Annotated in this window: 47 protein-coding genes and 1 pseudogene (2 of these 48 running past the window's edge); 24 read left to right on the forward strand and 24 right to left on the reverse strand. The window is 50.5% G+C overall.

Annotation, left to right across the window (positions count from 1 at the left end; all coding sequences use genetic code 11):
* From EC843_RS11305 to EC843_RS11335, 7 genes are all read right to left on the reverse strand, one after another.
* Positions 1-412, reverse strand: the beginning of a protein-coding gene (locus EC843_RS11305; RefSeq protein ID WP_121814845.1) for a carbohydrate porin. It extends 983 nt beyond the left edge of the window; 412 of the gene's 1395 nt are visible here — the first part of the coding sequence; the start codon lies at positions 410-412; the stop codon falls past the left edge of the window.
* 200 nt (positions 413-612) lie between these two features.
* Positions 613-1551 (reverse strand): DUF1861 family protein, encoded by a 939-nt coding sequence (locus EC843_RS11310; RefSeq protein ID WP_133522264.1) that lies wholly within the window; start codon positions 1549-1551, stop codon positions 613-615.
* On the reverse strand, positions 1552-2610 hold the full coding sequence (locus EC843_RS11315; protein ID WP_064543264.1) for a glycoside hydrolase family 130 protein: 1059 nt from the start codon (positions 2608-2610) through the stop codon (positions 1552-1554).
* Positions 2597-4177 carry an alpha-glucosidase gene (locus EC843_RS11320; RefSeq protein ID WP_133522265.1) on the reverse strand — a complete coding sequence of 527 codons (1581 nt, stop codon included), beginning with the start codon at positions 4175-4177 and terminating at the stop codon, positions 2597-2599. The genes EC843_RS11315 and EC843_RS11320 overlap by 14 nt, the downstream gene beginning before the upstream one ends.
* 13 nt (positions 4178-4190) lie before the next feature.
* Positions 4191-5018 carry a carbohydrate ABC transporter permease gene (locus tag EC843_RS11325; protein ID WP_064543260.1) on the reverse strand — a complete coding sequence of 276 codons (828 nt, stop codon included), beginning with the start codon at positions 5016-5018 and terminating at the stop codon, positions 4191-4193.
* Positions 5018-5893 carry a sugar ABC transporter permease gene (locus EC843_RS11330; RefSeq protein ID WP_064543258.1) on the reverse strand — a complete coding sequence of 292 codons (876 nt, stop codon included), beginning with the start codon at positions 5891-5893 and terminating at the stop codon, positions 5018-5020. The genes EC843_RS11325 and EC843_RS11330 overlap by 1 nt, the downstream gene beginning before the upstream one ends.
* Positions 5894-5898: 5 nt before the next feature.
* On the reverse strand, positions 5899-7137 hold the full coding sequence (locus EC843_RS11335; protein ID WP_208111319.1) for an ABC transporter substrate-binding protein: 1239 nt from the start codon (positions 7135-7137) through the stop codon (positions 5899-5901).
* 208 nt (positions 7138-7345) lie between these two features.
* Here EC843_RS11335 and EC843_RS11340 point away from each other — a divergent pair, with 208 nt between their 5' ends.
* From EC843_RS11340 to EC843_RS11355, 4 genes are all read left to right on the forward strand, one after another.
* The gene (locus EC843_RS11340; protein ID WP_133522267.1) at positions 7346-8380 is read left to right on the forward strand and encodes a LacI family DNA-binding transcriptional regulator; all 1035 of its coding nucleotides are present in this window, start codon (positions 7346-7348) and stop codon (positions 8378-8380) included.
* A gap of 24 nt (positions 8381-8404) precedes the next feature.
* Positions 8405-9772, forward strand: a complete 1368-nt coding sequence (locus EC843_RS11345) for a phosphomannomutase/phosphoglucomutase (RefSeq protein ID WP_064543254.1) — start codon at positions 8405-8407, stop codon at positions 9770-9772.
* A gap of 18 nt (positions 9773-9790) precedes the next feature.
* Positions 9791-10858: a sn-glycerol-3-phosphate ABC transporter ATP-binding protein UgpC gene (gene ugpC / locus EC843_RS11350; protein WP_064543252.1), complete on the forward strand. Its 1068-nt coding sequence runs from the start codon at positions 9791-9793 to the stop codon at positions 10856-10858.
* A 167-nt stretch (positions 10859-11025) separates the two neighbouring features.
* Positions 11026-13044 (forward strand): NADPH-dependent 2,4-dienoyl-CoA reductase, encoded by a 2019-nt coding sequence (locus EC843_RS11355; protein ID WP_133522268.1) that lies wholly within the window; start codon positions 11026-11028, stop codon positions 13042-13044.
* Positions 13045-13151: 107 nt separating this feature from the next.
* Here EC843_RS11355 and rlmG read toward each other — a convergent pair whose 3' ends face one another.
* Entirely contained in the window at positions 13152-14288 is a 1137-nt protein-coding gene (rlmG, locus tag EC843_RS11360; RefSeq protein ID WP_064543248.1) for a 23S rRNA (guanine(1835)-N(2))-methyltransferase RlmG, read from the reverse strand.
* Between the two features lie 116 nt (positions 14289-14404).
* On the opposite strand from rlmG, the gene EC843_RS11365 reads away from it, so the two are divergent.
* On the forward strand, positions 14405-14905 hold the full coding sequence (locus EC843_RS11365) for a M48 family metallopeptidase (RefSeq protein WP_064543246.1): 501 nt from the start codon (positions 14405-14407) through the stop codon (positions 14903-14905).
* 66 nt (positions 14906-14971) lie between these two features.
* Here EC843_RS11365 and EC843_RS11370 read toward each other — a convergent pair whose 3' ends face one another.
* Entirely contained in the window at positions 14972-16609 is a 1638-nt protein-coding gene (locus EC843_RS11370) for a glycerone kinase (protein ID WP_121814837.1), read from the reverse strand.
* 134 nt (positions 16610-16743) lie between these two features.
* Between EC843_RS11370 and EC843_RS11375 the strand changes: the two genes are divergently transcribed.
* A complete protein-coding gene (locus EC843_RS11375; protein WP_064543242.1) occupies positions 16744-18246 on the forward strand; it encodes a helicase HerA-like C-terminal domain-containing protein in 1503 nt (500 codons plus the stop codon).
* A gap of 219 nt (positions 18247-18465) precedes the next feature.
* Here the strand turns inward: EC843_RS11375 and lptG are convergent, their stop codons facing one another.
* Together lptG and lptF are read right to left on the reverse strand one after the other, a co-directional pair.
* Positions 18466-19545, reverse strand: coding sequence for an LPS export ABC transporter permease LptG (lptG, locus tag EC843_RS11380; protein ID WP_064543240.1), 1080 nt, complete (start codon positions 19543-19545; stop codon positions 18466-18468).
* Entirely contained in the window at positions 19546-20649 is a 1104-nt protein-coding gene (gene lptF, locus EC843_RS11385; RefSeq protein WP_064543238.1) for an LPS export ABC transporter permease LptF, read from the reverse strand.
* 275 nt (positions 20650-20924) lie between these two features.
* Between lptF and pepA the strand changes: the two genes are divergently transcribed.
* The 4 genes from pepA to EC843_RS11410 all read left to right on the forward strand — a co-directional run bounded on the left by pepA (position 20925) and on the right by EC843_RS11410 (position 26495).
* Positions 20925-22436 (forward strand): leucyl aminopeptidase, encoded by a 1512-nt coding sequence (gene pepA, locus EC843_RS11395; RefSeq protein WP_064543236.1) that lies wholly within the window; start codon positions 20925-20927, stop codon positions 22434-22436.
* Between the two features lie 115 nt (positions 22437-22551).
* The gene (locus EC843_RS11400; RefSeq protein ID WP_064543234.1) at positions 22552-23010 is read left to right on the forward strand and encodes a DNA polymerase III subunit chi; all 459 of its coding nucleotides are present in this window, start codon (positions 22552-22554) and stop codon (positions 23008-23010) included.
* A gap of 6 nt (positions 23011-23016) precedes the next feature.
* A complete protein-coding gene (locus EC843_RS11405) occupies positions 23017-25872 on the forward strand; it encodes a valine--tRNA ligase (protein WP_121814836.1) in 2856 nt (951 codons plus the stop codon).
* Between the two features lie 119 nt (positions 25873-25991).
* The gene (locus tag EC843_RS11410; RefSeq protein ID WP_133522269.1) at positions 25992-26495 is read left to right on the forward strand and encodes a GNAT family N-acetyltransferase; all 504 of its coding nucleotides are present in this window, start codon (positions 25992-25994) and stop codon (positions 26493-26495) included.
* A 66-nt stretch (positions 26496-26561) separates the two neighbouring features.
* Here the strand turns inward: EC843_RS11410 and uhpT are convergent, their stop codons facing one another.
* The 6 genes from uhpT to rraB all read right to left on the reverse strand — a co-directional run bounded on the left by uhpT (position 26562) and on the right by rraB (position 32837).
* Positions 26562-27953, reverse strand: coding sequence for a hexose-6-phosphate:phosphate antiporter (gene uhpT, locus EC843_RS11415; protein WP_064543227.1), 1392 nt, complete (start codon positions 27951-27953; stop codon positions 26562-26564).
* A 138-nt stretch (positions 27954-28091) separates the two neighbouring features.
* Entirely contained in the window at positions 28092-29420 is a 1329-nt protein-coding gene (locus EC843_RS11420) for an MFS transporter (protein ID WP_133522270.1), read from the reverse strand.
* A 9-nt stretch (positions 29421-29429) separates the two neighbouring features.
* Positions 29430-30932, reverse strand: coding sequence for a signal transduction histidine-protein kinase/phosphatase UhpB (uhpB, locus tag EC843_RS11425; RefSeq protein ID WP_064543223.1), 1503 nt, complete (start codon positions 30930-30932; stop codon positions 29430-29432).
* On the reverse strand, positions 30932-31522 hold the full coding sequence (gene uhpA / locus EC843_RS11430; RefSeq protein WP_064543220.1) for a transcriptional regulator UhpA: 591 nt from the start codon (positions 31520-31522) through the stop codon (positions 30932-30934). The genes uhpB and uhpA overlap by 1 nt, the downstream gene beginning before the upstream one ends.
* Positions 31523-31577: 55 nt before the next feature.
* Positions 31578-32354, reverse strand: coding sequence for a tRNA isopentenyl-2-thiomethyl-A-37 hydroxylase MiaE (locus EC843_RS11435; RefSeq protein WP_133522271.1), 777 nt, complete (start codon positions 32352-32354; stop codon positions 31578-31580).
* 57 nt (positions 32355-32411) lie between these two features.
* A complete protein-coding gene (gene rraB / locus EC843_RS11440; RefSeq protein WP_064543216.1) occupies positions 32412-32837 on the reverse strand; it encodes a ribonuclease E inhibitor RraB in 426 nt (141 codons plus the stop codon).
* 164 nt (positions 32838-33001) lie between these two features.
* On the opposite strand from rraB, the gene argF reads away from it, so the two are divergent.
* Positions 33002-34006: an ornithine carbamoyltransferase gene (argF, locus tag EC843_RS11445; protein WP_133522272.1), complete on the forward strand. Its 1005-nt coding sequence runs from the start codon at positions 33002-33004 to the stop codon at positions 34004-34006.
* Positions 34007-34101: 95 nt separating this feature from the next.
* On the opposite strand, the gene EC843_RS11450 is transcribed toward argF, so the two are convergent.
* Positions 34102-34554, reverse strand: a complete 453-nt coding sequence (locus tag EC843_RS11450; RefSeq protein ID WP_064543212.1) for a YhcH/YjgK/YiaL family protein — start codon at positions 34552-34554, stop codon at positions 34102-34104.
* 626 nt (positions 34555-35180) lie between these two features.
* Here EC843_RS11450 and speFL point away from each other — a divergent pair.
* The 6 genes from speFL (at position 35181) to ridA (ending at position 41408) form a co-directional block, all read left to right on the forward strand.
* A complete protein-coding gene (gene speFL / locus EC843_RS11455) occupies positions 35181-35285 on the forward strand; it encodes a leader peptide SpeFL (RefSeq protein ID WP_121814831.1) in 105 nt (34 codons plus the stop codon).
* Positions 35286-35610: 325 nt separating this feature from the next.
* Positions 35611-37773, forward strand: a complete 2163-nt coding sequence (speF, locus tag EC843_RS11460; RefSeq protein ID WP_064543210.1) for an ornithine decarboxylase SpeF — start codon at positions 35611-35613, stop codon at positions 37771-37773.
* 118 nt (positions 37774-37891) lie between these two features.
* The gene (potE, locus tag EC843_RS11465) at positions 37892-39214 is read left to right on the forward strand and encodes a putrescine-ornithine antiporter (protein ID WP_064543205.1); all 1323 of its coding nucleotides are present in this window, start codon (positions 37892-37894) and stop codon (positions 39212-39214) included.
* Between the two features lie 284 nt (positions 39215-39498).
* The gene (gene pyrB / locus EC843_RS11475; RefSeq protein WP_064543203.1) at positions 39499-40431 is read left to right on the forward strand and encodes an aspartate carbamoyltransferase; all 933 of its coding nucleotides are present in this window, start codon (positions 39499-39501) and stop codon (positions 40429-40431) included.
* Between the two features lie 17 nt (positions 40432-40448).
* Positions 40449-40910, forward strand: a complete 462-nt coding sequence (pyrI, locus tag EC843_RS11480; protein ID WP_064543200.1) for an aspartate carbamoyltransferase regulatory subunit — start codon at positions 40449-40451, stop codon at positions 40908-40910.
* 111 nt (positions 40911-41021) lie between these two features.
* Positions 41022-41408 (forward strand): 2-iminobutanoate/2-iminopropanoate deaminase, encoded by a 387-nt coding sequence (ridA, locus tag EC843_RS11485; protein ID WP_064543197.1) that lies wholly within the window; start codon positions 41022-41024, stop codon positions 41406-41408.
* Between the two features lie 40 nt (positions 41409-41448).
* Here the strand turns inward: ridA and EC843_RS11490 are convergent.
* Positions 41449-43842, reverse strand: a pseudogene (locus tag EC843_RS11490) (family 20 glycosylhydrolase).
* 250 nt (positions 43843-44092) lie between these two features.
* The gene (mgtA, locus tag EC843_RS11495; protein ID WP_133522303.1) at positions 44093-46804 is read right to left on the reverse strand and encodes a magnesium-translocating P-type ATPase; all 2712 of its coding nucleotides are present in this window, start codon (positions 46802-46804) and stop codon (positions 44093-44095) included.
* Positions 46805-47167: 363 nt separating this feature from the next.
* Here mgtA and treR point away from each other — a divergent pair, with 363 nt between their 5' ends.
* The 5 genes from treR to nrdG all read left to right on the forward strand — a co-directional run bounded on the left by treR (position 47168) and on the right by nrdG (position 54427).
* Positions 47168-48115: a trehalose operon repressor TreR gene (gene treR / locus EC843_RS11500; RefSeq protein WP_133522273.1), complete on the forward strand. Its 948-nt coding sequence runs from the start codon at positions 47168-47170 to the stop codon at positions 48113-48115.
* 122 nt (positions 48116-48237) lie between these two features.
* Positions 48238-49656 carry a PTS trehalose transporter subunit IIBC gene (treB, locus tag EC843_RS11505; protein WP_121814829.1) on the forward strand — a complete coding sequence of 473 codons (1419 nt, stop codon included), beginning with the start codon at positions 48238-48240 and terminating at the stop codon, positions 49654-49656.
* A 163-nt stretch (positions 49657-49819) separates the two neighbouring features.
* A complete protein-coding gene (gene treC, locus EC843_RS11510; protein WP_133522274.1) occupies positions 49820-51478 on the forward strand; it encodes an alpha,alpha-phosphotrehalase in 1659 nt (552 codons plus the stop codon).
* 348 nt (positions 51479-51826) lie between these two features.
* Positions 51827-53962 carry an anaerobic ribonucleoside-triphosphate reductase gene (gene nrdD, locus EC843_RS11515; RefSeq protein WP_133522275.1) on the forward strand — a complete coding sequence of 712 codons (2136 nt, stop codon included), beginning with the start codon at positions 51827-51829 and terminating at the stop codon, positions 53960-53962.
* Complete coding sequence (gene nrdG / locus EC843_RS11520; RefSeq protein ID WP_133522276.1) at positions 53963-54427, forward strand: anaerobic ribonucleoside-triphosphate reductase-activating protein; 465 nt, start codon at positions 53963-53965, stop codon at positions 54425-54427.
* Positions 54428-54522: 95 nt separating this feature from the next.
* Here the strand turns inward: nrdG and EC843_RS11525 are convergent, their stop codons facing one another.
* Positions 54523-55164: an NAD(P)H-binding protein gene (locus EC843_RS11525; RefSeq protein WP_064543187.1), complete on the reverse strand. Its 642-nt coding sequence runs from the start codon at positions 55162-55164 to the stop codon at positions 54523-54525.
* Between the two features lie 15 nt (positions 55165-55179).
* The gene (locus EC843_RS11530; protein WP_064543185.1) at positions 55180-55623 is read right to left on the reverse strand and encodes a YhbP family protein; all 444 of its coding nucleotides are present in this window, start codon (positions 55621-55623) and stop codon (positions 55180-55182) included.
* 53 nt (positions 55624-55676) lie between these two features.
* On the opposite strand from EC843_RS11530, the gene EC843_RS11535 reads away from it, so the two are divergent.
* The gene (locus tag EC843_RS11535; RefSeq protein ID WP_133522277.1) at positions 55677-55985 is read left to right on the forward strand and encodes a GIY-YIG nuclease family protein; all 309 of its coding nucleotides are present in this window, start codon (positions 55677-55679) and stop codon (positions 55983-55985) included.
* Here EC843_RS11535 and EC843_RS11540 read toward each other — a convergent pair.
* Together EC843_RS11540 and EC843_RS11545 are read right to left on the reverse strand one after the other, a co-directional pair.
* Positions 55969-56475, reverse strand: a complete 507-nt coding sequence (locus tag EC843_RS11540; protein ID WP_064543180.1) for an N-acetyltransferase — start codon at positions 56473-56475, stop codon at positions 55969-55971. The two genes, EC843_RS11535 and EC843_RS11540, sit on opposite strands and share 17 nt — an antisense overlap.
* Positions 56469-56993, reverse strand: a complete 525-nt coding sequence (locus EC843_RS11545) for an SCP2 domain-containing protein (RefSeq protein ID WP_064543178.1) — start codon at positions 56991-56993, stop codon at positions 56469-56471. Before EC843_RS11545 ends, EC843_RS11540 begins: the two co-directional genes overlap by 7 nt.
* 258 nt (positions 56994-57251) lie before the next feature.
* Between EC843_RS11545 and EC843_RS11550 the strand changes: the two genes are divergently transcribed.
* On the forward strand, positions 57252-57671 hold the 5' end (the start) of the coding sequence (locus EC843_RS11550; RefSeq protein ID WP_064543176.1) for a peptidase U32 family protein. The gene runs 576 nt beyond the window's last position; only the first 420 of its 996 coding nucleotides appear in the window; the start codon lies at positions 57252-57254; the stop codon falls past the right edge of the window.

Here is a 57671-nt window from a genome sequence, read left to right on the forward strand (position 1 = left end):
TAATATCCCAACGTTCGTTATTGCCATCAGCCCAATTAGTATTGGCACTACGGCGTACAGATGTCAGGCCATTACTGCGACTGGCGGCATCCATATTAAATTCAACGTCGCCATAAATTTTTAAATCGCCATATCCGGTTAAAGATAATTTCGGTGATTGGTTATCAGCTTTATCATTAACAGATTGTTCGCTCACCACTTGAACCGGTGCCGTAGTCTGAGCGGGTTTAGGGGTGGTTTTAATCTGTTGGATTTCGGCTTCCGCAGTGGCAGCACGCTGTTCTGCAGCGATTAGACGTTGCTCTAATTGATTCAGACGTTGTTCCAAATCGCTACTCGTTGATTTATTCGCTGCTAATGCACCAGTAGAAATCGTCAGGCCGATAAATAAAGCCAAAGCTTTTCTTTTCATAATCACCTATATCCTTATATAGTTCATGAAACATTTATGAGAACAATTAATTGGGTGTGACTTATTACGTAATGCAAACAACACAGAATAATTACCATGAATGCAATTCGTATTTATATTGATAAACTAAATGCTTTGCTGTTGTGAATTAAATCAATTTCTTTTTATCATCTTATTATTTATTAAGGGGCAACCAATGGTTAATTTGCGAGGTAAATCCCATAAAGATTTTTAGCTATTAGTAACACCTGTACTTCACAATCACTGGTGCCACAAAATAACAACACTGTATTATCATTTTTTAGTAGTAATCCCCCAGGAAATATCACATCACTTAAATCTCTACGTTTTGCCTCTCCGGCCAGAAAATCATTCCGTTCAGCCATAATTCTGATTGGCGAACTTTGCCGCTGAGACACATCAAAATTAAAAGCTGCGGCGTAGTAATGGCGATTCCCTTGCTCATCGAAACAGGCAACATGCGCCAGTACCTCAACGCAGTTTGGTGCACTGAGCCACGCTTCGTTCACTCCGCACCACGACAACGCATCAACATGTTCCAGCAATTGCGCCTGTTCAATAACCTCCGGTGTAAGCTCTTCAAGCGTGTGGATAATTTTCCAGCCAATTTTGCCGCGCCCACCCAACGCACCTTGAGGACGGGTAAACAGCAGAATGCGCCCATCTTCTAAATCAACCAGCCGAATGTCTTTCATGCCCGGCGGACCATCGGCAAAATGACGCAACGAAGCGAGATCTTTGCCGCGCCAAAAACGCGTTTTCCAGATCAGGGTCCGATCGCCAGGTGATGTGAAAGCCACTTCAACACCACCGAAAACCATCTCTCCGCCGACCTGGCAAATAAACGGATCCTGCAAATCAAAAACTGGCGCATCTTCCAGTAAATAAGCCGATTTAAAATTTTCCAGACGGAAAAAACGCACCTGTGACAACTCACTTTCGCGAGCTTCAACACGCGCCGCCATTATCCATTGTTGTTGGTATCGGAACGGCTTCGTCGGGTTGTAAACATCAAACCCCACCACGCCATGGAACTCTATTTTATGACACGCAAGACGGTAGGGACGGCGCTGGCGATAAGCCGCCAGCAGCGCGTTAACAGTGGGATTTTTCTTCATTCATGCCAGCCGTAAATGTTGCCAGAGTTCAGTCAATGGCAGCGTTGCCAGCGCCATACATTCATCCGCCGCGCCATACCAGACGTGCAGCGTGTCGTGCTTAATCAGCGCGCCGCAAGTAAACACCACATTGCCGAAGAACCCTTCGCGCTCATAAATTGCCTCAGGTTGCAGCAACGGAACCGGTGATTTTGCGAGGATCTTCGTCGGGTCGTTAAGATCAAGCAGCAGCGCGCCGAGGCAATAACGTTGGCTGGCATCAACACCGTGATAAATCGCCAGCCAGCCGCGATCTGTTTTCAGTAATGGGGCACCACCACCCGATTTACGGGCATCCCAAATATCCCCGGAAGCACCCAGTAAATGCCGATGATTACCCCAATGCAGAAGATCCGGTGATTCACTTAACCAGATTTCCGGCTTACCAAAGTGTTTCGGTGCCGGGCGGGTTAAGGCATAAAACTTGCCGTGAATTTTCTCAGGGAAGAAGCAAACATCACGGTTGTCCGGGCAGAAAATGACGCTCTGCTTTTCAACAGTCCGGAAGTCACGCGTCACCGCTAATGCGGTCGAGATGCCGTAACACGACACCGCCGAATAGTTGATATACCAGACACCGTCGATTTCAGTGATGCGCGGATCTTCGCAGCCAAACTGCTCATATTGATTATCCGGGAAGATAAACGGCTCACTATCAATAACGAATTCAATGCCATTACGGCTACGTGCTAACCGCAGATGGGACATCGAGGTTAAATAGACTTCGTCCGGCTGATCGATATTCACGATAGTGCGCGGGTCACTGTAGTCAAAACGTGGATCATTACGGTCAAAGATGCGTGTCGTACAAACCCATTTATCGCCCTGCTGTTCCAGTAAAGGCACATGGATTGTCTGCGGCGAATCACTAATTACGCTCTCGGCTACACGCAGTAGAAGAATAATTTCGCCATTGAATTCAGTGACTCCAGCGTTGAAAACACACTCTACTTTCATTGACGGGTGCGATGGCTTGATATCTGCCGGTGTGATCAACGGGTTTTTGCTATTCCTTTCCATGAACTGTCCTCTTAATAACAATATGATTTTTTCCGAGCACTGGCGCATCTTCGCCATACAACAGTTCCCCGGCGATTTCCCGGCCGGGGTTGCTGATTTCCATGCCAAAATTAATCGCCACCATCACCGTTTCGTCACCAAAGCGGCGGGCAAACCACAGGCATTGTTGAATGCATTCCAGAAACTGATATTCGCCATGCTGCAATGCCGGTGACTGATTACGCAGCAAGATAAGCTTTTGATAAGCATGAAAGATAGAATCTGGGTCGTCCTGCATCGCCCGCGCATTCACCTCGGGATAATTAGCGTTAACGGGTATCCATGGCGGGCATGATGAAAACCCGGCGTGCGGCGTATTCCGCCACTGACATGGAGAACGCGAACCATCGCGCGAATGTTGAATCGCCTGCACTAATGCCAGGCCTGGAGGTAGTCCGTCGGCCAGCGCGGAGTGGTAATGCGTGCGCCCCTGAATGTCATAAATTTGTTCCAGAGATTCAGGCACATAATCGGTCATACCATTCTCTTCGCCCTGGAAAATAAACGGCACGCCACGGGCGGTGATTTGCAGCGCCATCACAGCAATGGCGCGTGCAGTATCTCGCTCTGACTCACCAAACCGGCTGATCATTCGCGGCATATCGTGGCTTGAGAAAAACAGCGTCGGGACACCCGTTAACTGTTTTTCCATCGCCGTCAGTTGCTGATAAATCGCGGTGGCGGAAAAGGTTTTCTGGCTGCCGAGATTAAAGTTAAACACCACATCCAACAATTCGGGGCGCTGATAACGTTGCAGCACATCAAGGTCTTCGCTGCCCACTTCACCCACCAGAAAGTAGTCGCCTTGTTGACGGACATGGCGACATAAGCGCGCCAGTACCGCGCATAAACCAGGCTGATTAATATCGTTGAGGTGCTGCTGCTCACCTTCGCTTTGCGGGTTATCCGCCGTGATGCCGTCGGTGGTGAGGAAATTGATCACATCAAAACGGAAGCCATCAACGCCCTGCACTATCCAGAAATCGAGCATCTGCAAAATTTCCTGCTCGACGCGCGGATTGCGCCAGTTGAGATCCACCTGCTGCGGGGAAAATTTATGGAAGTAATACTGGCCGGTATCCGGCTCTTTGCTCCATGCCGGGCCAGAAAAGAATGATTGCCAATTATTGGGGGCGTCACTAAACAGAAAGAAATCACGCCACGGGCTGGCAGGATTGTTCCAGGCATCCTGAAACCACGGATGCAAAGACGAGACATGGTTAATCACCACATCAATAATCACTTTCATGCCCCGTTGATGGCACGCTTGCAGTACGGCGCTGAACGCCGCCATATCACCAAAACGCGGGTCTACAGCGCAGTAATCGCTGATGTCGTAGCCGTTATCGACCAGTGGCGAAGGGTAAAAAGGCGTTATCCACAGTCCTTTCACGCCAAGGCTTGCGAGGTAGTCTATTTTTTCCAGTAAGCCGTAAAAATCACCTAATCCATCATTATTACCGTCACGAAATGACGGTAAATAGACTTGATAAAAAACTGTCTCATTCCACCAATGGGAATTATCCATCTCCAGATCCCTATTATTTTAATGACAGCGACATTCCCTGCAGGAAATATTTACGGAACAAGATAAAGAGAATAACCACTGGCAACGTTTGCACTACGGCACCAGCCATCACCGGCCCGAGATAAACGCCATACGATTTGCTGAACGTTGCCAGTAATACCGAAAACGGCATTTTTTCTGCTTCGCGCATCACAATCAGCGGCCAGAGGAAGTTGTCCCACGCGCTGGAGAAGGTAAACAGCGCGACAATCGCCAGAATCGATTTATTCAGCGGCATCATCACGTGGCGCAAAATCCCCCATAAACTGGCGTGGTCTAATTTAGCGGCATAAATATAATCATTTGGCGTCCCTTTAAAGCTTTGCGACACCATGAATATTCCCCATGCGCTCATCATAAACGGCAGGATCATCGCCCCGTAACTGTTGATAAGCCCCAGCTCACGCATTAAGACAAACTGCGGAATAATGAACATGAATACCGGGAAAACCATCTGCACAATCAGCAAATTTTTAAATGCGCTTTTGCCACGGAACTGAATTTTCGCCACCGCATAACCTACCAGCGTCGAGGTTAACGTCACGCTGACGGTAATGGTGATGGCAATAAACATCGAGTTAAACAGCGTGCGTAAAAAGGGTTTATCCGCACGGGCGCTGTTATCAAAAAGAAAAGCATAGTTATCAAGCGAGAAGCGCCCATCGAATAATGCGGTGGTATAAATCTGCGCCGTATCTTTAAACGACACCACCACCATCCAGATAAACGGATATAGCCAGGTTATCGCCAGCGTCAGCATCGCCAGGTGAATCAATAAACTGAGCGGTTTAAATTTTTTCATCAGACGATCTCGATATTTTTTTCAAACATTCGACGCAAGATCCAAATAAGTGCAAAACTACAAGCCGCGACAATAATAGACATGGTTGCCGCCCAACTGGGTTTCATATTCTGGAAGGCGGCTTCATACATCACCACCATTGGTGTAGTGGTGCTATTGAGCGGGCCACCGCCGGTGATTAAATAAGGTTCGGTAAAAATGCCGAAGGCGACGGTAATTGCCAGCACCAGCACCATGATGATTTGCGCATTCATCATCGGCAGAGTGATGGCATACAGCTGTTTAAAGCGCCCGGTTTTATCGAGGATCGCCGCGCTATAAATATCTTTTGGAATTGCCATCATGCCGGAATATAAAATCAAGCCGTAATAGCCAACAAACTTCCATGTCACAATTAAAGCAATAGATAACATGGCGCAGTCTGGGTTAGTAAACCATGGGATGGCAAAACCAAGCCATTCGCGCAGAAATTCGTTTATCGGCCCGTATTCACTAAACAGCTTTGAAAACACGATGGAATACGCCACACCCGATGAGACATTCGCTAACAGAAAGCTCAAGGCAATAAACCCCTTGCCATATTTAATACGCTTTAATCCCGCGGCAAAAAGTAATGATGCAACTAACACTATCGGAATGTAATAGAGCAAGAAGCGCAGCACATTGAGCATTGATTTCCAGAATAATTCATCCTGCATCACGCCAATAAAGTTATACAATCCGTTAAAGCGAGGAGTGCCAATAAATTGCCATTGGGTCACGCTTAAGATGGCTAACCAGACAAACGGATAAAACCAAAACAACACGGAATAGCCGAGCCACGAGGAAGCCAACAGGCCCCCTAATGAAGAATCACTAATTCTTATTCTGCGCATAATAATTATTGCCCGAGCAACTTGTCAGTTTCAGCGGCAGACTGATTGAGTGCTTCTATCGGAGCGCTGCCAGAGAAGATAGTGCGTTCGATCATTTGCGTCATGCTGCGCTGAATTTCGCTGGTTTTGGTGGTCGCCGCTGGCGGTTGTGCATTCGCCACAAAGGCTGCAATCTGCTTTTCCACTGGGCTGTGGCCAAGATATGCGGTGAACAGGCTGTTGGTGAGTAAGTCCTCACGTGCAGGTGGCATGCCGGTTAATTCCAGCCATTTCAGGTCATGTTCTGGCGCGTTAAATACCCACTGAATAAACTCCCAGGCTTCAGTTTGGTGTTTGCTGCTTTTAAACATCACCACGCCTTTGCTGTCTGCCAGGGTGTGAGGCTGAGGGTGCCCATCAGCGGTGACCATCGGGCCAATCTGGATACTTTCAAGAATGGTTGGGTATTGCTTGCGATAACGGGCGATATCCCACGGGCCACGCACCGATGCCATTACCTGGCCGGTGGCTAATGGATCATCTACGGCAGTGAAATCATAACTACTCCACTTATTGGCAAATATTTTCGCCATAAATGTCAGGACGGTTTCCCCTTGGGCATTATTGTATTTGGCTTTGTTATCAGCAATATAAGCTTGACCATTGGTGGCGGCATAAAATAATGGGATGAAATCGAACCAGCGATCCCACCAGTTTTTTCCGGCGGTAAGTTGAATGGCATAACCTGATTTATCATCCGCACGACGCTGTGAAAGCGTATAAATATCCTGATACGTGGTTGGAACTTTGTCATAGCCATATTGCTTTAATAAGTCCATTCGCCACCAATAGACGATAGGATTAATGTAAATCGGCAACACATTTTTCTGGCCGTTAATTTCCCAGGCCGGAACAATTTTCCCCATATGGCGGTTTTCAATCAGTTGCGGGTAACCGGGTAATTTCGCCAGGTCGATGAGCTGATCCATCTCATTCAGTTGGCTGGCAAAACCGATAAAAATATTACTCGAAATATCAGGCTCTGTTCCCGAAGCCAGTGCATTCATAATGGCTTCTTCAGAGCTGCTGGCTGCCGGAATGGTCGTGAATTCTACTTTGTGGTGCTCCGGCAAACTATTCCATTCGGTGACCATTGCATTCCAGAAAGCTTCTTCATTTTCATTCGGTGCAACCCACATTTTTATTGGTGTAGCGTCTTGTTCCGCTGTCTTTTCGTCATCCTGCCCGCAGCCCGAAATAACCATTGCTAATACAACTGGGGCTGTCCATTTAACCAGTGTAAAAATTTTCACTAGAAATTCTCCTTTGAAACAGTAAGCGCGCATCCTATTTTCACGCTAACACCAGGAATTTATGTTTAACGTTAAACAAGTCACAAAAACAGCTTTGTTTAACGTTAAACTCATGGCAAATTACGAAGTATGAAAAACAAAAAAAGACGTACTGAAAAAGATGAATGACAACAAAAAAGTAACCACCAAATCCATCGCAAAAGCATTAGGTATTTCGCATACCACCGTTTCTAACGCGTGGAACAACCCCGACAAACTTTCCGCTGAGCTACGGGGGAAAATTATTGAATATGCCGCTTCTTGCGGCTTTCAGGGGCCAGACAAACTGGGCCGGGCGCTGCGTACCGGCAAGTCAGATACCATCGGGGTGATTTTTAATGACTCAATGAGCTACGTGTTTATCGATAATCACGATCTCAATTTGATGAAAGGCATCGCTACGCAGTGCGAAAACCATGATATCAACCTGGTGTTGATTCCGTTAAAAAATAGCCAAAACATTAAAATAAAAACGATCAATACGCTGGTTGATGGTTATATTCTTAACGCCACCCACAATAATGATGAAGTTATCCAGCAGGCGTTGGCGAAGAATATTCCCGTGGTCACTATCGATTTTTCTTTACCAGACCACAGCAGCGTGTCAATTAATAACCAAAAAGCGATGAACGAAATATGCAGTTATTTACTTAATAAAGGCCATCGCCGCTTCGGTATCATCTCCTTCCCATCACAAAAATCGGCTGCGGGTATGCGTTCACTTGAGCAACCCGTGAACGGCGATAACAGCGTGATGCTAACGCGTGTCAATGCCTGCCGCGATGTCTTTGCCGCTCATGAGATTGCCCTTAACGAATGCTGGTTGTACGAAACCATTCACAATGAACAACACGGTGCGCAGGCTGCAAAAATTCTGTTAACCGAGCACCCTGAAATTAGCGCATTAATTTGTTTATCTGACCGCTTTGCCGCTGGTGCAATCAATTATTGCGTCGAAAATAATATCGCTATTCCACAGCAAGTGGCGATTACGGGTTTCGATAATATTCCGGTAAATACATCAGGCATTCGTTTAACCACCATTTCTCAGCATGCCGAGGAAAAAGGGGCGATCGCCGTGAAGTTATTACTCGACGAAAATAATAAAACCCATTACGAGCTGGATTATCAATTTATTGAAGGAGCGTCAACGTGACGTTCTACTGATACGGGTTAATTTATGGATGAACTTAGCTGTTTCAAAGCCTACGATATTCGTGGTGAAGTGGATGTCACCATTAATCACGATATTATTCTGCGAATTGCACACGCTGTCGCCAGTTGGTTAAAACCCAAGCGCATGGTCATTGGCTGCGACAGCCGTCTGACGTCGGATGCATATAAACATATCCTGGCAAAAGAATTAACGCTGAGCGGTGTCGATGTTATCGATATTGGCATGGTGGGCACGGAAGAAGTTTATTTTGCTACGCGGATATTGAAAGCCGATGGTGGCATTCAAATTACTGCCAGCCATAACCCAGCCAATCATAACGGCATGAAAATTGTGCGTGAGCAAGCCCGTCCGGTCAGTAACGACAACGGGTTGCTGGAGATTAAAGCGCTGGCGCTGGCGAATGATTTTACTCAAGCGGCACAACCAGGGAGTTACCAGCGAGTTTCACATCGTGACGCCTGGATTAACCATCTGATGAGTTATATCACCACGCCGTTAAGCCGCCCGTTGCGAGTGGTGGTCAATGCGGGAAATGGCGCGGCTGGCCCCGCCCTTGAAGCCCTGGAAAATGCGCTGCGCAAAAGCCATGCGGCCATTGAATTCATCAAGTTATACGTTGAACCGGATGGCCATTTCCCTAATGGTGTGCCGAACCCAATGCTTGAAGAAAACCGCTATGACACGCGTGCGGCAATCATGTTACACAAAGCCGATTTAGGTATTGCCTGGGATGGCGATTTTGATCGCTGTTTTTTCTTCGACAGCCAGGGCGAGTTCATCGAAAGCTATTATCTGGTGGGGTTACTGGCAAGTGGGTTTCTTAACCAGGCTGCGGGTGAGAAAATTATTCATGACCCGCGCCTGACCTGGAATACACAACAAATCATCAGCCAGTGTGGCGGAATAGCGATTGAGTCCAAAACGGGTCATGCATTTATAAAAGATAAAATGCGCCAGGAAGATGCCATTTATGGCGGTGAAATGAGTGGTCATCACTATTTTCGCTCATTTGGTTATTGTGACAGCGGCATGATCCCCGCACTGTTAGTTTTTCAGTTATTGAATACCACCGCCAAAAATTTATCCGAACTAGTCGCCGAGCGTAAAAACCAATTCCCGATATCCGGCGAAATCAATATCACCGTTAAGAACCCTCTTGCCGTACTGGCACATATTGAAGCGAAGTTTTCAGCACAATGTGTGAGCCAATCCCATTGTGACGGCTTAAGCATGGAATTTGACACATGGCGTTTTAATTTACGCACCTCGAATACTGAACCCTTGCTGCGCCTGAACGTTGAAAGCCGTGGCGATCATGCGTTGATGAAGATGAAAACTTCGCTGCTGTTATCACTTATTGAATCGCTGTGAATCAATACGGAGAAAATGATGACCACTGTTACCCTAAAAAATATTAATAAAACCTACGAAAAAAATACCATCATCGAAAACCTGTCACTCGATATTCATTCCGGCGAATTTATTGTGCTGGTCGGCCCATCTGGCTGCGGTAAATCAACGTTATTACGCATTATTGCCGGGCTGGAAAGTTTAAACAGTGGCTCGATAATCATCGGTGACCAGGATGTCACTGATTTACCTGCTGGTCAGCGTAGTCTTTCGATGGTGTTTCAATCCTACGCGCTTTATCCACATATGACGGTGCGCGAAAATCTCGCTTTCGGCCTCAATAATGTCAAAACACCGAAAGACGAAATTACGCGGCGCATTACGCAAGCCGCCAAAATGTTACAGCTTGAAGAGTTGCTCGACCGCCTGCCGCAGAATCTTTCTGGCGGGCAACGGCAACGTGTGGCGATTGGCCGCTCTACCGTTCAACAACCCAAAATCTTTCTGTTTGATGAACCACTGTCGAATCTGGACGCCGCATTGCGCGTTGAAATGCGCCAGGAAATTAGCCAACTACACGGCAATTTGCACAATACGATGATTTACGTCACCCACGATCAGGTTGAAGCCATGACGCTGGCGGACAGAATTGTGGTGCTCTACAAAGGTAAAATTGAGCAGGTTGGTACACCTCTGGAGCTGTATAACCGGCCTGAAAACTTGTTCGTCGCCGAGTTTATTGGCACGCCGAAAATCAATATCTTGCCCGCGACGTTCCAGGGTAATGCGCTGCATATTGCCAACGATGTGATATTGCCTATGGCGAACCCGCCCGCAACGTTACAACAGGGCGATAAAGTGTTTATCGGCATTCGTCCGGAACACCTGCGCCTCGGCGAAGCGGCAGATTACCAGTTTGATGCCAGCGCCAAATTTACTGAACTTCAGGGTGATTCAACGCTGGTTTATCTGGATTTAGCCGGGCAATCGGTTTGCCTGAAATCCTTCCAGCAGCTCAATTTCACCAGTGGGACGGCGCTAACATTGGGCGTAGATGAAAAACATCTTCATCTGTTTGATGCACTGGGTAAGCGCCTGGCGCACTAAATACAGCTTCTGTTGTGTCGGGAAGCGCTTCGCTTACCCGACCTGCATGACTGCCGTTCTTTGAGTTATGTCACAATCATTCGACAACTTCTCCCCATTTGCGCTACATCAAGCTAGATTACTAACTCATCCGACCACATAATAATAATGACCCGCAGGAAGAGAATATGAGCTATCCGTCGCTGTTTTCCCCACTAGACCTGGGTTTCACCACGCTTAAAAACCGTGTGCTGATGGGTTCGATGCACACCGGACTTGAGGAGCACCCTAAAGGCGCTGACCGTTTGGCGGCGTTTTATGCCGAGCGCGCACGCCACGGCGTGGCGTTAATTGTCACTGGCGGCGTTGCCCCCTCGCCTTCTGGCGTCGGCGTGGAAAGCGGCGCGGTACTCAATGACGTAAGCCAGCTTGCCCATCATCAGATTGTTACCGATGCAGTGCACAAAGAAGGCGGAAAAATCGCCCTGCAAATCCTGCATACCGGGCGTTATAGCTACCAGCCAAACCCGGTCGCCCCTTCCGCAATCCAGGCACCGATTAACCGTTTTAAACCCCACGCCTTGAGCCATGAAGAGATCCTGACTTTGATCGAGGATTTTGCTCAGTGCGCAAGTCTGGCACAGCTTGCCGGATACGATGGCGTCGAAATCATGGGTTCCGAAGGCTATCTGATTAACCAGTTTTTAGCGGCAAGAACCAACCAGCGCGATGACGAATGGGGCGGCGATTACCCTCGCCGCATGCGTTTTGCCATTGAAGTCGTCCGCGCGGTGCGTGAAAAAGTTGGAGCGAATTTTATTATCATTTATCGCCTGTCGATGCTGGATTTGGTCGATGGCGGCGGCACGTTTGAAGAAGCCGTACAGCTTGCAAAAGCGATTGAAAAAGCCGGTGCCACGTTAATTAACACTGGCATCGGCTGGCATGAAGCGCGTATTCCAACCATCGCAACACCTGTGCCACGCGGCGCATTTAGCTGGGTGACCCGCAAACTCAAAGGCCAGGTTTCTATTCCGCTTGTCACTACCAACCGCATTAACGATCCGCAAACCGCAGAAAAAATCATTGCTGATGGCGACGCCGATATGGTGTCAATGGCGAGGCCATTCCTCGCCGATGCGGAGTTTGTTTCCAAAGCCGAGCAGGGGCGCGAAGATGAAATCAACACCTGCATTGGCTGCAATCAGGCATGCCTGGATCAGATTTTCCTCGGCAAAGTGACTTCATGCCTGGTCAATCCCCGCGCCTGCCATGAAACCAAAATGCCGATTGTCCCCGCTTCCGTGCATAAAAATCTGGCGGTAATTGGTGCTGGGCCTGCCGGGCTTGCTTTTGCGATCAATGCCGCAGCGCGTGGCCACAAAGTGACATTGTTTGATGCAGCCTCTGAAATCGGCGGCCAATTTAATATCGCCAAGCAGATCCCCGGCAAAGAGGAGTTTTACGAAACACTGCGCTATTACCGCCGCATGTTGGAGCTGACCGGAGTGGAAGTTTGCCTGAATCAATACGTCACCGCGCCAATGCTCGAAGAATACGACGAGATTATTCTCGCCTGCGGGATCGAGCCACGCATGCCGCTTATCGACGGTATTACTCATCCTAAAGTATTGAATTATATTGATGTGTTGCGTGAAAAAGCGCCAGTGGGTGACCGTGTAGCGATTATTGGTTCCGGAGGTATTGGCTTTGATACCGCGATGTATCTAAGCCAGGAAGGGGAGTCCACCAGCCAGAATATCGCTGAGTTTTGCGTGGAATGGGGTATTGATACCAGCCTGCAACACGCAGGAGGATTGCGTCCAGAAGGCGCTCATCTGCATAAAAGCCCGCGCCAGATTGTAATGCTGCAACGCAAAACCAGTAAGCCAGGTGAAGGTTTAGGTAAAACGACAGGCTGGATTCACCGCACCACGCTGCTGGCACGAGGTGTCAAAATGCTGGCGGGCGTAACTTACGAACGCATTGATGATGAGGGTCTGCACATCACGGTTGGCGGTGAGCCGCAAACGCTGAAAGTCGATAATGTGATTATTTGCGCCGGGCAAGATTCGCGCCGTGAATTGACACAACCGCTGCAAGAATTAGGGAAGACGATACATTTGATTGGTGGAGCAGATGTGGCGATGGAACTGGATGCCCGACGCGCAATCGCGCAGGGCACCCGTTTAGCGCTGGAAATTTAGAGCTAAACGTCGGATGACGCTGCGCTTATCCGGCCTACAGGCCAGCTTTTGTAGGGTGGATAAGCGATAAGCGTCATCCACCACTTTTAGCAGAAGTGACCAAACGCTTAGCGAAGACGGCCCAGCTTCACGGCTTTTAGCACCACAAATTTCTTGTTGGTCGCAACCGTGTCGCAGTTACCGAAGATTTTCTTCAGCTTGTGATAGTAGTCCAAATGGCGGTTAGCAACGATGTACAGCTCGCCGCCATTTTGCAGGCAACGACGGGCGTGGTGGAACATTTCCCACGCCACCTGATCGGTCAACGAATGTTGCTGATGGAACGGTGGGTTGCACAGAATCGTGTTAAAGCGATATGGCTCAACACCTGACAACGCGTTGTTGATCATAAATTCGCAGCGATCCAGATTTTCCGGCATGTTGGTTTCAACATTCAGGCGGCTTGAAGCAACGGCCATCGGTGATTCATCAACAAATACCACTTTTGCTTCTGGGCTTTGCTCCAGCAAGTGCAGGCCAATCACACCGTTACCACAACCTAAATCGACAATTTCGCCTTCCAGGTTAGTTGGCAGGTTTTCAATAAAGAAACGAGCGCCAATATCCAGGCCAGTGCGGGAGAATACGTTGGCGTGGTTGTGAATCGTCCACGGCGTACCTTCCAGTTTCCAGCTCAGGGTTTCTGCGGCTTCTTTCAACACGGGTGCATTGAAAGTACAATTGATGAGACGCGCTTTTTTCCAGGCCAGAGTGGTCGTGGTCGGCCCAAGGATCTTTTCAAACAGCTCAATGGTTGAGTTGTGAATGTCGCGTGTTTTCGCACCCGCGATAATACGTGTTTCTGGGGTCACGACACTGTGCAGCGAGCGCAGTTGTTGTTCCAGTAATGCCAGCGTTTTAGGGATCTTTATCAGAACCACTGCTGGAGCTTCTGGATATTTTGCAGTGCTATCAAGAAACGTGACGCTGGATTCAACGATGCCGTTCTCGCGCAAGTTCTCACGGATAGCCAGTTCGCTAAGATACGAGTCGCTGATGCTGTACGGCTTGTGTTCAGCCAGCACGCAAGACAGCGCCCCGAAGTTATCGTTAAAAATCAGGACCGGGCCACTGATTTCGATTTCGTCCAGTTGCTGCAAAAGATAATCATCGGCAGCTTCCCACGCCTGTAGTGGGTTAACGTCATCCGTTTCTGGAAAACGTTTTAGTGTCAGTGAACGGAAACCGTTGTCTAATTGGCTCATCGGCCCTCCTGGATGGTAAAATTTCGGCGTAATCCCCGAATGGGGGCGTGAGTATACCCTTTTTTTTCCAAAAACTGCGCAACTGCCTTTTGAAAGACTTCGAGCAAGCGAGAACTATGAGCAATTTAACTTATTTACAGGGCTACCCAGAGCATTTGCTCTCTCAGGTTCGCACGCTGATTGCGGAACAACGTCTGGGCGAGGTACTGCAAAAACGCTATCCAGAAACGCATAACATCACTACCGATAAAGCGTTGTATGCCTGGACGCAAGAGATTAAAAACCAGTATCTGCGTAATGCGCCGCCGATTAATAAAGTGGCTTATGACAGCAAAATTCATGTGCTGAATAATGCGCTGGGTTTGCATACTGCCGTGTCGCGCGTGCAAGGGAACAAGCTAAAAGCCAAAGCTGAAATTCGCGTGGCGACAGTATTTAAAAATGCGCCAGAAGCCTTTTTGCGTATGATCGTGGTGCACGAGCTGGCGCATTTAAAAGAGAAAGATCATAACAAGGCGTTTTACTCGCTGTGCTGCCATATGGAGCCGCAATATCACCAACTGGAGTTTGATACGCGGCTTTGGTTAACGCAGATGGCATTGAGCGGGCAGGCGTGATCGGAAAAAATGGTGGGTGACGCTGGCGCTTATCCACCCTGCGAAATCACGTTCAATGGCTCTAACTTACTTTATCCCGGCAAATACTGCGGCAATCGCTACTGCACCTGGATCCTTCACCCCTTTCAGATTCTCGCTGTTTACATACGACGAACGCCCGGCATTAGCTTTCTGCATTTTCGCCGTGGCTGCTGCACCAGCTTCTGCGGCTTCTATTGCAGCAGACAAATCCTGATTTTTTAATGCTTCCAGTGCTGGCTGTAACGCGTCAATTAGCGTGCGATCACCCAGTTCTGCCCCACCGTAGCGTTTCATTTGTTCAAGGCCAAATAGCAAGGCATCGACAAGTGGCTGCTTTTTAGCGACTTGCTGCCCGCTCGCAGTGAAGAAGATCGACATCAGTACGCCACTTGAGCCACCCATCACCGTTGCCAGGCGTTCGCCGATTAATTCCAGCAGCGCCGCTGGGTCATTTAATGGCAGTTTGCCGTCATCGTTAAGCTGTGCAATGTCGCGTGCACCCTGTGCAAACGTGGAGCCAGTATCACCATCTCCGACTTTGGCATCCAGCGCATTCAACGCTTTTTCCTGTGCGATAAGCGTATTCGTAATATTCGCCACCAACGTTTTAACGTCCGCATTTTCTGACGGCTTCGCCGATGATTCGATACGTATCACACTGTGTTTCCGCTTTGGCATCGCGTGGAGTTTTACCACCGGGCACCAGCCTGCCGTTTCCACATCTGCATGCAATGCTTTGATAAAACGATCATTTAGCACTATAGCGGACAGTGAAAATCCTTTCATATCCAATGCAGTGACCAGTGGTGCCGGGCCAATCAAATAATCGATCTGGTCTTTTAATTCTGAATGCACCAGCTCTTTGGTAAGCATGGCCATTTCCAAAGACGATACGCCGCCAAGATTGTTAACCAGCACTGCCAGTCTTGCGTCGTTGCCGGTCTTTTTACGCAAATGATTCACCAGAGTAGCAATCGTCTTCTGGCTGTTTTGGCTATCCAGTGTACTGGCTCCAGGTTCACCATGAATCCCCAGACCTAGCTCGAGATGCCCGCCTTTGATGCGCCCTTCTTCTTCATTTTGGTCCGGAAGGTTGCAGGTTTGCATGGCGACACCCATGCTGGCAATGCTATCGCAGGCACTTTGCGCGATGTCTCGAACATCGCTCAAAGACTTGCCTTGTTCTGCGGCAAAGCCCGCAATTTTATGCACCAGTACCGTTCCGGCAATGCCGCGTGGCTGTTTGTTATCGGGCAACGAAATATCATCGCCAACGATCACCATCTCCACTTTGAGACCGTGTTTTTTGGCCTTCTCCGCCGCAAGCCCGAAATTAAGACGATCGCCAGTGTAGTTTTTGACGATAAGCAAACAACCGCGATCGCCCGTGACCGCAACAATCGCGTTTAAAACCGCATCCACGCTTGGCGAGGCAAACAAGTCCCCACATACCGCAGCGGTTAGCATCCCTTTGCCAACAAAGCCTGCGTGAGCCGGTTCATGCCCCGAACCGCCACCTGAAATAATCGCCACTTTGCTCTTATTCCAGTCTTTGCGTACCACCACACGTATAGCGGGATCGGTATCTAAACGGGTCAAATTACGAAAACGAGAACTGATGATCACACCTTCGATGGCATCGTCGACCATTTTCTGACGGTCGTTAAAGAAGAATCTGGACATGGCTTCCCAATAATAAGTAATACATATGCAAAGCATAGCCTTTGCTGCGAGGATCTGCGCAAACCAGGATTTTGGCGGGTGACGTTCCGTATGCGCTTGCTATGCTTATGGAAATATCGCCACAGGAAATCATCATGATTGCACCACTGCTGATTGCCAGAACCACTGAACAAGAACTGCATTTACTGCCCGGCATGGCAAACCGTCACGGGCTGATAACCGGGGCGACCGGCACCGGTAAAACGGTGACGTTACAAAAGCTGGCTGAGTCGTTTTCAGAGATTGGCGTACCGGTATTTATGGCGGATGTGAAAGGTGACCTCACCGGTATTGCACAAGAAGGCGTGGAGTCTGAAAAGCTGCTCGCACGGCTGGCAAAAATTGGTGTGACTGACTGGTCACCGCACAAAAACCCGGTGGTGCTGTGGGACATCTTTGGCGAAAAAGGCCATCCGGTACGGGCGACTGTTTCAGATCTTGGCCCGCTGTTACTCGCCCGCCTGCTTAATCTCAATGAAGTACAGTCTGGTGTGCTACAAATCATCTTCCGCATTGCGGATGATCAAGGCTTGTTGCTGCTCGATTTTAAAGATTTGCGCGCCGCGACGCAGTACATCGGCGATAACGCAAAATCGTTCCAGAACCAGTACGGCAATATCAGCAGTGCTTCTGTCGGTGCCATTCAACGTGGGCTTTTACAGCTCGAACAACAAGGTGCTGAGTATTTCTTTGGCGAACCGATGCTGGATATTAAAGACTGGATGCGTACCGATGCCAACGGTAAAGGCATTATCAATATTTTATCTGCCGAAAAGCTGTACCAGATGCCGAAACTGTATGCCGCCAGTTTGCTGTGGATGCTTTCAGAAATTTATGAACAACTACCAGAAGCTGGTGACCTGGAAAAACCAAAACTAGTGTTCTTTTTTGATGAAGCGCATCTGCTATTTAACGACGCGCCGCAAGTGCTACTGGATAAAATCGAGCAGGTTATTCGTTTGATTCGTTCCAAAGGCGTTGGGGTGTATTTTGTTTCCCAAAACCCGTCGGATATTCCAGATACCGTACTGGGGCAGTTAGGTAATCGGGTCCAGCATGCGCTACGCGCCTTTACACCGAAGGACCAGAAAGCAGTAAAAACGGCGGCACAAACCATGCGAGCCAACCCTAAATTCGATACTGAGAAAGCGATTCAGGAGCTGGGCACTGGGGAAGCATTGATTTCTTTGCTGGACGAAAAAGGCAGCCCAACGGTAGTCGAGCGCGCCATGGTAATTGCACCTTGCTCACGCATGGGGCCTGTCACTGAAGATGAACGTAACGGGTTACTGAACCATTCACCGCTATACGGCAAATACGATGAAACGGTCGATCGTGAATCCGCCTATGAACGATTACAACAGGGTGTGCAAGCCGCAGGTGAGCAACAAAATGCACCGCCTGCAAAAGGCGAATCTGTTGCGGTAGATGACGGTATTCTTGGCGGACTGAAGGATATTTTGTTTGGAACCACAGGGCCGCGTGGTGGCAAAAAAGACGGTGTGGTGCAAACCATGGCCAAGAGTGCAGCACGCCAGGTGACTAACCAAATTATTCGCGGAGTGTTGGGCAGTATTATGGGGGGGCGTAAACGGTAATATCTACACGTTAACTATCTATACCCAAAATAATTCGAGTTGCAGCAAGGCGGCAAAAGAACAACAAATTTGTCTGGAACAAATTTGAACGCTGCTTGCAGCGTCCCCAAAGGGGTAAGGCCCAAGGATGGGCCGCATAACCCCCAGGAGCTTACATAAGTAAGTGACTGGGGTTTGTGAGTGCAGCCAACACAGTTGCAGCTTGAAGTATGATGGGTATTAGCCGGAGCGCTTCATCATTAACCACAGACTGATTAAGAAGAACGTTGCACTTGGTAGCAACGCACCCAAAATCGGCGGGATGCTGTACACAAGGCTGAGAGGGCCAAAGATTTGGTCGAGCACGTAGAACACAAAACCAAAGCTGATACCGGTGACAACTCTCACCCCCATCGGCACGCTACGCAGTGGGCCAAAGATGAACGACAGTGCCATTAACATCATTACCGCAACAGAGAGTGGCGCGAAGATTTTGCTCCACATATTGAGCTGATAACGCCCGGCATCTTGTCCGCTGGCCTTAAGGTACTTAACGTAGTTGTGCAGACCGCTAATCGATAGCGCATCCGGGTCTAGTGCCACAACACCCAGTTTGTCTGGGGTTAAGTTAGTTTTCCACTCGCCACTAACCGTCTGTGAGCCAGTAATTTGTTTCGTGTCGGTGAGGTTAGATTCATCAACCTGAGACAGTCGCCATACTTTATGCTCCACATCGTATTGTGCTGATGCGGCATATCGAACTGATTCGAGGCGTTTTTCTTTACTGAAACTGTAAATGCTCACACCGGCGAGGTCGTTGTTACCTTTCACACGTTCGATATAGACAAAGTTGTGGCCATCTTTTGCCCACAAACCTTGCTGGGTCGTCAGCAAAGAACCGCCGTACATCTGTTGCGCACGGTAGTTACGCGCCATTTGTTCGCCTTGCGGTGCTACCCATTCGCCAATCGCCATGGTTAGCAACACCAGTGGAATAGCTGTTTTCATCACGGCCAAGGCAATCTGCATGCGGGTAAAACCGGAGGCCTGCATAACCACCAGCTCACTGCGCTGTGCCAGCATCCCTAACCCTAACAACGCACCGAGAAGTGCGGCCATCGGGAAGAAAATCTGGATGTCTTTTGGAATGCTAAGGACGGTATATATCCCCGCCCCCATCGCCGAATAGCTGCCCTGACCGGCCTTTTTCAACTGGTCAACAAACTTAATAATGCCCGACAGCGACACCAGCATGAACAATGTCATCATGATGGTGGTGAAGATGGTTTTACCGATATAACGGTCGAGAACACCAAACATTTATGCCGCTCCTCGTGTTTTGCTAAAGCGTGCACGTAGCTGGCGCATCGGCACCGTATCCCACACATTGAGCACCACTGCGATGGCAAAATAGACCAGGTTAACCAACCACATCCATAGCATTGGGTCTATTTTCCCTTTCGCCGCATTCGATTTCAGAGAAGTTTGCAGCAGGAAGAAGACCAAATACAACAACATGGCTGGCAGCATTGAAAGCACACGACCTTGTCGCGGGTTCACTACGCTTAACGGAACAACCATCAATGCCATGATAAAGACGGTCACTATCAGCGTAAGACGCCAATGTAATTCAGCTCGCGTGTTAGGCGCATCGCTTGCCCACAAGGCTCGCGTGTACATTTGACTGGAGTCATCGGGATCAAGCGCGACCGACTGGTGCCCAACAATCGCCTGGTAATCCTGGAAGTCTGTAATACGGAAATCACGCAGCAGTGCGGTGCCTTCAAAACGAGTGCCCGTATTGAGCGTCACCACCTGGGAGCCATCTGGCCGCTGTGACAAATGGCCGGAATCCGCAACAACGACGGATGGACGCGCATTACCTTTCGGACGCAATTGCGCCAGGAAAACATCGTTGAAGCTTGAACCGTTAACACTCTCAATGAACAGCACTGAGTTGCCATCGGTCGCTTGCTGGAATTGCCCTTGAGCCAGTGCAGCCATGCCTGGGTTAGCTTTGGCTTCCGCCAGCACTGCATCCTGGTGGCGTGAAGACCACGGGCCGAGCCACATCACGTTGATGGTAGCAACAGCACCGGTAAAGAGTGCGAGGATCATTGCAGCTTTGATCAGCACCGCTTTACTCAAGCCACAAGCATGCATTACCGTAATTTCGCTTTCGGTATACAGGCGGCCAAAGGTCATGAGTAACCCAAGGAAAAGGCTAAGAGGCAGGATAAGTTGCGCCATTTCAGGCACGCCCAGCCCTAAGAGAGAGAAAACGAGATTTGTCGGAATATCGCCGTCAACCGCTGCCCCAAGAATCCTGACTAGCTTCTGACAAAAGAAGATCAGCAGCAGGATGAAGAGGATCGCAAGTTGGCTTTTGAACGTCTCCCGAACCAGATATCTTATGATAATCACATTAAATACGCCTGTGAAAACGAGTCTTTTTGCAGGAAAATTGCTTGTTTCATCGCTTATACGTCATTTATTCTCTTGAGTCGTCGAAAACATCGCTAAGCTTAAGAAGCTCAGCATGTTTCTGGCACAGGGTGATTTAATTGACGTCGCCAAAACAGTACAAACATACTCGTAAGATTAACACGAAGTCATCGCAACCGCGGACATGAGTTACGAAAGCTTGTAATTCTAGCTGTAGCCACCGTCGTTGTCTTTAAGATTCAGGAGCGTAGTGCATGGAGTTCAGTGTAAAAAGCGGTAGCCCCGAGAAACAGCGTAGTGCCTGCATCGTTGTGGGAGTCTTTGAACCGCGTCGCCTGTCCCCGGTCGCCGAACAACTCGATAAAATCAGCGATGGCTACATCAGCGCGCTTTTGCGCCGTGGTGAGCTCGAGGGAAAAGCCGGCCAAACTTTATTGCTTCACCATGTTCCGAACGTGCTCTCAGAGCGCATTCTGCTGATTGGCTGTGGCAAAGAACGTGAACTGGACGAGCGTCAGTATAAGCAAGTTATCCAAAAAACGATCAATACACTAAACGATACGGGTTCGATGGAAGCCGTTTGCTTCCTGACCGAACTCCACGTTAAAGGCCGCAACACTTACTGGAAAGTACGCCAGGCGGTGGAAACGGCAAAAGAGTCCTTGTATAGCTTCGATCAGCTCAAGACCAACAAAAGCGAGCCACGTCGCCCGTTGCGTAAAATGGTCTTTAACGTGCCAACCCGTCGCGAACTGACCAGCGGCGAGCGCGCCATTCAGCATGGTCTGGCGATTGCTGCCGGTATTAAAGCAGCAAAAGATCTTGGCAATATGCCACCAAACATCTGTAACGCGGCATACCTGGCTTCCCAGGCACGTCAACTGGCTGATTCTTACAGCAAAAATGTGGTCACTCGTGTCATCGGTGAGCAGCAGATGAAAGAGCTGGGCATGCACTCTTACCTCGCAGTAGGTGATGGTTCCCAGAACGAATCTCTGATGTCCGTAATCGAATACAAAGGCAATAATTCACCGGATGTGCGCCCTATCGTGCTGGTCGGTAAAGGCCTGACGTTCGACTCCGGTGGTATTTCTATCAAACCTGCCGAAGGCATGGATGAGATGAAATACGACATGTGCGGCGCAGCTTCCGTGTACGGCGTGATGCGTATGGTGGCTGAACTGAATCTGCCAATTAACGTTATCGGCGTGCTGGCGGGCTGTGAAAACATGCCTGGCGGGCGTGCGTATCGCCCAGGCGACGTGCTGACAACGATGTCTGGCCAGACCGTTGAAGTATTGAATACCGATGCGGAAGGCCGTCTGGTGCTGTGTGATGTGCTGACTTATGTTGAGCGCTTCGAGCCTGAAGTGGTTATCGATGTGGCAACGCTTACCGGCGCATGTGTGATTGCCCTGGGCCATCACATCACCGGTTTGATGTCGAATCACAACCCACTGGCACATGAGCTGATTAGCGCCTCTGAGCAAGCGGGTGACCGCGCGTGGCGTCTGCCGATTGCCGATGAGTATCAGGAACAGTTGGAAACCAATTTTGCTGATATGGCAAATATCGGTGGCCGTCCAGGCGGAGCTATCACTGCAGCCTGCTTCCTGTCGCGCTTTACCCGTAAGTACAACTGGGCACACCTCGATATCGCAGGTACCGCCTGGCGTTCAGGTAAAGCGAAAGGGGCAACCGGTCGTCCGGTGGCACTGTTGTCGCAATTCCTGTTGAACCGTTCAGGGTTTAACGGCGAAGAGTGATTGTTTCCCCCTCACCCCGACCCTCTCCCCCAGGAGAGGGTGAAAAGAATGTTCCCTCTCCTGGGGGAGAGGGTTAGGGTGAGGGCGTCCATATTCAATAGAAAAAGCTGGCTTAATGAAAAACGCGACGTTCTACCTGCTCGACAACGACACGCCTTCCGGTGAGTTGAGTGCCGTTGAAGCGTTGGTGTGTGAACTGGCGGCAGAAAGCTTTCGCGCAGGAAAACGCCTGCTGATTGCTTGTGTTGATGAACAACAAGCGATCCGTCTGGATGAAGCTCTTTGGCAGCGCGACGCGCACGCGTTTGTACCGCATAATCTTGCCGGTGAAGGCCCGCGTTACGGTGCCCCAGTGGAATTGGCCTGGCCGCAGCGGCGTGGGAGTTCAGCCCGCGATGTGCTGATTAGCCTGTTGCCACAGTTCGCAGATTTTGCCACCGCTTTCCATGAAGTGATAGACTTCGTACCTTACGAAGACACTCAAAAACAACTGGCCCGCGATCGCTATAAAGCATATCGCGTTGCTGGTTTCCACTTGACTACGGCGACTCATACCCCGCCGGGAACGACATAGCAGACAATGGAAAAGACATATAACCCGCAAGATATCGAACAGCCGCTTTACGAGCACTGGGAACAGCAGGGCTACTTTAAGCCAAATGGCGATACCAGCCAGGAAAGCTTCTGCATCATGATCCCGCCGCCGAACGTTACCGGCAGCTTGCATATGGGTCACGCCTTCCAGCAAACGATCATGGATACCATGATTCGTTACCAGCGCATGCAGGGTAAAAATACTCTGTGGCAGGCGGGGACTGACCACGCCGGCATCGCGACCCAGATGGTCGTTGAGCGCAAAATTGCCGCCGAAGAAGGGAAAACACGTCACGACTATGGCCGCGACGCCTTTATCGAGAAAATTTGGCAGTGGAAGGCAGAGTCTGGTGGCACCATCACCCGTCAGATGCGTCGTCTCGGCAACTCAGTTGACTGGGAGCGCGAACGCTTCACCATGGATGAAGGCCTGTCCAACGCGGTGAAAGAAGTGTTCGTTCGCCTGTACAAAGAAGACCTGATTTATCGCGGCAAGCGCCTGGTAAACTGGGACCCGAAACTGCGCACGGCAATTTCCGATCTGGAAGTGGAAAACCGCGAGTCCAAAGGTTCCATGTGGCACCTGCGTTATCCGCTGGCTGACGGCGCGAAAACCGCTGATGGCAAAGATTACCTGGTTGTTGCGACCACCCGTCCAGAAACCGTACTCGGTGATACTGGCGTGGCCGTGAACCCGGAAGATCCGCGTTATAAAGATTTGATTGGTAAATTTGTGGTGCTGCCGCTGGTTAACCGCCGCATTCCAGTTGTTGGCGACGAACACGCCGACATGGAAAAAGGCACCGGCTGCGTGAAAATCACGCCTGCACACGACTTTAACGACTACGAAGTTGGCCGTCGTCACGCCCTGCCAATGATCAACATTCTGACCTTCGACGGTGATATCCGCGAAACGGCAGAAGTGTTTGATACCAACGGCGAAGAAGCCGATGTGTATAGCAACGAAATCCCGGCTCAGTTCCAGAAATTAGAACGTTTCGCCGCGCGTAAAGCGGTGGTTGCGGCGTTTGATGAAATGGGCCTGCTCGAAGAAGTCAAACCACACGACCTGACCGTACCTTACGGCGACCGTGGCGGCGTGGTTATCGAGCCAATGCTGACTGACCAATGGTACGTGCGTACTGCTCCGCTGGCGAAAGTCGCGGTTGAAGCGGTTGAGCAAGGCGACATTCAGTTCGTGCCGAAGCAGTACGAAAACATGTACTTCTCCTGGATGCGTGATATTCAGGACTGGTGTATTTCTCGTCAGCTGTGGTGGGGCCACCGTATCCCGGCCTGGTACGATGCTGAAGGCAACGTGTACGTTGGCCGCAACGAAGCGGAAGTCCGTGCTGAAAACAATCTTAGCGACGACGTTGTTCTGAACCAGGACGAAGACGTACTGGATACCTGGTTCTCCTCCGGTCTGTGGACGTTCTCCACACTCGGCTGGCCGGAAAACACCGAAGCGCTGCGCACCTTCCACCCGACCAGCGTGATGGTCAGCGGCTTTGACATCATCTTCTTCTGGATTGCACGCATGATCATGCTGACCATGCACTTCATCAAAGATGAAGACGGCAAACCACAGGTTCCGTTTAAAACCGTCTATATGACCGGTCTTATCCGTGATGACGAAGGGCAGAAAATGTCCAAGTCCAAGGGTAACGTTATCGATCCGCTGGATATGGTTGACGGTATTTCCCTGGAAGACCTGCTTGAGAAACGCACCGGTAACATGATGCAGCCACAACTGGCTGAGAAAATCCGTAAGCGTACCGAGAAGCAATTCCCGAACGGCATTGAGCCACACGGCACCGATGCACTGCGCTTTACGCTGGCTGCACTGGCTTCTACCGGTCGCGATATCAACTGGGACATGAAGCGCCTGGAAGGTTACCGTAACTTCTGTAACAAGCTGTGGAACGCCAGCCGTTTCGTGATGATGAATACCGAAGACCAGGATTGCGGCTTTAACGGCGGCGAAATGGTTCTGTCTCTGGCAGACCGCTGGATTCTGGCGGAATTCAACCGCACGGTGAAAGCGTACCGTGAAGCGCTGGACAGCTATCGCTTTGATATTGCTGCCAACATTCTGTATGAATTCACCTGGAACCAGTTCTGTGACTGGTATCTGGAGCTGACCAAACCGGTCATGAACAGTGGCTCTGAAGCGGAATTGCGCGGCACGCGTAATACGCTGATTAACGTGCTGGAAGGTTTGCTGCGTCTTGCGCATCCAATCATTCCATTCATCACTGAAACCATCTGGCAGCGCGTGAAAACCTTCAAAGGCATCACCGACGATACCATCATGCTGCAACCGTTCCCGGCGTATAACAGCGCACAGGACGATGAAGCTGCGTTTGCCGATACCGAGTGGCTGAAGCTGGCAATCACCGCAGTGCGTAACGTTCGTGCTGAGATGAACATCTCTCCGGGTAAACCACTGCCAGTATTGCTGCGCAACGTCAGTGCAGAAGCGGAACGTCGCGTTAATGCGAACCGTACCTTCCTGCAAAACCTGGCGCGCCTGGAAAGCATCACCCTGCTGCCTGCTGATGATAAAGGCCCGGTTTCCGTGACTAAAATCATCGAAGGTGCAGAGCTGCTGATCCCTATGGCGGGTCTGGTAGACAAAGCGGCTGAACTTGCACGTCTGGATAAAGAGATGGCGAAGCTGGATGTTGAAATTACAGCCATCGAAAACAAGCTGTCTAACGAAGGCTTTGTGGCACGCGCGCCTGAAGCTGTTGTCGCGAAAGAACGCGAACGTCTGGCTGCTTGTGGCGAAGCTAAAGTGAAACTGACTGAACAGAAAGCGACGATTGCCGCGCTGTAATTAGGTTGGTTGAAAGTTAAAAGGCCGGGGAAATTTCTCGGCCTTTTTTATACGCTTGCACCCTCCTGAGGGGAGTGCTATTAAATCGGAATATTCTTTAATAAATCACGAGCTAATTTATGAATATCGAAGCTCCGGTTGAAATCGCTCTGCGCCGGATAACCCCCCACGATAATGCGGCTATTGCCCGTGTTATCCGTGAAGTCTCTGCTGAATATGGTTTAACTGCCGATAAAGGCTACACGGTGGCCGATCCCAATCTGGACGAGCTATTTCAGGTTTATAGCCAACCTGGGCATGCTTTCTGGATTGTAGAAATGGATGGCAAAGTGGTCGGTGGCGGAGGTGTCGCACCTTTAATGTGTAGCGAGCCGGATATTTGTGAATTGCAGAAGATGTATTTCCTGCCGGTGGTTCGTGGCAAAGGTCTGGCAAAACGTCTGGCGTTACAGGCGATGGATTTCGCCCGCGAAGAGGGTTTTAAACGCTGCTATCTGGAAACCACTGCGTTTCTGACCGAAGCGATTGCACTGTATGAGCGCCTGGGCTTTGAACATATTTCTGAACCACTTGGCTGTACTGGACACGTGGATTGCGAAGTGCGGATGATTAAGTCTCTGTAACCCTTCGAAAACGGGTTTACTGAATCCATTAGATCCAGCAAACCCTTCAACTATTACTGTCAACTATTACTGGGTAGCTAAACGCTGAATGCGTTTATCGCGGCGGATTTTGCGTTCTTCCATTATCGCGACCATCGCCATCAGTACAATGCAGCCAATAGCAGCAGCATCCAGTGCAGCGAAAGTCCCTGCCCAGCCGGTCAGGCCAAAGATTGGCGTACCATCGGCAATCATCCCCAGCCCCAATTTAGCGAAACTGTCACCGATAAGATAAGCAAAGGTTCCTTTAATTCCGTCGGCCGCGCCGATGGCTTTTTTCGGAACGAAACCGACCGCCGCTACACCAATCAGCAACTGCGGGCCAAACACCAGAAAGCCCAGCGCGAACAGTGATGTCAGGTAGACATACTGGTTGCTGGCGTGCTGATAAACGCCGAGGGTAGCGATAATTAATGCCAGTGCGACACAGGCGACCAGCGCACGGCGACCATTCGCCAGATCCGACAGCCAGCCCCACAGCAATGTGCCGACCAACGCCCCCACTTCAAACAGAGTAAAGCCCTGAATCGCCACTTCTTTAGAGAGCTTCAGCTCCTGGAAGGCGTAAACCGTAGACCACTGATCGATGCCAATGCGCACCACGTAGAGGAAGATGTTGGAAAAGCATAGCAACCAGATAACTTTGTTCTTCAACACGTATTCAACGAAGATCTGCCATTTGGTCATCGACTCATCTTCGGTCACTTTATCTTCTTCGCTGAGTTCTTCGCTGAACAGCTCTTCAGCTTTACCCAAGCCGTAAGATTCAGGGGAGTCGCTGCCATATCGCAGGCCAATGAAGCCAACAACCAACGCGATGATGGACGGGAAGATAAACATGCCAATCACGTGACCGTCGAACAGGACGTTCGCGCCAAACAGCGCCACACCCGCCGCGCCAGCACCGCCCAGATTATGGGAGATATTCCACAGCCCCAGGTAGGTTCCACGCTTACGGCGAGGCGTCCATTTGGTGATGGTGGAATAGCTGCACGAACCACCCGCGCTTTGGAAGAAGCCGCTCAGGGCGTAGAAGGCAATCATCATAAACAGGCTGACAGAACCCGCTCCCATACTGGCGCTAAAACCTAACATACAGATTGCGGAGAGGATCAGCATAAACGGCAGGAATTGCTTAGTGTTTTTGCCATCTGCATAGTAGGAAACCAGGGTTTTGCCCACGCCGTAGGTGATGGAAAAGCCCAGGCCGATCATCCCCAGTTGCGTCATGCTCAGCCCGTAGGTCGAAATCATGTCATTCTGCGCAATATTGAAGTTCTTACGGATCAGGTACATGGTCAGGTAGCCAATAAAAACTACCAGATAAGACTGCATGAACGGTTTGAACCACATCTTGCGCCGTACATCGAGCGGCAGATCCAGGGTCGGCTTGCGCACCTGGTTTAATAAGGCCAGCATGGATTACTCCTGATTTAAAAACCTGCGTGATAGCAGGTATTGTAAAAATCAGCAGCAGCTTTGGCCTGAGATGGCTTCCAGGGGAAACCTGGAAAATTTCTTAGTTTTGCGCCATTCGAGGTAAAAAGGTGAGATGCATCACGCTTCGCTGCAGGTGCGTGGGGACTGGGCGTTAAGAAATGGCAGCAACAGCAGTGCAGAGATCCCCGCGGCGATGGCGATTACGGCGAAGAAACCGTTCCAGTGCCAAATGTCGATAACCCTCGCCAGCGGCCATCCAGAGAGTGATGCCCCGAGATAGGCGAACAAGCCCACGAAGCCGGTAGCGGCCCCCGCGGCCTCTTTGTGGGAGCACTCCGCCGCCGCCATGCCGATAAGCATCTGCGGGCCAAACACAAAGAAACCAGTGGTGAAGAAGCAGGCCGCCTGCATGACGTAGCTGGCAAATGGCATCAGCCACAACGAGCCTACTGAAAGCAAAATTCCGGCGGCAAATATCAGATTCATTGGCCCGCGGTTGCCGTTGAAAAGTTTGTCCGATCCCCACCCTGCCACCAGTGCGCCGATAAACCCACCCAACTCAAACATCGTTACCGCGGAGTTGGCGGTAACCAAGTCCACGCCCAGAGTCTCTGACATGTAGAGGTTACCCCAGTCGTTAATCGCCGCCCGTACCACGTAGACCAGCACATAACACAGTGACAGCAGCCAGATATAGGGATTCCCCAGAACGTATTTGTAGAGGATTTCCCGACGCGTCAGCCCTGTTCCTTCCTGCTGTTGGGCGATTTCCAGTTCGTCATGCCGCCAGTCACCTATCGGTGGCAAGCCAACGGTTTGCGGGCGATCTCGCAGACGCCAACAGAGAAATAGCCCAGCAAGAATAGCCAGCGAACCGGCGATCATCATCCCCACCCGCCAACCGTAATGCAGTGTTGCAGCCCCAACCACCATCGGGATTAGAGCCCCACCGACATTATGCGCAGTATTCCATACCGCCCACCAGCCACCGCGTTCAGTGCGTGAGTACCATGCTGTTAGCAATCGCGCGCACACCGGCGAGCCCCAGCCCTGGAAAAAAGCATTCAATACCCACAGCAAGGCAAATGCCCAAAGGGAGGTCGAGAAACCAAAAAGGATGTTAACAATACCTGTTGCGATTAACCCTGTTCCCATGAAATAACGAGCGTTGGATCGGTCACTGACGATGCCGGATACAAATTTCGACAGCCCGTAAGTTATGTAAAACAACGTCGCCAGCAGGCCGATATCGGTACGCGTCATCACGCCGCTGGCGAGGATTTCCGGTGCCGCGGCGTTAAAGCTTTTACGGGTGAAGTAAAACAGTGCATAACCCAACCAAATAGTGACCAGAATGTGCCGACGCCAGTAGCGATAGCGCTCGTCAATTTCGGCTTTACCGCTGACAGGCGTAGCCGCCGGGGGGACTTTCAGAAAAGTGAGCATCGTCAGTCCTTAGGTGTATCGCAATGGCAAATTTACGCTTACGCGAGTGCCGTAAGTGCAGGAAATATTGAGAGTTCCACCGAGCGCTGTCACACGTTCGCACATGCCCGTCAGGCCGAAGCCTTGCTGCCCGGATTCGGTAGGCAGGCCGCTGCCGTCATCTTCAATCACCAGCATCAGCCGCTCATCTTGCTGCCAGCCTTGAATCGTTACCGCGCTAGCGCTAGCGTGCTTCACAATGTTGTTTAACCCTTCCTGGCAAACGCGGAACAGTGTCACTCGTTGGCTTTCGCTCAGCAGCGGTTCGTCAATTTGCCAGTCGAGATGGCTGATGATGCCCCGACTTTCCAGCTCCATTTCACGCATCAACGAGCGAATTGCCTGCTCCAGAGATAAATCATCCAACTGGCGTGGACGCAGTCTTCCCAGCAGACGGCGTACCGAATCATAAATCCCAAGGGATAACTGTTCGATGTGCAATCCCCCCATCTTGACCCCGTCATTGCCCTGCGCCAGTCGCTGCACAATACCCGCCTGGGTACGAATTGCGGTAATGGTCTGGCCGATGTCGTCATGTAGCTCACGAGCCACGTCGCGCCGCACACTCTCTTCGGTTTCCAGCAAGCGTTCAGCAAGACGACGGTTACGCACCAGTTCGGTTTGCAGGGACTGATTAAGTTCACGCAGGCGCTGGATCCCCGCCCCCAGCAGAAGTCCGGTCAGGCTTTGAGCCAGCAGCGAGAGGAGTAAATCCACAGGATGATCGTGCCAGGTCTGGCTGGCGATTAACGCGATGGCATTCATCAACGTCGCGATCAGCGCGCCCTGCCAGCCGTAGTGCCAGGCAAGGGCGATAATCGGCAACGCCAGGCAGAACGGCGTAAAGCGAGCAAGTTCATCAGGTAGCCCGAGCTGTAACCACAAGCTGAGCACAAACAGTAACAGGTACCAGATAAGGTGGCGGGCACGCCAGTTTACTGGTTGTGAAACCAATCCAGGTCCCAGCGGCTGCCAGACGGTACTGGTGAGGTAGTGCCAGATGACAAGGCAGGTTGGGGCCAGAGTTAGCCCGCCGGTCAGTGTGATCAGCAACGCGTTCAGCGTCTCCTGTCCTTGCCCGATCCACGGCAGTGACTGCAACAGTGCGGCGGCAATCAGCGCCCCGCCCTGACGGAGTAAAGTGCGCCAGTCACGCTGATGGCGGTAGCGGGAAATCAGCGCGACTGGCAGGACGGTTAGCACACCGCCAATCATTAGCAACGGAACATGCGTCAGAGCCACTTCCTGCGCCAGCCAGCCAAGCATCACCCATTCCGCGCCGAGCAACACGGGCCAGTAACCACGTGGACACTGCAGCATCAGGCCCAAACGCAGCCCAAAGGGAAATAGCAATACTGCCAGATCGGGCCGTTCCACCAAATGCAGGCTGATACTCCACAGGCAAAACCAGCTGGCCGTGAAGATAAAAAAGCTGGCGACGACGGAAATAAACCGGGAGAAAAAGGGTTGCATCACCATCCATCAAACAGGTGGTGAGCCAACCCAACGTCGTTACTGACGCCGAGTTTTTCCATCAGATTGGCACGATGGACGTGAACCGTCTTTGGCGATAGTCCAAGCTCAGTGGCGATCTCTTTGACCGCCATGCCCTGGGCTAGCTTTTCGGCTACCTGACGCTCGCGTTTGGTTAACGGATCCTGCCGTCCGGCCGCCAGTTTGATGGCGATGTCCGGCGTCAGATAGCAGCCACCTGTCGCCACCGTACGGACGGCGGCAATCAGCTCATCCGGGCTACAGCGTTTAGACAGAAAGCCACGTGCGCCTGCGTTTAAAGCCTGCTCCACCAAAGCCGGACTGTCGTGCACCGACAGCATAATGGTCGCCATTCCTTTTGGCAGTTGGCCGAGCAGTTCCAGCCCGGAAATATCCGGCATCGAGATGTCACAAATACACACCTGCACACCGCGGCCCGGCAGCCCAGCCAGCGCTTCGCGCCCGGAGCCGAACTCAACCACAATCTGAAAGTCCGGCTCCAGCCCCAATAGCTGCGCAAAGCCGGAGCGGACGATGAGGTGGTCGTCAATAAGGGCGATGGTTATCATGATACTTTCCAGGAAGGTAAAAACGCGCTTACCTTAGCGATAAGCGTGTTGCTGTTCAAGCCTTAAGCGATTGACCGCCAGGCACACCACTATGAAACCGAAATTCGTTATCCGGGCTGCTAATTAAAGCTGCTTCTATATCACCAAAGAAACGCACTCGTTCACTAATATCCCCACCAGCAATCTTTTCAGCTAACGCTAAATAATCCTGATAATGCCGGGCTTCTGAACGCAGCAGCGACAAATAGAATTTCTGTAGCTCATCATCCAGATGGGGCGCCAGTGCAGCAAAGCGCTCACAAGATCGCGCCTCTATATACGCCCCACAAATCAATTTATCCACCAGCATCACTGGCTCATGGGTACGTGTTTCGCTCAGTAAGCCTTTGGCATAACGGCTGGCCGTGATTTTAACGTAGGGAATATTGCGAGCGAGCATGATCTCGCGCACCTGAAAGAAGTGGTGCAGCTCTTCTTTAATCAACAAAACCATGCTGTCGATGAGTTGCTGACCCCAGGCGTTTTGCGTTTTTGGCATCACGCTTTTACTCAGGCTTTTATGCAGCGCGACAAAATCAGGTTCTTTGCCTTCACGGAAAGTGAAATCTTCGTAAGGTTTTAGCCAATCAAGTAAAACCTGCGCGCTACTCTTATCGGCGACATATTTACGAATCAGGAACATGGCGGTTTGCGCCGCTTTGAGTTCGCATACCAGATGGTCGGTGAGCAACAGAGGTAAATACTCAGGCTGCCGGGCTTTTTCAATCCAGGCGTCAGGCGTTGGGCAATGCAGGAAATTGAGTACCGGGGAGAGGAGTTGCGGGTAGTTCATATTGGATTATTGTCTTTCCTTGATGTGCAGCGGCATTACGCCGCTGCACTGAAGAGATTAGTGGCGTACGCCGTCGTCATCTTCGTCTAATAAATCTTCGTCATCGCCTTCTTCACCCTCTTCGCCGTTCGGGTCTTCGAAGTAAGTGCCCCAACCGTCATAATCCACACCGAATTTCTCGGCGAGGTTCAGCAGTTGTTCAACTTGCTCATCCAGCAGTTCAGCTTTCAGCGCACATTCGCTCAGCACATCGCAGCAGATAACGGTGTCACCCTCTTCCACTTCCAGCTCTTCAGGGTCAGTCACTTCGTAACCCATTTTGAATGCCTCAACAGCGGCTTTTTCAAGAGTTTCGAAATCGTCTGCGGAAAGGTGATGCTCGATTGTGTACAGCGCGTCAGGATCGCTGCCGTCTTCCAGTAATTCTTCAATAATCAAACGCGTCTCTTCGCGTTGCTCTTCCAGCAGTTCTGGATTTGCCATGGCCCTTTCCTCAATTTTGTCGGCAGATACTTCTATTTTCACACACGGCTGAGTTTGCCTCCACCTTTCCCGCTAAAGATTTTACTTTCGGGGTTGCAAATGAATATTCATACATATAAATTGAATTTGTATTCAATTACTGGCTTGTGCCATGAGAGGAAAATATGAGTCATTTCTATCAAAAACATTTTCTAAAATTACTGGATTTCACCCCTACACAACTTCAAGAATTGCTTGCCCTGTCTGCCAAACTGAAAAGTGACAAGAAAAAAGGCACTGAAGTTCAGCATCTTACTGGAAAAAATATTGCGCTCATCTTCGAAAAAGACTCGACTCGTACGAGGTGCTCTTTCGAAGTTGCCGCATTTGACCAGGGCGCGCGAGTCACCTGGCTCGGCTCAAGCGGCAGCCAAATTGGGCATAAAGAATCAATTAAAGATACGGCTCGCGTATTAGGCCGGATGTACGATGGCATTCAGTATCGCGGGTATGGCCAGGAAATCGTTGAAACGCTGGCGCAGTATGCCGGTGTGCCGGTGTGGAACGGGCTGACTAACGAATTTCACCCAACGCAATTATTGGCAGATTTGCTGACTATGCAGGAGCAAATGCCCGGTAAGACCTTCCAACAGATGACGCTGGTTTATGCAGGTGATGCGCGTAATAACATGGGTAATTCGATGCTGGAAGCTGCCGCGTTGACCGGGCTGAATTTGCGCCTGGTGGCTCCAAAAGCATGCTGGCCGGATGAAAAACTGGTGACAGAATGCCAGGCTCTGGCGGCTCACAACGGTGGGAATATCACGCTGACAGAAGATATTGCCGCGGGCGTGAAAGGGGCCGATTTCATTTATACCGATGTATGGGTGTCGATGGGCGAGGCTAAAGAGAAGTGGGCTGAGCGTATCAGCCTGTTACGGGATTATCAGGTCAATAGCGCAATGCTGGCGCTGACTGGCAATCCTGAGGTGAAATTCCTGCATTGCCTGCCTGCATTCCACGACGACCAAACGACACTTGGTAAACAAATGGCGGAACAATATGGTCTGCACGGTGGCATGGAAGTGACGGATGAAGTGTTTGAATCGCCAAACAGCGTGGTGTTCTCTCAGGCTGAAAACCGCATGCACACCATTAAAGCGGTGATGGTGGCGACGCTGGTTAAGTAACATCCCCTCACCCCGGCCCTCTCCCCAAAGGGGCGAGGGAGAAAGCCAGTCCCCTCTCCCTCAGGGAGAGGGCCAGGGTGAGGGTGAAAATTCCCTTATCCTACCAACATCTTCACCACAACTTTACGCACCGGCGCGGGTTTGCCCACCGCGCACAGTGGTTTGTGAACTTCGCCTGGGTAGAACACCACGAAATCCCCTTCATTCATGATAATGGTTTTTTCCTGCACACCTTCTGGCAGAAACGCGATGTCTTTTTCCGCCAACAAGTCAGTCTCAGGCGCGCCCGCAGGCTGACAGCTAAACGTCATCCCTTCCTGACCCTTCATCACAATCTGGATATCCAGATAGCGCTGGTGAAACTCCGCAGGGCGGTCTTCGATTGGTTGTGTGGAATCTTCAGAAACCAGCATAAACAGGCGGTTACCGTCGATGTCATGTTTACCAAGTGGTGTTTCTGGAGTGATGTGTTGTTTCACGTGTTCAATTGCCTGACGCAGTTCTTCCGGCAGCCAGGATTGCAAAGAATGAATGTTGCCAATAATCATGTTCGATACCTTTTTTTTGAAACGATGTTTTATTATGGTATTTATACGAGCATTCATCTTCTACCGCTACGAGTTTTTTATGAAAACCTGTGCTGCATCTTAAAAAATTCTACTTACACCGTTTTTGACCTTTTTCAGCGCGGGTGCCAGACACCGTAAACAGAAAAAAACAGCAGATAAAAGCCATTAAACGATCAACATGCAGAGATATGCTTCATAAAATTCAAACTACACAGCATTTATTGCTTAGATAATTTGAGTGAATAAACATGCGAAAACAGATATAAAAAATGAATCATTATGTAGATCATGAAAATCTACCATTGTGACAAACGATTAACATTAAGATTTCATCTTGTTATCACCCATGATGCTTTACGGGGTTCATTTTCAATAATGGGTGCGAATGTTCCTGATGCTTCGTGGCTATTTATTTAATACTCACCACTCGCATAATAATAACTTCACATTTCAGCAACCCTGATAAACGATATTTTATTCATTTGACTTAAATAAAAACATTGTTTTATTTTTAACACTAAAACCATTAGTGACAAATGTCACAGTTTTATATCTTCTCATGATTACAATGACCTCGATTTCCCACCATATAAGGAAATAGAGAAATGGAAAACAATAATAAATCCATGCCACACATACGACGTGTTACGCATATTATGATGCTAATACACCGTAGCTGTTTTGATTTTCATCTTTTCAACTCTAAGTAAACCCCTCCCCCACGGCATCTGCTTTTGTGGATACTCGTGCCTGCTTGTCTCTAAACACTGATAAATAAAGTAAGCTGTTGAATATAGATACTATTATCTTTCGTTTTGCGTATGGCATTTGACTATCCAAATTAGCTTTTAGCCAATCCGGTGAATCAATCACCTGACATATATCGACTCATATCAGTAATTCAATAATAAGAATTATTGCGGGTAGTTATTGTCTTTAAAAAAATAATAAACATCGGATTCCCTGTGGGGAATATCTGACGACCATGTCATACCAAAATTTCAATTATTCAAAATACAAGAGAACAAAGTCAAAATGGAAAAATTAAAAATAGCAGTTAATACCAGCGCGACTGAATGCTTTAGTACCGAACGTGAAATCGTCGAGATAACAAATACTAATTTTACTGATGTGTCGGCCGCCGTCATTTCCGTAAAAGATGCAACATCAGGTATGTTAGATACCATTGAACAGACGGGTTTTGGTATTCCAATCTTTGTCGCCGTTTGCTGCGAAGAAGAGTTACCAGCCGAAGTGCTACCTCGCGTTACTGGCGTGTTTGAACTGTGCGATGGAAATGTGGATTTCTATGGCAAACAGCTGGAAGCCGCAGCGGTTAAATATGAAAAAGAAGTGCTACCACCGTTCTTTGGCAGCCTGGTGGAATATGTGCAGCAGGGTAATGCTGCCTTCGACTGCCCGGGACACCAGGGCGGCCAATTCTTCCGCCGTCACCCGGCTGGACGCCAATTCTTTGATTACTTTGGTGAAACGCTTTTCCGCTCTGACCTTTGTAATGCTGACGTCTCCATGGGTGATTTACTGATCCATGAAGGCGCTCCGTGTACTGCACAGATGCACGCAGCGAAAGTGTTTAACGCTGATAAAACCTACTTTGTCTTAAACGGGACTTCTTCTTCTAACAAAGTGGTGTTGAACGCATTACTGGCACCGGGCGATCTGGTGTTATTTGACCGTAATAACCATAAATCCAACCACCATGGTGCATTGATTCAGGCGGGCGCTACACCAGTTTATCTGGAAACAGCTCGTAACCCGTTCGGATTTATCGGTGGTATTGATGCTCACTGTTTTGAAGAGAAATATCTCCGTGATTTAGTGCGTGAAGTTGCACCAAATCGAGGTGCTGAGAAACGTCCATTCCGCCTGGCCGTTATCCAGTTGGGCACTTACGACGGCACTATTTATAACGCACGCCAGGTCGTTGATAAGATTGGTCATCTGTGTGACTACATCCTGTTTGATTCTGCATGGGTAGGTTATGAGCAATTCATTCCGATGATGAACGACTGTTCACCTCTGCTGCTTGAATTAAATGAAAATGACCCAGGCATTCTGGTCACACAATCCGTACATAAACAGCAAGCTGGCTTCTCTCAGACTTCGCAAATTCATAAAAAAGACAAGCATATCAAAGGGCAAGATCGCTATGTCAATCATAAGCGTATGAACAATGCGTTTATGATGCACGCTTCCACCAGCCCGTTCTATCCGCTGTTTGCCGCCCTTGACGTTAACGCCAAAATGCATGAAGGCGAAAGCGGTAAACGTATGTGGATGGACTGCGTAAAAGTCGGGATTGAGACCCGCAAGCTGCTGTTAAAACTCTGCAAACATATTCGTCCGTTCGTACCAGAAACTATTGATGGCCGTAAGTGGGAAGAGTTTGATACCGAAACCATGGCAAACGACCTGCGCTTCTTTAACTTCATCCCAGGCGAACGCTGGCACTCATTTGATAACTACGCCGAGCACCAATACTTCGTTGACCCATGCAAACTGATGCTGACCACTCCGGGTATCAACGTTCAGACCGGTGAATACGATAGCTTCGGCGTACCAGCGACTATCCTCGCCAACTTCCTGCGCGAGAACGGCATTGTCCCGGAGAAATGCGACCTCAACTCCATTCTGTTCCTGATGACACCTGCCGAAGACATGGCAAAAATGCAGCATCTTGTTGCTCAAATTTCCCGTTTTGAGCGCCTGATTGAAGAAGATGCGCCGTTATCTGAAGTTCTGCCATCAATCTATAAAACCTACGAAGAACGCTATCAGGGCTACACCATCCGTCAGTTGTGCCAGGAAATGCACGATTTGTACGTCAGCCATAACGTCAAACAGCTGCAAAAAGAGATGTTCCGTAAAGACCACTTCCCGAAAGTCGTGATGAATCCTCAACAGGCAAACATTGAGTTTGTGCGCGGTAACGTTGAATTAGTGGCGTTATCTCAGGTTGAAGGCCGCATCGCTGCTGAAGGTGCTCTGCCATATCCTCCAGGTGTTTTATGTGTGGTTCCAGGCGAAATCTGGGGCGGTTCTGTGCAGCGTTATTTCCTGGCGCTGGAAGAAGGGATCAATCTGTTACCAGGCTTTGCTCCTGAATTACAGGGTGTCTATATCAAACTGGATGATGACCGTAAAAAACGCGCTTATGGCTATGTTATTAAACAATAAATCTGAAATCAGCAGGCGTCAGCGTTACTGGCAAAAACTGATTTTCCCATAAAAAGAAACAGTGAAGAACCGTGATTTTTCGGTTCTTCACAACTCAAGTTTATTAAAGGAACAGATTATGAGTACGTCTAAGGGCAGCAACAAAATGGGCGTCGTTCAGCTCACAATTTTGACAGCAGTTAACATGATGGGATCAGGGATCATCATGTTGCCGACCAAATTAGCGGAAGTGGGCACACTTTCAATCGTTTCATGGTTAGTGACGGCATTGGGCTCGATGGCCCTGGCTTACGCCTTCGCTAAATGTGGGATGTTCAGCCGCAAATCAGGTGGCATGGGCGGTTACGCAGAATATGCCTTTGGCAAATCTGGTAACTTCATGGCGAACTACACTTACGGGGTTTCATTACTCATTGCCAACGTCGCGATTGCGATTTCTGCAGTGGGTTACGGCACCGAATTATTGGATGCCACGTTATCGCCAATCGGAATTTGTATTGCAACCATCGGGGTGTTGTGGCTGGCGACAGTTGCAAACTTTGGCGGTGCACGCATTACCGGGCGTATTAGTGGCGTGACCGTTTGGGGCGTAATTATTCCTGTACTGGGCATCTCAATCATTGGTTGGTTCTGGTTCAGTCCATCAATGTATGTGGCCTCCTGGAACCCGCATCATCTTCCTGTTTTTGAAGCCATCGGTTCTTCTATCGCCATGACGCTGTGGGCCTTCTTGGGTTTAGAATCTGCCTGTGCAAACACCGATGTTGTTGAAAACCCAGAGCGTAACGTACCTATCGCCGTATTAGGCGGGACGCTGGGCGCTGCGGTTATCTACATTATTTCGACTAACGTGATCGCCGGTATTGTGCCAAACATGGATTTGGCAAACTCAACCGCTCCGTTTGGTTTAGCCTTTGCTCAGATGTTTACCCCTGGCGTCGGTAAAATCATCATGGCATTGATGATTATGTCCTGCGTAGGTTCACTGTTGGGCTGGCAGTTCACTATCGCTCAAGTATTCAAATCTTCTGCTGACGAAGGTTATTTCCCGAAAGTTTTCTCTAAATTAACCAAAGCAGAAGCACCAGTGAAAGGGATGATCGTTATCGTTATCATCCAGTCAGTGTTGTCTTTGATGACCATCAGCCCATCGCTGAACAAACAGTTCAACGTGCTGGTTAACCTGGCCGTAGTGACCAATATTATCCCTTACATCCTGTCGATGGCGGCGTTGGTCATTATCCAGAAAGTGGCGAAAGTGGAACCGAGTAAAGCGCGTCTTGCCAACATCTTCGCATTCATTGGCGCGATGTATAGCTTCTACGCTCTGTATTCTTCCGGTGAAGAAGCGATGATGTATGGTGCCATCGTGACTTTCCTCGGCTGGACACTATATGGCCTTATCTCTCCGCGTTTTGAACTGCGTAAAACCGGTGTGTGATTGAACAAATCACTGGCGCATTTATAGCGGGTAAGTATCCACAGCAACCGATTGCGAATAGCTAAAATATGTGAATTAATCGCTTGAAGTGTCCCCTTACACGCGTATAATGCGCCACAATTTGCCGGGAGGAAGCATGGTCAAGTGTGTTCAAAAAATTGCCACACCACGTCGTCTAAAAGACGGCGCGAATCTGTTTTTCTTTCCGTTGCTTCAATCAATTCCAAAGGCCCCTCGTTGAGGGGCCTTTTTTTTTGCCCGACGCCCGAGAGCAGGAGATAACCATGGCTAACCCCCTATATCAAAAACATATCATTTCCATAAACGATCTCAGTCGTGAAGAGCTTGAACTAGTGCTCGCGACCGCGGCAAAACTGAAAGCCAACCCGCAGCCGGAACTGTTAAAGCATATCGTTGTTGCCAGTTGTTTCTTTGAAGCTTCAACGCGTACACGCCTCTCTTTTGAAACCGCAATGCACCGCCTCGGCGCGTCAGTTGTCGGGTTCTCGGACAGCAGCAACACGTCGCTGGGTAAAAAAGGCGAAACGCTGGCCGATACCATTTCGGTGATCAGCACTTACGTTGACGCCATCGTCATGCGGCACCCGCAAGAAGGGGCTGCACGCCTGGCGACTGAATTCTCTGGCAACATTCCGGTGCTGAATGCTGGTGACGGTGCCAACCAGCACCCAACTCAAACGCTGCTGGATTTGTTCACCATCCAGGAAACGCAGGGCCGTCTGGAAAACCTGAACATCGCGATGGTCGGTGACCTGAAATATGGCCGCACCGTGCATTCTCTGGCGCAGGCACTGGCGAAATTTGAAGGTAACCGCTTCTACTTCATCGCACCAAATGCGCTGGCGATGCCGAAGTACATTCTCGATATGCTGGATGAAAAAGGGATTGCCTGGAGCTGCCATGAAGCTATCGACGATGTGGTCGCCGATCTGGATATTCTGTACATGACGCGAGTCCAGAAAGAGCGTCTTGACCCATCTGAATACGCCAACGTGAAGGCACAGTTTGTGCTGCGCGCGGCCGATCTGGTCGATGCTCGCGAAAACATGAAAGTCCTGCACCCGCTGCCACGCATTGATGAAATTACGACTGATGTCGACAAAACATCCCACGCCTGGTATTTCCAGCAGGCAGGCAACGGTATTTATGCCCGCCAGGCTCTGCTGGCGTTAGTTTTGCAACCTGAACTGGTTTGAGTGAGAGGAAGATTAAGATGACACACGACAACAAATTACAAGTGGAAGCGATTAAACGCGGCACGGTTATCGATCATATTCCTGCCCTGGTAGGCTTTAAGCTGCTGACTCTCTTCCAGTTAACGGAAACCGACCAGCGCATCACTATTGGCCTGAACTTGCCTTCTCGCGAACAGGGCCGTAAAGACCTGATTAAAATAGAAAATACCTTCCTGACGGACGAACAAGTTAACCAACTGGCGCTGTATGCACCGCATGCCACCGTCAACCGTATTGATGAATATGAAGTGGTCGGCAAAAGCAAACCAAGCCTGCCTTCACGTATTGATAAAGTGCTGGTTTGCCCGAATACCAACTGCATCAGCCGCAGCGAACCTGTTCATTCTTCATTCGCAGTGAAAAAGCGCGACGAAAGCATCAGCCTCAAATGCAAATATTGTGAGAAGGAGTTCGCACATTACGTTGTGCTGGCTGATTAATCATTGCCGCTTAAGCTCTCGTCCCTATAATGGACGGGAGCTTTTTGTTTGTAGGATGGATAAACGCCATCCACGACTCAAGCATCTACGAACTTTATTGAAGGAATTAATATGTCTCGTATTATCAGCACCGAAAACGCACCTGCAGCTATCGGCCCATATGTTCAGGGTGTAGACCTGGGCAGCATGATTATCACTTCAGGTCAGATCCCAGTGAACCCAAAAACTGGCACCGTACCGGAAGACGTAGCAGCGCAAGCGCGTCAGTCTCTGGAAAACGTGCAGGCGATTGTTGAAGCGGCTGGCCTGAAAGTGGGCGATATCGTGAAAACCACCGTTTTCGTTAAAGACCTGAACGACTTCGCTACCGTGAATGCGACTTACGAAGCCTTCTTTAATGAGCATAAAGCTTCTTTCCCGGCGCGTTCTTGCGTGGAAGTGGCTCGTCTGCCTAAAGATGTGAAGATTGAAATCGAAGCGATTGCGATTCGCCGCTAACGTTTCAGTCAAAAGGCCGCAAACGCGGCCTTTTAAATAATTACGGTTTCACACTCGCCCGCAATAATTTTTGCAACGGATACACCGCCGCAATCACCACTTCATCTTGCGTTTGTGCTGCATCATCGAGCTGTTTCTGAATCCCCTGAACTTCATCAGCGCTCAGCGTGCCCTGTCTAGCCACCAAATCCGTCAGACGCAGCCCTATTCCCGCCAGTTTATCGACGTTTTCCGCCACCGGTTTTAGCGCCTTGAGCTGATAATTACCGTCGATCAACTCCAGCACATCCGGCGTGTTACTTTGCCAGCGCGCAAAGGTATGGCGCAGGGAATCGACACTGTTGTTATCTTCCGGGTCAGCAATCAGTTTATCGACCCACATATCCAGCGCACGCACCTAGCTGCTTTGCGCACCTAACGCATCAGCAAAACGGTTTAGCGGCTCAAAGTGATGATAGTTTCCGGCCTGGAATTTCAGATGCTGGCGCGTGTAGTACTGCGCCGGTTCAACCGCCTGAGCCAGAATTTGCAACGGCATAATCTCCGCCGTCCCCGCCAGGCGTGTCATTTGCCGCACTGCCGCTGCGTGCTGCTGCAAACCCACAGAAACGGTCGACCAGGCGTCGATCGCCTGCATACGCTGGTACATATTGTCGACATCTTTCACGTCTTCCGTCGACCATAAACGCTCTGCCACCGCAAAAGTCCGTGGCCACAACTTGATATCCAGCAATGGCGATATCACGTTTTCAGCCCACAGCGCCGCTTCGCCACCCAGAATATTGTTCATCTGTTCAGGCGTTGGCACCACAGGCTGGATGCCGTCTGGCACATCATCCAGTTTCTGGCCAGTTGCCGGATAACGTACGTTGCCCACCAGCAAATAGCCGCTCAATTTGTCTTTATCAAGCGTTAATACCGGGCGGGTTTCCCCCATCCAGGTATCGACGGTAAAAGTCACCTGAGTCGGGCTCAACCAGTCAACATCACGCACCGCACGACGGGACTTTCCTTTAAAATCGATAAACCCACGCCACCCGCTTTGGCCACTCACCAGGGTGAAACTCCCTTCTACGGCACTGCCTTTCAGACGCGGCATACTGAAGAACCAGCTTTGGGCGCTGTCGGATTCGCTAATTTTGTCGATACCGTTCAACCCTTGCGGCAGGATCTCGTTGCGATAGTGGTAAGCGGTCGCCTGCGGTTGATCAACATAGAAGCCGGTCGACAAGATCCCTTTGTAGCCGTTGGCTGCCACAGCACCAAGTGCGTCCTGCCCTTGCCATGATTGGATCAGGATATTTTTCGGCAGATCCGGATGGTAGATCTCATCCCAGCCCATCATCTGGCGATGATGTTTTTCGAGGATCTTTTCCAGCCGTTGGTTGAAGTAAGTTTGCAAAGCGTGGGTGTCGGCCAAATTATGCTGCTTCATAAACGCCTGAATTTCTGGCGAAGCTTTCCACTGTGAGTCATCAACTTCATCACCACCGATGTGCAGATAGCTGTCCGGGAAAATTGCGGTCAGCTCACCAATCAGCGTATCAACAAATTTATAGGCGGCTTCGTTGGTCGGGTTCAGCAGCGGTTTTAACACGCCCCAATGGCGTTCCATTTGATACGGCCCCGGCGCGCTCATTAATTCCGGATAGGCCACAGCAATGGCTGAAGCGTGCCCTGGAAGATCCATTTCTGGCACCACGCGGATACCGAGCGATGTTGCATAGCGCACCACTTCGTTCATCTGTGCCTGGGTGTAAAAGTCCCCATCGCTGGCCAGTTGCTGCAATTTTGGATAGGCGGTTGAGGCAAAACGCCAGCCCTGGTCGTCGGTTAAATGCCAGTGAAAGACGTTCATTTTCGCGGCGGCCATGCCATCCAACTGGCGCAGAATATCGTTGACTGGCATGAAGTGACGAGCGGAGTCGAGGAGCAACCCACGCCACGGGAAGCGCGGCTGGTCTTTAATCGCAACAAACGGGATGGCGGTGTTTTCTGGGCCGTTTTGAATCAGCTGTAATAAGGTTTCCATGCCGCGCAAGGCACCAAAACGGCTATTCGCCGTCAGTTTCACACCGTCTGCGGTAACGCTTAATTCGTAGCTTTCATCGCTGTCGAGTTTAGGGAGTGGAGCAACCGCTTGTTTGATTTGAATGTCGATGGTGGGTTTTGCAGGGTTGGTTTGTGCCGGTTGTAGCTGCCAGCCAGTTTGCCGGGAAATGCGCTGACGCCAGCGTTCGGTGGCACCAGGCAGTTTGTCGCCAGTGATTTTTATGGAAATGGCATTATCGATAACCAGCGTCCCTTCCGCTGAAGGGCGATCGACCTGCTGCGGCCAGGGCATCAGCGGCAAATCGCCTGCCGGTGCCGCCCAAGCCTGACAAGTTGCAGCGATGCAACCCGCCAGCAGGCTCAAACGAATTGATTTAAACATGAATATTCCTTTAACAGTGACGGGCCAGAAAAAAGCAAAAACAATCTGGTAACACGTGTAGAAATATTCATCAAGATTATGGGCGGGAAACGCGGGATGCAGATCACATCCCGCTGATATTTACTATGCCCATTAGCATTCGAGTTGCAGCAAGGCGGCCAGGACGAGAACCCCCAGGAGCTTACTTGAGTAAGTGACTGGGGTGAGCGTCTGCAGCCAACGCCGCTGCAGCTTGAAGGATGATGGGTATTTACTGCCAGCCGTAACGGCGGCTATAGAACCCTTTCACGCACTGCGTCAGCGTCATGTATCCGGCAAGGATCGCAATCAGCCATGGGAAGTAGCTCAGCGGTAGCGCCTGGAGTTGCAGGTAGCTTGCCAGTGGCGAGAACGGCAGACCAATCCCGACAACCATCACCACCAGCGTCATTACCAGTAACGGCCAGGCCGCACGGCTCTGAATGAATGGAATGCGACGGGTACGAATCATATGCACAATCAATGTTTGCGACAGTAACCCGACCACGAACCAGCCAGACTGGAACAGCGTTTGCGCTTCCGGCACATTTGCCTGGAACACCCACCACATTACGCAGAACGTCAGAATATCGAAGATAGAACTGATCGGCCCGAAGAACACCATAAAGCGCCCTAAATCCGCCGGGTTCCAGCGTTGTGGTTTCTGGATTTGCTCGTCATCGACGTTATCGAACGGAATCGCCACCTGGGACACATCGTACAGCAGGTTCTGAATCAGTAAGTGCAACGGCAGCATCGGCAAGAACGGCAGGAAGGCGCTCGCTACCAGCACGCTGAACACGTTACCAAAGTTAGAACTGGCAGTCATTTTGATGTATTTCAGCATGTTAGCGAAGGTTCTGCGCCCTTCAATCACCCCTTCTTCCAGCACCATCAGGCTCTTTTCCAGCAAGATGATATCTGCGGCTTCACGCGCAATATCGACCGCGCCATCGACGGAAATCCCGATGTCTGCCGCACGCAATGCGGGTGCGTCATTAATGCCGTCGCCCATAAAGCCGACCACATGCCCTTCGCCCCGCAACAGGCGCACAATACGTTCTTTGTGCATTGGCGTCAGGCGCGCAAATAGTGTGGTGCGCAACGCCAGTGCCGCGAGATCTTTGTCATTCATGTTTTCGATGTCGCTGCCAGTGACCAGCTCACCGACATCCAGCCCCACTTCGCGGCACACTTTCGCCGCCACCAGCTCGCTATCACCGGTGAGGATTTTCACCGCAATGCCGCTGGCTTTCAGCGCTTTCAACGCAGGTGCCGTGGTTTCTTTCGGTGGATCGAGGAACGCGATGTAACCTTCGAGAATCAGATCCGATTCGTCCACACGACCGTAATCGTCACAGCGTGCAGGCAGGACTTTGCTCGCCACTGCCACCACACGCAATCCCTGACGGTTAAGATCGTCCGTCACACGGCGAATACGTGCCAGCAAGGTTTCGCTGAGCGGCACGATCTCATCACCGTAACGCACTTGTGAGCAGACGTTGAGAACCTCCTGCAAGGCGCCTTTGCAGATCAGCTGATGCACTTGCGGTTGTTCGGAGACGACCACTGACATGCGGCGGCGCTCAAAGTCGAACGGGATCTCATCCACTTTTTGCCAGCGCGTAGCTGCATGACGCGCAGTCTCTTCATCCACCCCTTCCAGCACCGCCACATCCAGCAGGTTTTTCAGCCCGGTCTGGTAATGGCTGTTGAGCCAGGCGGTATGCAGAACGTGGTTGCTTGTCGCACCAAGAATATCGGTGTGCGACTCCAGCACAATGCGATCTTGCGTCAGCGTACCGGTTTTATCGGTGCACAGAATGTCCATCGCGCCAAAGTTTTGAATCGCATCGAGGTGTTTGACGATCACTTTCTGTTTAGAGAGTTTTACCGCCCCGCGAGCCAGCGTCGAGGTAACGATCATCGGCAGCATTTCTGGCGTCAAACCGACTGCCACAGAGAGCGAGAAGAGTGCGGCTTCCCACCAGTCGCCTTTGGTGAAACCGTTGATCAGCAAGACGATCGGCGTCATCACCAGCATAAAGCGAATCAGCACCCAACTGACGCGACTGATGCCTTTCTGGAACGCATTCGGCTCGCTTTCTTGTTGAGTCACGCGCCCGGCCAGTTGCCCAAACCAGGTGTTACCACCCGTTGCGATAATCATCGCGAGCGCCGTACCACTCACCACGTTGGTGCCCATAAAGCACAGCGTGTCGCATTCCAGCGGGTTGTTGTGCGACGTGTCGCGGCTGACCGCCACTTTTTCCACCGGCAAGGATTCACCGGTCAGCGAGGCCTGGCCGACAAAAAGATCGCGAGCCTGTATAACACGTAGATCTGCCGGGATCATGTCGCCCGCAGCCAGTTTAACGATGTCGCCTGGCACCAGTCTTTCGAGAGGGATTTCGATAAACGCATTTTCCCCCGTTTCATCCACCACGCGCAGCACGGTGGCGGTATTGCTGACCATTGCTTTGAGCGTGTCAGCCGCTTTGGTGGAGCGCGCTTCCTGGACGAAGTTCAGCAAAGTGGCGATCGCCACCATCAGCGCAATCACCCCTGCGGCAAACATATCCTCGGTGGAGTAAGAAACAATGCCGAGAATAGTGAGCAAAATATTGAATGGGTTGCGGTAGCACATCCAAAGATGCACCCACCATGGCGATGGCTTTTGCGCCGGGATTTGGTTTGAGCCATGTTGCTCGAGCGCACTCTCAACTTCACGCGCATTCAGCCCTTCAGGATGGCTGTGGAAATCGCGATACAGTTGTTCTTCGGATGCGTGCGCATACTTCAGGCACGATTCGCTCAGCGAAGCGGGAACCTCTTGCGCAAGTGCAATGGTATTGTCGTCCGGCATCAGGTCGCGCTGGATCAAGCGACGAGGCAGGTGGCGGCTGAGTTGTGCAAACAACTGCCGGGTCAGATTTTTTAACAGCATAGTAGTCCCTCGGCGCCACGTGTTGTGGCACCTGGTGACGTGCAGGCGCGGCTAATCCTTGCCTTGCAGGCCAAATTTTTTCATCAGCAGGGATATCATTAATTGAGAGATCTCTGCCTTACGCAATCCGGTAAGGCAGTCGCTTCAAAGAAGGGAGTCTTACCGGATTATTCCTGTCGTTACAGGGTCTGGACTGGGATCAGGTTCCATGTCGCCTCCGGTTAAAAGAAAAAGTCATTACGATACTGGCGGATATTCTACGCCGACAAAACTAAACCTCACGTAAACCAGATTTTTTCCGTTGTGGTATCGTTGACTAGCCTTAATTCTAATGAGCAATTGATTGCCAGGAACCGACACATGCAAAGCCGCCTCACTATCAAAGACATCGCCCGTTTAAGCGGTGTGGGTAAATCCACTGTCTCGCGAGTTCTGAATAATGAAAACGGGGTCAGTGCGCGTACACGTGAGCGCGTGGAAGCGGTGATGCAGCAAGAAGGTTTTTCCCCTTCCCGGTCAGCACGTGCGATGCGTGGACAGAGCGATAAAGTGGTCGCCATTATTGTGACCCGTCTGGATTCGCTATCGGAAAACCTCGCGGTACAAACCCTGCTGCCGTCGCTCTATGAGCAAGGCTATGATCCGATCATGATGGAAAGCCAGTTTTCCCCGAAACTGGTCGAAGAGCATTTAGGCGTGCTGAGGCGTCGCCATATCGACGGGGTGATTTTGTTTGGCTTCACCGGCATCAATGAGAAAATACTCGCTCCGTGGCAATCGACGCTGGTGCTGATGGCGCGGGACGCCAAAGGGTTTGCTTCGGTGTGTTATGACGATGAAGGCGCTATCGATATTTTGATGGCTCGTCTGTATGAGCAAGGCCACCGCCAGATTAGTTTCCTCGGCGTTCCCCATAGCGATGTCACTACCGGTTTTCGCCGCCATCAGGCGTATCTCGCGTTCTGTAAAAGCCACTCGCTAACACCGAATTTCGTCCTGCCGGGCCTGGCAATGAAACAAGGTTATGACCACGTGGCCGAAGTATTGACTCCGGAAACCACCGCGCTGCTGTGCGCCACCGATACCCTCGCTTTGGGTGCCAGTAAATATCTGCAAGAACAACAAAACAGCGCTTTGCAACTGGCGAGCGTCGGTAGCACGCCGCTGATGAAATTCCTCCATCCCGAGATCATTACCGTCGATCCCGGTTACGCCGAAGCCGGTCGCCAGGCCGCAAGACAACTGATCGGCCAGATCACCCAAACCCGCGATCTACAGCAGATCGTTATCCCCGGATCATTACAGTAATCTCCCCTCTTTTACGGTTTATTGTGATCGTCGCCTTATTTCGGGAACGTTCCCATTTTCGTAAAAAAGATTAAAAGATAACCTTGCTGGCAGATAACACCTCACTACCTCGGGACATCATCATGGCCAAAGTGAAACAACAAGATATAGACAGGCTGATAGAGCTGGTTGGCGGACGTGGCAACATCGCCACTGTGAGCCATTGTATTACCCGCTTGCGTTTTGTATTGAATAACCCAGCCGCTGCATCACCAAAACAGATTGAAGAATTACCGATGGTGAAAGGCTGCTTTACCAATGCCGGGCAGTTCCAGGTAGTGATTGGCCCCGAAGTCGGCGATTACTATCAGGCGTTGATCGCCACAAGTGGCCACAGCAACTCAGACAAAGAACAAGCAAAACTCGCCGCGCGCCAGAATATGAAATGGCATGAGCGTTTGATCTCCCACTTCGCCGAGATCTTCTTCCCACTGTTACCGGCATTGATCAGCGGCGGTTTAATCCTCGGCTTCCGTAATGTGATCGGCGACTTGCCGATGAGCAACGGGCAGACGCTGGCGCAAATGCACCCGTCGCTACAATCGATTTACGACTTCTTATGGCTGATTGGCGAGGCGATCTTCTTCTATCTGCCAGTCGGTATTTGCTGGTCAGCCGTGCGAAAAATGGGCGGGACACCTATCCTTGGGATTGTGCTTGGCGTCACGCTGGTATCACCACAGCTGATGAATGCCTATGAATTGGGTAGCAAAATTCCTGAAGTGTGGAACTTTGGCCTGTTTACCATCGAGAAAGTGGGCTACCAGGCGCAAGTGATTCCAGCCTTGTTGGCGGGCCTGGCTCTGGGCTTTATTGAGACGCGTCTGAAACGCATCGTGCCGGATTACCTCTATCTTGTAGTAGTGCCTGTGTGTTCGTTGATTCTGGCGGTATTCCTGGCGCACGCGTTTATCGGCCCGTTTGGCCGCTGGATTGGTGACGGTGTGGCCTTTGCGGTTCGCCACCTGATGACCGGCAGTTTTGCCCCGATTGGCGCTGCGTTGTTTGGCTTCCTTTACGCGCCGCTGGTGATTACCGGTGTACATCAGACCACGCTCGCCATCGATATGCAGATGATTCAGAGCATGGGCGGAACCCCAGTTTGGCCGCTGATTGCGCTGTCTAACATTGCTCAGGCGTCTGCGGTGGTTGGCATTATCATTTGCAGCCGTAAGCACAACGAACGTGAGATTTCAGTTCCGGCGGCGATTTCTGCCTACCTGGGCGTGACCGAACCGGCGATGTACGGCATCAACCTGAAATACCGCTTCCCGATGCTGTGCGCAATGATTGGCTCAGGGCTTGCGGGCTTACTGTGTGGCCTGAGTGGCGTGATGGCAAACGGGATTGGCGTGGGTGGTTTACCGGGCATTCTGTCCATTCAGCCGCGTTACTGGGAAGTGTATTCGCTGGCGATTCTGATTGCCGTCATCGTGCCGATTGTATTGACCAGCGTGATGTATAAACGCAAACACCGTCAAGGTTTGTTGCTGGTGGTGTAGTTTTTGATGATTTTGTTTTCAACACATGCCCTAAATAATTCGAGTTACAGCCAGGCGGCAAGAGAACTCATCCCCAGGAGCTTACTAAAGTAAGTGACTGGGGTGAGTGAGCGCAGCCAACACTGCTGCAACTTGAAGTATGACGGGCATTTAGGAATGATTTATGAATACAACTCCTCCCTGGTGGCAACACGGTGTCATTTACCAGATCTACCCGAAGAGTTTCCAGGACACGACTGGCAGTGGTACCGGTGATTTGATTGGCGTAATTAAGCGCCTGGACTATCTCAAACTGCTTGGCGTGGATGCCATCTGGCTGACACCGTTTTATGTTTCGCCGCAGGTCGATAACGGCTATGACGTGGCGAACTACTGTGCCATCGATCATACCTACGGCACGCTGGATGACTTTGATTTACTGGTTGCAGGCGCCCACGAGCGCGGTATCCGCGTCGTTCTGGATATGGTGTTTAACCATACTTCCACGCAACATGCATGGTTCCACGAATCGCTGAACAAAGAGAGCCCGTACCGCGAGTTTTATATCTGGCGCGACGGTACGCCAGACGTTTTACCCAACAACTGGCGCTCTAAATTCGGTGGTAACGCCTGGCGCTGGCACGCAGAGAGCGGCCAGTATTATCTGCACCTGTTTGCGCCGGAGCAGGCGGATCTCAACTGGGAAAACCCGCAAGTTCGCGCTGAACTGAAAAAGGTCTGCGAATTCTGGGCCGACCGTGGCGTAGATGGTTTGCGTCTTGATGTGATCAACCTGGTTTCCAAGGATCAGGATTTCCCGGCGGATATTGAAGGCGGTGATGGACGTCGTTTTTACACCGACGGGCCGCGCATCCACGAATATCTGCAAGAATTAAGCCGCGATGTGTTTGTACCACGCGAGTTAATGACGGTGGGCGAAATGTCCTCCACCACGCTCGATAACTGCCAGCAATATGCCGCACTCAACAGCAATGAGCTGTCGATGACGTTCAACTTCCATCACCTGAAAGTGGATTATCCGGACGGGCAAAAATGGGCGCTGGCAGCCCCTGATTACATCGCACTGAAAGCGATTTTCAGCCACTGGCAACAAGGCATGCACAACGTAGCGTGGAATGCGTTGTTCTGGTGTAACCACGACCAGCCGCGCATTGTGTCGCGCTTTGGTGACGAAGGCGAGCTGCGTGTGCCGGCAGCCAAAATGCTGGCGATGGTGCTACATGGCATGCAGGGCACGCCGTATATCTATCAGGGCGAAGAGTTGGGGATGACCAACCCGCACTTCAAACGCATCATTGATTACCGTGATGTCGAAAGCCACAACATGTATGCCGAGTTGCGCGCCCAGGGCCGCGAGAGTGACAATCTGCTGGCGATCCTCGCCAGTAAATCGCGCGATAACAGCCGTACGCCGATGCAATGGGACGATGGCGAAAACGCAGGATTTACCACCGGAACGCCGTGGATCAACCTGTGCGATAACTATCAGACCATCAATGCCAGAGCAGCGGTTGACGATGCAGATTCAGTATTTTATGCCTACCAACGCCTCATCAAACTGCGTAAAGCCACCCCTGTTTTCACCTGGGGTAGTTATCAGGATCTGCTGCCTGAGCATCCGTATTTGTGGTGTTACCGCCGTGAATGGCAAGGGCAAACACTGGTGGTTGCGGCGAACCTCAGCCGTGAAAATCAATGGTGGATGCCGGAAGCCTTTGAAGGCGACTGGGATGTACTGATGAGCAACTACGCTGATGCAGCGGGGAAACCTGGCGAGATCAGCTTACGGCCATTTGAGGCGGTTTATTGGTTGCAGTGTTAATTTCCACCAGGAAGGATCTCCCTAATAATTGAGGGAGATCTCTCTGCCAAAATTTTAGGTCTTCTCCGCGTAGCCCATCCTTCCTACTACTACCGATTTACTTTGTTCTGCATCAATAAAATCGCAAACATCTTTGATGCAAAGCACTACATATAGACCTTAAAATGCGCCCCGACCCCACATATTGTATTTTTCGACTATTATAGCAACAAGTACCACAGAGGATTCAGGGGATTATCTGTGGATAAACATCGGCTCAAAATCATAAAGCCTATGGCAACGCGAGCAAATTTCGGCTTGCGAACAATTTCAATCCTTTGTGGATAACCTTTTTAGAATGGAGAGATCATGACACCGCATGTGATGAAAAGAGACGGGTGCAAAGTGCCTTTCACTTCAGAGCGCATTAAAGAAGCTATTCTTCGTGCAGCTAAAGCAGCGGGAGTCGATGACGCAGACTATTGCGCCACCGTCGCAGATATTGTTCGTGCGCAAATGGAAGGCCGCACTCAGGTTGATATCGGTGAAATCCAGACTGCCGTGGAAAATCAGCTAATGGCTGGTGACTACAAGCAACTGGCGCGTGCTTATATCGAATATCGTCATGACCGTGATATTGAGCGCGAAAAACGTGGCCGCTTAAACCAGGAGATCCGCGGTCTGGTTGAACAAACTAACTCCGCCTTGCTCAACGAAAATGCGAATAAAGACAGCAAGGTTATCCCGACACAGCGCGACCTGTTAGCTGGGATCGTGGCTAAACACTACGCCTCACAGCATTTGTTACCGCGTGATGTGGTACTGGCCCACGAGCGTGGCGATATTCACTATCACGATCTGGATTACTCCCCGTTCTTCCCGATGTTTAACTGCATGCTTATCGATCTCAAAGGCATGCTGACGCACGGCTTTAAGATGGGTAATGCGGAAATCGAGCCACCAAAATCCATCTCTACCGCCACAGCAGTGACTGCGCAAATTATTGCTCAGGTTGCCAGCCATATTTACGGCGGCACCACGATTAACCGTATTGACGAAGTGCTGGCGCCATTTGTCACCGCAAGCTTTGAAAAACACCGTGAAACCGCCGAGGAATGGCAGATCCCGGATGCCGAAGGTTATGCGCTTTCCCGTACTGAGAAAGAGTGTTATGACGCCTTCCAGTCCCTGGAATATGAAGTGAATACGCTGCATACAGCCAATGGTCAGACGCCGTTTGTCACCTTTGGTTTTGGCCTGGGAACTAGTTGGGAATCACGTCTGATTCAGAAATCTATTCTGCGTAATCGCATCGCAGGTCTGGGCAAAAACCGCAAAACGGCGGTGTTCCCGAAACTGGTATTTGCTATCAAAGAGGGTCTGAACCACAAGGCTGGCGATGCAAACTACGACATTAAACAGTTGGCTCTGGAGTGCGCCAGCAAGCGCATGTACCCGGATATCCTGAACTATGACCAGGTCGTGAAAGTGACCGGCTCGTTCAAAACACCAATGGGCTGCCGTAGTTTCCTTGGCGTATATGAAGAGAACGGCGAGCAGATTCACGATGGCCGTAATAACATCGGCGTGATCAGCCTGAATTTGCCGCGTATTGCACTGGAAGCGAAAGGCGATGAAGCCACGTTCTGGACGCTGCTCGATAGCCGTCTGGAGCTGGCTTTTAAAGCCCTGATGACGCGTATCGCACGGCTGGAAGGAGTGAAAGCGCGCGTTGCGCCAATCCTGTATATGGAAGGGGCTTGCGGTGTGCGCCTGAAAGCCGACGACGACGTTTCTGAGATTTTCAAAAATGGCCGTGCGTCGATTTCCCTGGGTTACATCGGCATCCACGAAACGGTGAATGCGCTGTTTGGTAATCAGCACGTTTACGACAGCGAAGAACTGCGTGCGAAAGCCGTGGCAATTGTTGAGCGTCTGCGCCAGGCAACTGACACATGGAAAGAAGAAACGGGCTACGGTTTCAGCCTTTACAGCACGCCAAGTGAAAACCTGTGCGACCGCTTCTGCCGTCTTGATACCGCTGAGTTTGGCGTGGTTGCTGGCGTGACGGATAAAGGTTACTACACCAACAGCTTCCACTTAGATGTTGAGAAGAAAGTTAACCCTTACGACAAAATCGACTTTGAAGCTGCCTATCCGCCAGTAGCGAACGGCGGTTTCATCTGTTACGGCGAATACCCGAACATTCAGCACAACCTGAAAGCGCTGGAAGATGTCTGGGATTACAGCTACCAACACGTTCCGTACTACGGCACTAACACGCCAATTGATGAGTGCTACGAATGTGGCTTTACAGGTGAGTTTGAATGCACCAGCAAAGGCTTCACCTGCCCGAAATGTGGTAACCACGACGCCGCTCGCGTCTCGGTAACGCGCCGGGTTTGCGGTTACCTCGGCAGCCCGGATGCTCGCCCGTTTAACGCCGGCAAGCAAGAAGAAGTGAAGCGCCGCGTGAAGCACCTCGGCAACGGGCAGATCGGCTAAGTGAATATGCATCAATATTACCCGGTTGATATTGTTAACGGGCCGGGTACCCGCTGCACACTGTTTGTTTCAGGCTGCGTGCATGAGTGCGCAGGCTGTTATAACAAAAGCACATGGCGGCTGAATTCCGGTGTGCCGTTCACGCAGGAGATGGAAGACCGGATCATTAACGATCTTAATGACACGCGTATCCGCCGCCAGGGGTTGTCGCTTTCAGGCGGCGATCCGCTTCATCCGCAAAATATCGCGGATGTGTTGAAACTGGTGCGACGAGTGAAAACGGAATGTCCCGGAAAAGATATCTGGATGTGGACGGGCTATAGGCTTGATGAATTAACCGAAGCTCAACGTGAAGTTGTTGATTTAATCAATGTGCTGATTGACGGTAAATTTGTTCAGGATCTCAAAGACCCGTCGCTTGTCTGGCGCGGCAGCAGCAACCAGGTTGTGCATCATTTACGATAAAGCCCCTCGTAGGTCGGATAAGCGCAGCGTCATCCGGCACCACTGATGCAAATGGTGGATGACGCTAAAACGCTTATCCACCCTACAAAAACACGTTAATCACCCTTTGCCAGCAATCTGAGGTCATGTGAATCCAGAATGTTCACGCCTTCGCGAGAGGGAGCCAGCGCTTCTCGCAACATCGTCTTTGCCACATCCCGCGCTTCAATGGATTTCCATTTCCCCGGCATGATTTTAAACAACGGCGCCAACAGCGATTCATTAAAGCGTTGTGATTCACGATGCCCAAGCAGCATAGACGGGCGAGCAATGGTTAAACGTGTCCAGTTCTGCGCGATCAACGCCTCTTCCATTTCCCCTTTCACCCGGTTGTAGAAGAACGGTGATTTGCTGTTTGCACCGATAGCGCTGACCACCAGCATATGTTTTGCCCCCAGACGCAAGCCGGTTATCGCGGTATCCACCACCAGCGTGTAATCCGCTAATACGAAAGCCTCTTTGCTACCCGCTTCTTTCATAGTGGTACCGAGACAACAAAAGACCGTATCAAGCGGCTCGGTTAATTGTGTGAGTGCGTCACTCAACTGAGGATCGTAGGGATTGGTGACGTTGTTCATCGCAGGCAAGGGACGCCTTGTCGCCGCAATGATGTGGCTGACTTGCGGCGCATTGATCAACATGCGTAATAGATGTCCACCAATGAGACCTGTGGCCCCTGTTAGCAAAACCCGGCTCATAAGTTCTCCTGTCGCTTATTCACCAAGCTTAGTGTCATCCCGTAGCCAGTGTAGTTTTTTTCCAAAACCGAGCGTGTTGTCGGTCATTTTTATTTCATCAAGCCGAAGTTCCCATACCGGTGCAGACATCATTCGGGCAACCGGGAAGCGCTTACAGTAACGGCTGCGGATACTGTCCACTTCGCCTTCTTCTACTAATTTGATTTCACCTCGGAACTGCACACCACGAATTAATGCGACAGTTTTCGGCTGCCCATTGACGGTTCCGGCGACATGGGCCTGCTGGCCAATTAACTCACCGTGACGGGTATGGGATTCACTGAGCAGATAAAAAGCCACCCGTTGTTCATCAAAGAGGTAGAACGCATTCGCGCACCATAAATCGCCGTGACTACCTGCGCAGTAAGTCAGTACATGCTGTTTGTTCAGCCAACGACTGATGGCATTGAGAGTTTCCATGTGCAACCTGAAGAGTGATATTCTGCGGGAAATGTCAATTATGCGCCTGACCTATGTCTCCCTGGTATCTCTATTTAGTCCGCACTCTCGATAACCGTTTATATACGGGCATTACCACTAATGTGGAGCGCCGTTTCTCACAGCATCAAACAGGGAAAGGTGCGAAAGCGCTGCGTGGGAAAGGCGAACTTACACTGGCATTCAGCCATTTGGTGGGCGATCGTTCCAGTGCGTTACGCCTGGAATATCGCATCAAACAACTACCGAAAGCGAGCAAAGAGATGTTGGTAAAGGGGATACTGCCTTTTGAAGACCTGCTGGCAGATCTTCAAAAGACTCCGGTAATTAAAACTCCCGGTTGAAATGCTCGTGGTATTCCACCAGTCCTGAAACACCAGTCAGCGCATCGTCAGCTAACGGATGGATCAGGAAATAAGCTTCGGTGTCTGGCCAGGCACAGCGTAAGCCGTATTGAGCGGCAGGAACAAAACCAAAGCGGCTGTAGAGTTCCGGCTCACCTAAAGTCACAACGGCTGCGTAACCAAACTCATTGAGCGAATCCAGTCCTTCGTAAACCAGTTGCTTCGCCAGGCCCTGCCCACGGTAAGCTTCATCAACGGCAAGCGGCGCAAGCCCCACCCATTGCAGCTCTTCACCTTCTACGGCGACAGGACTGAAAGCGGCGTAACCCACAACCTGACCTTCGTCATCAGTGGCAACAACGCCAAGCGTTAGCAGGCCGTCTTCTCGTAAATCTTTGACCAAATCAGCTTCACCATCACCTTTAAAAGAACGGCGAAGTAAGGCGTCGATGCCCGGAGCATCAATGGGTATTTCTACACGAATTAGCATGGCTCACCTACCGAGTTACTTTCTGGAGCAGACTGATATTTCATACCTGCTTCGACAAAATCAGCCAGTTGTAGCAGCAGCATGCGTAATGGTTTAGGCATCGCATCCAGCTCAATGGCATCCATTAGGTTTTTAACATATAGCCCAAGTTCAGTGTCGCCTTCAATGACCAAACGGCGCTGGAAAAACAAGGTATCCGGATCTTGCTTGCGGGCTGCGATCATCAACAGATCGTTGGCGGTTGCACTGAAGCTGACATCTGCTGGGGCATCTTCACGCACTACCAGTTTATTATCTTGTACCGAAGTAAACCACTTCAGATCGAGGTCGCGTACTTCAATACTTAACCAGCGTCCCTCAAGAAATTCTAGCTCACCCTCTTCCATCGCCTGACGAAACTGCCAGCCAAGTACCTGCTCTAGCACCTGGCGCTTTAGAGCAAAGGGTGTGAGTTTAACCGGTGTTCTTAACAGTGACGGGCCAAGATGGACCAGGCGTGAACGCAATTTATCCAACACGAGCTTTACTCCTTGAGAAATTTATCCGCTATTTTGCCACACCAACTATTCTCCGTAGCGGTGCAAATCAACAATTACGCGGGTTATCAAGACGACTTATAGGTCACATCAATAAGCGATCAATACGCCATTAGCTGCCTTAAATCAAAATTTGTCGCTGTCGGGTTAACTAAAATCCCAGTTCGTTAACAATTTTGCGGCCCTTGCCTTGGGCTGCACGGGTCACCTCTGAGGTTTCCCGATGATTCAGGATAAATTATGGAGTTGCTTTGCCCAGCCGGAAACTTACCGGCGTTGAAAGCGGCCATCGATAATGGTGCCGACGCGGTTTACATTGGTCTTAAAGATGATACCAACGCACGCCATTTTGCTGGACTGAATTTCACGGAGAAGAAACTGCAAGAAGCGGTAAGTTACGTGCATCAACATCGCCGTAAGCTCCATATCGCTATCAATACGTTCGCGCACCCTGACGGCTACGTGCGCTGGCAACGAGCAGTGGATATGGCAGCGCAACTCGGAGCCGATGCCCTCATTTTGGCTGACCTCGCTATGCTTGAATACGCGGCTGAGCGTTATCCGCATATCGAACGCCATGTTTCAGTACAAGCTTCCGCCACCAACGAAGAAGCGATTCGTTTTTATCATCGTCATTTCGACGTGGCTCGTGTCGTTCTG

Source organism: Buttiauxella sp. JUb87 (assembly GCF_004361975.1).
Lineage (GTDB): Bacteria > Pseudomonadota > Gammaproteobacteria > Enterobacterales > Enterobacteriaceae > Buttiauxella > Buttiauxella ferragutiae.

Excerpts from the sequence above, each read along its gene's own strand:
- EC843_RS11310 (WP_133522264.1), bottom strand. The coding sequence starts at position 1,551 with ATGAAGAAAAATCCCACTGTTAACGCGCTGCTGGCGGCTTATCGCCAG.
- EC843_RS11315 (WP_064543264.1), bottom strand. The coding sequence starts at position 2,610 with ATGGAAAGGAATAGCAAAAACCCGTTGATCACACCGGCAGATATCAAG.
- EC843_RS11320 (WP_133522265.1), bottom strand. The coding sequence starts at position 4,177 with ATGGATAATTCCCATTGGTGGAATGAGACAGTTTTTTATCAAGTCTAT.
- EC843_RS11325 (WP_064543260.1), bottom strand. The coding sequence starts at position 5,018 with ATGAAAAAATTTAAACCGCTCAGTTTATTGATTCACCTGGCGATGCTG.
- EC843_RS11330 (WP_064543258.1), bottom strand. The coding sequence starts at position 5,893 with ATGCGCAGAATAAGAATTAGTGATTCTTCATTAGGGGGCCTGTTGGCT.
- EC843_RS11335 (WP_208111319.1), bottom strand. The coding sequence starts at position 7,137 with ATGGTTATTTCGGGCTGCGGGCAGGATGACGAAAAGACAGCGGAACAA.
- EC843_RS11340 (WP_133522267.1), top strand. The coding sequence starts at position 7,346 with ATGAATGACAACAAAAAAGTAACCACCAAATCCATCGCAAAAGCATTA.
- EC843_RS11345 (WP_064543254.1), top strand. The coding sequence starts at position 8,405 with ATGGATGAACTTAGCTGTTTCAAAGCCTACGATATTCGTGGTGAAGTG.
- ugpC (WP_064543252.1), top strand. The coding sequence starts at position 9,791 with ATGACCACTGTTACCCTAAAAAATATTAATAAAACCTACGAAAAAAAT.
- EC843_RS11355 (WP_133522268.1), top strand. The coding sequence starts at position 11,026 with ATGAGCTATCCGTCGCTGTTTTCCCCACTAGACCTGGGTTTCACCACG.
- rlmG (WP_064543248.1), bottom strand. The coding sequence starts at position 14,288 with ATGAGCCAATTAGACAACGGTTTCCGTTCACTGACACTAAAACGTTTT.
- EC843_RS11365 (WP_064543246.1), top strand. The coding sequence starts at position 14,405 with ATGAGCAATTTAACTTATTTACAGGGCTACCCAGAGCATTTGCTCTCT.
- EC843_RS11370 (WP_121814837.1), bottom strand. The coding sequence starts at position 16,609 with ATGTCCAGATTCTTCTTTAACGACCGTCAGAAAATGGTCGACGATGCC.
- EC843_RS11375 (WP_064543242.1), top strand. The coding sequence starts at position 16,744 with ATGATTGCACCACTGCTGATTGCCAGAACCACTGAACAAGAACTGCAT.
- lptG (WP_064543240.1), bottom strand. The coding sequence starts at position 19,545 with ATGTTTGGTGTTCTCGACCGTTATATCGGTAAAACCATCTTCACCACC.
- pepA (WP_064543236.1), top strand. The coding sequence starts at position 20,925 with ATGGAGTTCAGTGTAAAAAGCGGTAGCCCCGAGAAACAGCGTAGTGCC.
- EC843_RS11400 (WP_064543234.1), top strand. The coding sequence starts at position 22,552 with ATGAAAAACGCGACGTTCTACCTGCTCGACAACGACACGCCTTCCGGT.
- EC843_RS11405 (WP_121814836.1), top strand. The coding sequence starts at position 23,017 with ATGGAAAAGACATATAACCCGCAAGATATCGAACAGCCGCTTTACGAG.
- EC843_RS11410 (WP_133522269.1), top strand. The coding sequence starts at position 25,992 with ATGAATATCGAAGCTCCGGTTGAAATCGCTCTGCGCCGGATAACCCCC.
- uhpT (WP_064543227.1), bottom strand. The coding sequence starts at position 27,953 with ATGCTGGCCTTATTAAACCAGGTGCGCAAGCCGACCCTGGATCTGCCG.
- EC843_RS11420 (WP_133522270.1), bottom strand. The coding sequence starts at position 29,420 with ATGCTCACTTTTCTGAAAGTCCCCCCGGCGGCTACGCCTGTCAGCGGT.
- uhpB (WP_064543223.1), bottom strand. The coding sequence starts at position 30,932 with ATGCAACCCTTTTTCTCCCGGTTTATTTCCGTCGTCGCCAGCTTTTTT.
- uhpA (WP_064543220.1), bottom strand. The coding sequence starts at position 31,522 with ATGATAACCATCGCCCTTATTGACGACCACCTCATCGTCCGCTCCGGC.
- EC843_RS11435 (WP_133522271.1), bottom strand. The coding sequence starts at position 32,354 with ATGAACTACCCGCAACTCCTCTCCCCGGTACTCAATTTCCTGCATTGC.
- rraB (WP_064543216.1), bottom strand. The coding sequence starts at position 32,837 with ATGGCAAATCCAGAACTGCTGGAAGAGCAACGCGAAGAGACGCGTTTG.
- argF (WP_133522272.1), top strand. The coding sequence starts at position 33,002 with ATGAGTCATTTCTATCAAAAACATTTTCTAAAATTACTGGATTTCACC.
- EC843_RS11450 (WP_064543212.1), bottom strand. The coding sequence starts at position 34,554 with ATGATTATTGGCAACATTCATTCTTTGCAATCCTGGCTGCCGGAAGAA.
- speFL (WP_121814831.1), top strand. The coding sequence starts at position 35,181 with ATGGAAAACAATAATAAATCCATGCCACACATACGACGTGTTACGCAT.
- speF (WP_064543210.1), top strand. The coding sequence starts at position 35,611 with ATGGAAAAATTAAAAATAGCAGTTAATACCAGCGCGACTGAATGCTTT.
- potE (WP_064543205.1), top strand. The coding sequence starts at position 37,892 with ATGAGTACGTCTAAGGGCAGCAACAAAATGGGCGTCGTTCAGCTCACA.
- pyrB (WP_064543203.1), top strand. The coding sequence starts at position 39,499 with ATGGCTAACCCCCTATATCAAAAACATATCATTTCCATAAACGATCTC.
- pyrI (WP_064543200.1), top strand. The coding sequence starts at position 40,449 with ATGACACACGACAACAAATTACAAGTGGAAGCGATTAAACGCGGCACG.
- ridA (WP_064543197.1), top strand. The coding sequence starts at position 41,022 with ATGTCTCGTATTATCAGCACCGAAAACGCACCTGCAGCTATCGGCCCA.
- treR (WP_133522273.1), top strand. The coding sequence starts at position 47,168 with ATGCAAAGCCGCCTCACTATCAAAGACATCGCCCGTTTAAGCGGTGTG.
- treB (WP_121814829.1), top strand. The coding sequence starts at position 48,238 with ATGGCCAAAGTGAAACAACAAGATATAGACAGGCTGATAGAGCTGGTT.
- treC (WP_133522274.1), top strand. The coding sequence starts at position 49,820 with ATGAATACAACTCCTCCCTGGTGGCAACACGGTGTCATTTACCAGATC.
- nrdD (WP_133522275.1), top strand. The coding sequence starts at position 51,827 with ATGACACCGCATGTGATGAAAAGAGACGGGTGCAAAGTGCCTTTCACT.
- EC843_RS11525 (WP_064543187.1), bottom strand. The coding sequence starts at position 55,164 with ATGAGCCGGGTTTTGCTAACAGGGGCCACAGGTCTCATTGGTGGACAT.
- EC843_RS11530 (WP_064543185.1), bottom strand. The coding sequence starts at position 55,623 with ATGGAAACTCTCAATGCCATCAGTCGTTGGCTGAACAAACAGCATGTA.
- EC843_RS11535 (WP_133522277.1), top strand. The coding sequence starts at position 55,677 with ATGTCTCCCTGGTATCTCTATTTAGTCCGCACTCTCGATAACCGTTTA.
- EC843_RS11540 (WP_064543180.1), bottom strand. The coding sequence starts at position 56,475 with ATGCTAATTCGTGTAGAAATACCCATTGATGCTCCGGGCATCGACGCC.